The organism is Candidatus Clostridium helianthi, assembly GCF_045310795.1.
Taxonomy (GTDB): Bacteria; Bacillota; Clostridia; order Clostridiales; family Clostridiaceae; genus Clostridium; species Clostridium helianthi.
Genome location: NZ_JBJIAB010000005.1, coordinates 1 through 57,671 on the forward strand (window position 1 = coordinate 1; position 57,671 = coordinate 57,671).

Consider the following 57,671-nt stretch of genomic DNA (forward strand, 5'->3'; position numbering starts at 1 on the left):
TTGAGCTTTTAAGTCAATATCCAACGCCACAATCAATTTTAGAGGCACCTAAGGAAAATATAATTAAGATTTTCCTTAATAGCTCTAAAAAGGGCATTATCTGGTCGGAAAATACATATTCCAAATTATTTAAGGTTGCTAATGAAGCTAAAATAATTGGCTTACCGTTAGACGGTTTAGCCGTCAAAATAGCCAGCTCTATAACATTAATAAAAACTATTCAATCAGAGATTGATACATTGCTACAGAAAATTAACAATTTTATACAGTCTGAAACTTTTCCTGAATCTATTAGAGCTAATATTGAACTAATTGATTCAATTCCTGGCATAGGGCAATTAACTGCTATTACTATAATAGCTGAAATAGGTGATATTGATGGTTTTCTTAAGCCCAAACATCTTGTAGCTTTCTTTGGTATTGATAGCTCAGTTAATCAATCAGGTAATTTTAAAGGCGATGATAATAAAATTTCAAAAAGAGGAACTCGAATCGGTCGAAGAGCATTATATTCTGTTGCACTAGCTTCAATCCGTAACAATCGTAATGGAGTTCCTATAAATAAAGTCCTATTAGATTATTATCAAATAAACCTTAAAGGCAAAAAGCCTAAAATCGCCTTAGTCGCTATAATGCATAAAATTATAAACTACATTTTTGCTGTTCTCCGAAATCAAACTCCGTTTGAGCAAAGAGATCCCAAAATACATAAGCAAATGTTCCTAGAAAATAACTCTTTAAACAAAGTCGCTTAATTTTATTCCAATTTCTGTAACCGTTCGTGTTTTGAAACGGTTTGTTTGCCATACTCTTTTTCCAAAAACTTTTTTTTTGAAAATTAACTTGACTATTATTAGCTGGTCTTAAATATATAACTTAATTCATGAAAGGCAGGCAATCTAATGAAAAAATTTATTTCTATATTCTCTATTTTTTTACTTCTATCATTTAGTATTAATATATCAGCTGTTATAGCTCAGCAAAAAGTATATGCTCAAGGAATATATACAGCAAAAGATTTAAATTTATCACCAAATATATCCCCCAAAATTCAAAATGTCTCTCAAAATGCTACTGTAACACTGGTTATATTTGATTCTAATCAACTTATGCAGCAAGCTATACGTTTAAAACCTCAATCTCAACAGTATGCCCTTTTGCCTATCGAATATGACTATACTTTTGTAATAGTTGGTAATGGTACTTTGGTTTTTTCTTGACGATCAATCTAATCATCATATTTATTGCTTAAATATATATTTTTTTGAATTTCATATAATGCTTAATGGTGGTAATTATTTAATACACAACATCAGGAAATTTCTATTGTTATTTTTTATAAGTGCTTATATTTATAGGCGCTTATTTTGTATTACGATTTGGTATTTAACTATACTTAATTATTTACATTCTGAATAATTATTCCTTAAGTTCGTATACTAATAATATATTTATATGATAAAATTTGATATTAAAGGTGGTTATACTAATGAAAAAATTTATTTACATTTTTTCTATTCTATTCTTTCTATCCTTTTCAATGAATTCAATAAGTGTATTTGCTCAACATCCGCCAAGAACATTAACTCAAGGTATTCACAATGTAAGAGATGCAAATTTATTAGTAGGTACTGCTCTTACAGCAAGAATTACTCCCTCTAATAGTAGAGCCATAATTTTAGTTGTTGCTTCTGATCAAACTATAGAAGCATTAGTAAGATTAAATCCTGAAGTTCCTCAACAAATCTTACCACCACTTAAATTTGATTACTCAATTATAATTTATGGAGATGGTACTGTATTATTATCATAAAAGAGACTTTTAGATTGTCTCTTTTATTAATTCATGCCATTTCTATAAACTGCTTAGTATTTACATATCATACTCTTCTTCTTCACATACCATTTTAAATCCTTTATTTTTTAATATCTAAATATTAAAAAGCTATTATCTTGAATTTTTTTCTTTGTCTCTGAGCATATAGATCTACAAAATGTTTTGTCATTTCAAAGTTATCACATTTAAATCTAACTATATTTTTATTTAATGTTTCATCATCCATTCCATAAAAATAGCATTCATCACAATTCCAACATGGTTCGTCTAGTGCTAAGCATTCTTCTTTACTCATATGCGATACATGAGTTTCACAATTCTTATTACATTTACCGCATAAACATATACCACATATTGTTGCATCATATTGTATCTGTGACTTATCTACTAACTTTCCCTCATGTTTAAAAAAGCTTAATTGTTCTAAATCTGATTTCTTATTCATCTAATCAACCTTTATTTTAGAAGAGAGCATTATCGCCCTCTCCATTTACTAATAACTTGCAGTAACCTTAACTAACTTAGCAATTGTGTAATCCCTGCCTATTAGCACTCCTAGTCCTGCAAGGTTCAATAATCTCCATTGACTTTTATACCTATAATTCTTATTCTTTTAAAATTTAATGCTATCCATTTTCCTAGCAATGCATATGCCTTGAATGTTTCTGTAGCTCTTTTAGATCCACTAACATATTCTAAAGTTATTTCTAATTTAGTTTTATTTTCTTGTTTCTTTTCAATAAGTTTTTTAAATCCCATCATTACTTCACCTTCCTATTTGATTTACTATTGCTTTGATTTTAGCCACTGTATACATATCTCATATCTATTCTTATACTTACATGTGATTGCTAGATCACAAAGTCCTGAACATCCATTTCCACCGCCTATGCCTGTACATCTTTCACATAAGAACTCTGCCATTTCATCTATTGTCATTTCTTTTATTCTGTCAATGACCTTTTTCTCTAAATATTGCGGTACCTTTTGTTCTACTATTTCGCCAGTTTCTTTATCAATCACATCATTGTTTACTATTACTAAATCTGAATTATTATCTTCACTTTCCTTGGTGTCCGAAACGGACACCGTTTCTTTTCTAGTCTCTTGAACAATTGTTGTTATATCTTTAGATTTTATTTCTTCTCCATTAGATACTTTTTCAGCTATTTCCTTTTGTTCTTCTTCAGACAATCTACTAATTTCATGTGCTAATGTGATCCCAATTTTCCCTTCTTTAAATTGTTCCTTAGCTTCTTCAGTTAGATTATTATTAATAGCCTCCATCCTTGCGACTTGTGTGCTGCTTGTATTCATTAATTCAGCTATAATGTTTCTTAACTTCCCTTTTATATCTAATCCATCTTCATCTCGTGCTCTTACTAATGCTTTTTTTAATCTTAGAGCTTGTTCAGTTTCTTCATATGGAGTAAGCTTCCTAGTAAAGGCGTTACCTACTATAAGAGATAATTCAAACATGGCTTCTGTCATATCTTTATATAAGTATTCAACCTCTTCAAATTCCTTATGTCCTCTTTCGATATTAAGAATATTAGCTAAGTTTCTTCTATGTCCACTTATTATTTTAAATTCTCCATTTACACGCCCTAATACACTTGGTTGCTGCTGTCCTACTAATAAAAATGTATCTGCTAATTCCTCAATATTATCTTGACTATAAAAGTTACTTTGCGAAGGAATTACATCATACGGATTTAACTTTATTCTTTTATAATCTTTTGTATTAATTTCCTTAATTCCATTACTTTTGCTGTTTATAAGATTCATCATATTAAATTTTTTACTCATATCCTGCTACCTCATATAACTCCGGATTCTGATAAATAGTTCCTATGATTGTATCAATAGCAGTCTCGGAAAATAAAGGTACTGCTCTTCTTTGTTTTTTATTTTCTATCCACCATTGGCATTCATCAAATATCGCAACTCCTATTATTTCTTCATCCCCAGGAGCTCCAATTTCTCTCTTTACAATAAATCCGTAATATATTTCTTTTTTATTAATATCATCTTTATTGGCATATTGAATTGGTTTTAAATGAGCATTTGCTGCCGTTCCTTCCAATTCACCTTTTCTATTAAATGACTGAACAGTTCCATCTGCTATAGCTATACTACAATTCATATAATCAACTATTTCTTTTGTTTTACTATTAACAAGTTTGAATTTTAATTTAGGCCCCATATTATCTCCCCCTTCTATAACTTTAAGCATTCCTCTACAAGAGCTACATAATCTCTTGATGCATTACAACGTTTTGAGAACTCTAATAATGGTAAATTTTCAAATGTACTTTCCTCAACTTTAACTGTCCTTCTTATAACTGTATTTAATATTGGATAGTTTGAACTTTTTCTTAACTCTTCTAACTTACTTAAATTCATTTTGTTTTTAGAAAATTGAGTTATAAAGCACCCTTTTAATCTTGCTGTCTCTACATTGTTTATCTGTTCTATAAGATCCTTCATTCCATCAAGTGCAAATTGATCTATACGTATTGGAATCAATACATCATTTGATGCTACTAAAGCATTAATAACACTTAGATTTATGTCTGGAGGATTATCTATAATACAATAATCATATTCATTCTTTACCTGGTCTAATGCATTTTTTAATATAGATGCTTTTCCTTCTATTTCATCATCTGTTATCACTGCAAGATTAGCTTCTAACAAATCCATATTAGCTGGAATTATATCTAAATCGTTGTATATAGTTGGTTTTATAACTGTTTTTACATTTATGCAGCTTTCCACCATGATATCTGCTATACTTTTAGTCGCATCCTTAACACCAAACAATCTTGATGTATTACCTTGCTTGTCATTATCCACAATTAAAACTTTTTTATTGTGGATTGTGGATAAAATGTGAGCAATATTTACACTGCTGATAGTCTTACCGACTCCACCTTTTAAATTAATAATTGAAATAACTTTCATGCTCATAATTAAAACCTCTTTTCTTATTTTTTTATTTAATACCTTCCGTAGGAAAGCTTTCTTGCAATCTTCTCCATATTTTGAAAGCAATGATCTTTAGCTTGTCTCTCTCCTGTTTTCCTTAACTGCCTTCTTTTTTCAATATCACTAACGGTTTTCTTCGTAAGTTCATGTGGCGTAAATTTTTGCTTATATTTCAACTTCTTCACTTCCTTATCAAATCTAAATAACCTACTCTTTACTTAAATATTCTCTTACTGCATCTATCCAATCTCTAAGATCATCTTTATTTTCATCTGTTGTTAAATCCCAATCTATTATTGATTTATCTATTTTTTCAAGCACTTCACTTGCATGTCTACATTTAGCTTTTAATCTTGCTATTTCTCCCTCTCTTTTTACCTCTTGCATAAACATTGCCGCTTTTTCATGACTCACTCCTTTTTCACCTCTATACCAGAAATTTTTATCATTGTATACCTCAAATATCCATATCCTGTGAATTCACTTATCCCCTTTTGTATGGAATTTTTATCTATATAATATCCCTTCTTAGGTTGTGGAACGTTCCTGAACCATTCTCTATCACTTATTATTTCTATATCTGGCTCTGGAGTTATTAAATTTTTACTACAGCTCCATTTCTTACTTTGTAATTCTTTCGTTTTACTTGTTTGTTTTATCAAATAAGCTGCTAGTTCTCCATATTGTCCTGTTTCATCTAATGGGAAAACTTTTATTCTACCCTTTGGCCAACATTTCTGAAGTATTTTTGTATCAATGCAATTTATTATCCAATGATGGTGCATCGCTCCTTTACTCCCAATTTCCATTACATGGATATACTTTAACTCTTTACCTTGTTTTTTGTATTCTTTTCTTAACTTCCTAAGAAATTCATCTGCATCTTCTCTCATTTCTTTTCTGTCTAATGGTCTTTCATTTTTTCTGTAATCAGAAATCATATGAAAATCCCCTTCTTCATAATTAGCATTTATTTTTATTCTCAACTTTTTCTCTGCATGTTTTAAATTTATTTTTTCTTGTTCTTCACTAGTTGATTTTCTTACTTCTCCTCTTTTTACTCCCTTAGCTTTAAATTTATATGTGTAATACTTTTCCACTTCTACTGTCTTACCTGCAACAGTTTCTTTCCTAACATATGGCATATCTATAACCTCTCTTTTACTCTTCTGTTAAATCTTTAATTTCTTATTTATGTCCTAAAGTTAATAGATTTATCAAGTCTCAAAGCATTGATTTCCCTTGATTTTTTGCCATACATTTGGTATACTATTTTTACAGAATTTTTAGTAAATGTATGGCTTAACTACTATGATTGTTCCAGCAATCACAGTAGTTTTTTATATACTTTTTGCAAATACTTAACATACGCCTCTACATCTCATCATCCTTAATTGCTCTTCAACTATAAGTTTGTCCAATTCTTGGCTTGTCTGAATTGTAACAAGTGATTCTCTTCCATTTTCCTCAATACTTTTAATGAGTTTTTGTCTTAATTCTTCCATAAACTCTCTACCTCTTAATTTCATTTAAGCAGTTCTTACAAATATTCTTACCTTTATAATTAATTATGTCTCTTCCCTCACCGCAGAATATGCAAGCAGGTTCATATTTCTTTAAGATTACTTGTCCACCATCTACATAAATTTCTAATGAATCCTTTTCTGCAATATCTAAAGTTCTCCTTAATTCTATAGGAATTACAATCCTTCCTAGTTCGTCTACTCTTCTTACTACTCCTGTTGATTTCATTTCTGATTTCTCCCTTCAATTTTTATTAATTTAAATTAATTATGTTAGCACTGTTCTATATTAAAAATTTATTTAATAACATAAACTGGAAATACTTTTTTTAAAATTAAAAAGCGTAAAATTTTAAGGCTTTTCAGCCTGTCTTTAGTTGTTAGATTCCTGCTCTATAGATTTAGGGAATGGCATAGTAAACATCCCTATCTCAAGAGCATTTTCTTTTAACGCTCTTGATAAATCTTCTTTCTTTATTCCTCTAGCTTTTAATATCTCTTCTGCCTTTTCTATAGTCATATCCAATTGCATCACCTTCTTTCCTTTTTATTTCTTATTTCAACAAATTATAGTAAAATTATGTTGAAAGGGGGTGTATTTTATGAGTGCATATATGATTACTTATGACCTTAATAAATCTGGTCAAGATTATGATAATGTAATAAAAGCTATAAAGGATTCTTCTATTTCTTGGTGCTCTTATTGGAAATCTTCATACTTAATAAAATCTAATCTCACATCTAACCAAATATTTGATAACATAAAATCTTATTTAGATTCAAACGATCGTCTTATAATAGTTGAAGCTAAAAAAACGAATTATCAAGGCTGGTTATCTGAAGAACAATGGAAATTTATTAAGGATAATATCTTTAATTACTTTGACATTTAATACCTGGATCGTTTTTTGAATGTATTATTCCAGAACTATCTAGTGGTACAAACTCAGGCTGCTCTTGAACTGGTACTTTAAGAGCGGTTTCTTTCAAAAAGTCATTCATAGCCATTTCTACTTCTTTCTTATAACACTCTTCTACTTTATCTAAGACATAATCCAAAAACTTTTCTAGCTCTTTGTTCTTCAAATACATCTACATCACTTCCTTTCCTTCTTATTTCTTTATTTGATAAATTGTGGTAAAATTATGTCGGAAGGGGGATACTAATGAATATACATTTACAAAATCTAATTAATACACTAACCGAGCTTAAAACTGCAAGTATTATTTCTAAACCAGATAACATTGAACGGATTATGAAAAAATATGATATGCTGTTTCTAGGTTCTAAATTTAATGCTGTATACTCAATTGAACTTTATCATTGTATAAATGCTATATTTAATTTTAAAATTACATTGGAAGAGCTAAATGCATTAATTCCTACTGCTTGTAATATACTAAATATGAGTTTTGCTGAGATGGTTTCTATTGATTATATTGGTAAACCTAATTCAGTCATGAACTATAAAATAACTTTGTGGAAATAGTATTCTAAATTCGAAAAAGATCTTAACAAGCTAATTCTTGGGCTCAAATACATCACCTCCATTCCTTTTTGTTTATCATTAAAACAAATTTGTTAGAAGGTAGTGTTTACTTATGATTAATAACCGATTATATACTAACGATATTCTTATATTAGTTAAGGCTATAGATTTATTTGTTGCGGCCAAAAATACTGAATATCTTACTGACGAAAAACATCAGATTGACTTATTAGCTAAAAGCGCTAGAAAAAAGTTTCTTAACCACGAAGCAAAAATTTATGTTAATGAAATTTTTGCCACCTGCATTTGTCTAAACTTTTGGAAATACATTATTTTAAAAGCAAACTCTAATATTAAAATAGGTTTGGATGTAAAGGCTAAAAGCGAAAAATATCTTTCTGAAATTGAATATTTAATGTCTCAATTCGATTTACAACTACAAGCTTTTGGTATTGATATTTTTAGTTAATAACTCCAATTAATTTTTTCTTTTTTCCTTACATTGCTATTTTTTTTGACATCCCCATATAATATATTTGGGGTTATACCACACCACTACGTGCGAAGGGAGTTATTTAATGGCTTACTCTATTACTGTAAAAGTTTCAGAATTATATGATCATATAAAGGAAATGAAAGATGATGGCATGGATTATGCCGAAATATATATTGTTGAAGATCAAAACTCTGACTACATTTCTACGTTCTTATGTTTTAACGCTTCAAGTAAAAAAGAACCACTTGAATATATAGATTACGAAGAAATCGAAGCAGTAAAAATACTATAACTCTTACCGGCTTAGAGATAAACATACTCTAAGTCCTCTTTCCTTTCTAATAGTTTGTAATTTTCCGCAGTTTAAATCTTCAGACTTAATTTCATAATTTACTTTTTCACTGGTTATTTTATTATTTTTCTTATTAGTGGCGTTATACTTCTTTCTATTTCTTTACTCTGATTCGAATATCTGTAACTAAATATCATGTTTATATCCATCTTCTTTTATCGCCTCTCTCCCCAAAAAATCATAACTAATTTTTTACTGGTTCTTTTTGCTTTGCTAATAGTGCCCAAATAGTTCCCATTACAAAACCTTTATCTTTTTCAGATAATTGTGCAAATAATGATATATCTTTTTCTAACTTTCTTTCTTCTTCAAGTGTTATCTTCCTAGAAATCATAATTTTGTCCTCCTTATAATTAATTTTTAAAGTTTCTTCTACCAACGGTTTGCTATATAGCTGAAAAACTACTGAATGTAGTTGCTATTAAGTTTTAGGTATGTAATATTGCTTTGTGATATTATAATCTCACAAAACAATATTACAGTCAATAGTTTTTTTAAAAAAATATTGCTTTGTGAGATTTTTTGTGTTACTTTTATCTTGGGAGGTGAAAAAATGACTATAGGCGAACGAATAAAACACTTAAGAAAAGAAGTATTAAATCTAACTCAAGCTAATTTCGGTGAAAAGATAGGCTTAAAATCAACTGCTATAGGTCAAATGGAATCTGGAGACAGAAATGTTACTGATAGAACAGTTATTTTAATTTGTAATTCATTTGATGTAAATGAGAATTGGCTTCGTGCTGGTGAATTACCTATATTTGATAAAAAATCTGATGAACTTTTAGATCAATTGGCAGCTAAATATAATTTAAAGGATGCTGAAAAGAGAGCCTTTGAAGCTTATTTAAAATTAAGTCAATCTGATAGGGATAATATAGGAGCAATTATAAGAAATATGTTTTCTGGATTTTCCAATACCGATGATAGTGCAGCTACTAAAGAAGAAACTTTTGAAGATCATAAAAAGAAAGAACTTGAAGCTTATGCTCTTGAACTTGACGCTGAATCAAAAGGGGAAATATTATCAGTTTCAGAAAAGCAAGAAGGCGCTTAAGATGCTTGAAAGGATGTGATATTAATGTCTATAAATCCAATAAATAATCAAATCTACACTTATGATGATTACTTGAAATTTTCAGATGATGAACCAGTCGAAATTATAGACGGTAGAATTTCAGCAATGTCACCAGCTCCAAGCAGAATACATCAAGAACTAATAATGGAAATATCATTTGAAATAAGAAATTATATTAAGTCAAATAATGGTCTATGCAAAGTTTATCCAGCTCCATTTGATGTAGTATTAAAAGATGATGATGAAGAGCCAGGTTATAGTAGAAATATAGTTCAACCAGATATATCAGTTATATGTGATAAAAACAAACTAACTGATAAAGGCTGTGTCGGCTCGCCCGATATGATAGTTGAAATTGTATCTCCTTTCAATCCTAGAAATGATTATATAAAAAAATTAAATTTATACGAACAATTCAAAGTTAGAGAATATTGGATAGTTAATCCTATGAAAAAAAGTATCTTTGTTTATACATTAACTGATAATGGCTATGATGCTCCTACATCATACACATTTAATGATAAAGTAAAAGTTAATATTTATAATGATTTAGAGATAGATTTTAAATCATTAAATCTTTTATAAAACGTTTAAAGAGTTATGAATATCATAGCTCTTTAAAACTAAGGAGGAATTTATGAACAAATCAGCTATTTATGTAAGAGTGTCGACTACACATCAAATTGATAAAGATTCTCTTCCGCTACAAAAGAATGATATGATAAATTATTCGAAATTTGTTCTTGGAATTGAAGAATACGAAATTTTTGAGGATGCTGGATATAGTGGAAAAAATACAGATAGACCAGCGTTTCAGGAAATGTTTAATAGAATAAAACAAGGCGAATTTTCTCATCTGCTTGTATGGAAAATTGATAGAATATCTAGAAATCTTTTAGACTTTTGTTCCATGTATGATGAGTTAAAAAGGTATGATTGTACTTTTGTAAGTAAAAATGAGCAATTCGATACAAGTACCGCCATGGGCGAAGCAATGCTCAAAATAATCCTGGTATTTGCAGAGCTTGAAAGAAAACTTACTGGTGAAAGAGTTACTTCAGTAATGCTTGATAGAGCTAGTAAGGGATTATGGAATGGTGCACCTATTCCTCTAGGGTATAAATGGGATAAAAATATCAAATTTCCCGTTATTGATGATGAAGAAAGGAATACAGTTGAAATAATTTACGATACTTATTTAAAAAGCGAATCCTCTTCTGCTGTTACTAAACTTTTAAATACTTCTGGAATAAAAACAAAAAAAGACGGCCGCTGGACCACTAAAACTATATGTGATGTAATAAGAAATCCATTTTATAAAGGCACTTATAGATATAATTATAGAGTACCTGGTCATGGAAAAATTAAAGATGAAAATGAGTGGATTGTAATTCCTAATAATCACGATGCAATAATAAACGAAAAACTTTGGGATGAATGCAATAAAATAATGGATCTTAATGCAAATAAAAATAGTGCTCGATTTAGGCGTACATCTAAAGTTCATATATTTGCTGGACTTCTTGAATGTGGAGAATGTAATAATAGTTTTTATGCTAAATCTGATAAAACTAGTCTTGATGGTTATACCCCTAGTTTATATACATGTTCAGGTAGATATAATCATTTAGGATGCAGTCAAAAAACAATTAGTGATACTATAATAGGCAACTTCACATTAAATTTTATATCTAATATGATTAAAATTTCTAAATCCAAAAAGAAAATGAACTCTGAAGAACTTGAATCTAAACTTTTAAAAGGTACCTGCTTCAAAGATATTGTCGGAATTGAAGAAATTAAAGATATATATAATTCAATATTTCATTCACAAAGCAATACTTTTAAGCCCGCTAAAAAATCAGATTTTAATTCTCCAATTACAAATATTGATTCAAACAACTTAGAATCAGAATTGAAAAAGCAGCAGAGAGCTTTAGATAGATTAGAAGATCTATATCTATTTGAAGATAATGATATGTCGAAAAAGGATTATTTCTTAAAAAAGAATAAAATTACAGATAAAATAAAAGAACTTAATAAAAAAATCAATGAAATTCAATCCATTGATGCATCAGTTTATAATTTTAAATTTTTCTTAGACGTTACAACCCTTGAACTTTCAACTAAACTTATTGAAGGTAATATAAAAGTAAAAGAACTGATACAGAATGTTGGAAGAGAATTAATAAAAGACTTTATTAACAACTTAATTGATAAAATTATAGTAAAAGATAGGCAGGTTTTAAGCCTACAATTTAAAAATGGATTAAATGTAACATTTATATATAACTCTTAACCATCTATTTATCACGCCTTGCAATTCTTCTTTACTTCTACCAACGGACAACCATAAGTTTGTATAAAGAATAATTTTTTTTCATCACTAGCCATTTGGCTATCTAGTTTTTCTATATCAAAGTTCATTATTGTTCCTCCGTATAAATTACAATTTCTATAGTATTATAACAAATAATAATTCTAAATAAAAGACTATAATTATGCATAATTAAAGGAGTTATACTCATAGACAACTCCTAACGCTAATTAATTAATTTTTTTATACCAACTAATAAAAGATTGATATTCCCTAAATCCAATTTTAGTGTACAAAGATAAGGCTTTTAAATTATTCTTTTCCACTCTTATATAAACAGTTTTTATAGAATTCCTATAACATAAATCTATAAGATATCTAACCAATAACTCTCCATACCCATGTTTTCTGTATTCTTCTAATATTCCTAAATTAACAATAGTATAAAATCCTCTATTGAAAATAATTTGACCATATCCGACAACTTGTCCATTATTGTTGCATATAAAAACACCAAAATCTTTTATATAATAATCTTCATCCTCTTCCCTATATATATCATCAACTGTTAAAGGAACTCTATTTTTTTCATTAAAAACCGAATTTTGAATTCTACATCTTAATTCTTCATCTTGTCCTTCTTTAAAGTGTTTAAAAAATACTCTATTTTCATAAAAATTATTTTTAATATTGCTTGTCCTTATCTTCATTAAAATATTATTAGAATTAACATCAAAATTTAATTTTTTCATTATAAAAGAAGCCTTTGAGTTTGCTAACATATCAAATCTGAAAGCACTAGCATTAAAAAATGATAAGATTTTAGAATTAATTAAATGTATATATTCATCCTTCAAATATATAGAATATATATTACTAAAACCATTATACGAAGGATATTCGTACCATATATATCCCACATATTTACTATTAACTCTAAAAAGTCTAATTTGTTTACGAATTATATATTTTACTATAAAAGATTCATCATCATAAATTTCAAAAAAGCTTTTATCGCACGAATATGCATCTTCACTCCTATTATATAATCTCCTGAAATGATTCATATTGAATAAAGATAATTTTTCTAAAAAAACCATAAAAATTCCTCATTTCCCCTTTAATAAATAAATTATAAATCTTACAAAAATTATAGTCAACTTTTGATAGACTTAAACAATGTGTTAATATATAGAATAATATATAAATAAATATATATTAGGATATTTTCAATTTAAAAGTTTAAATAGTTAAAAATATAATATCGTAGTTTATTGTTAATAGTATGATTGATAAAAATCATTTCCTTCATATAGGCAATAGCTAATCTATATGAAGGAAACTTTAAGTATTTTATATTAATATATATACTTAATTTATATTTTTATTCATTAACACCATTTACTATCTGATAATTGTTTATCTTTTATTTTACCTTCAAATCCTTTTACAGTATAGTGCTCTGTTAAAACTTCAGGGTCATAAGAAATATATCCACCTTGATAATCATAATAACCATCACTCATTTTGTCAGACTCACGTCTTTTCTTTTCTTCACTCATAATATCCACTCCCTCTTTATTTAAAGTAGTATTTATTACAGTAAGTTCTTACTTAGATGTAGATGTCCATTGATTATTAGTGGCAGTTTTTTCATGTTTATGTGTAGACTCTTCTTTGTCATAAGTACGTGGTACAGAATCCCATTGATTACACCCTGCACTTTTTTGTTCTCTAAGTTCTTCTTTGCTAGATAAATCTGAATCACTAGTGCCACTTGTACTAGAAAAGCTTTGAAGATTGTTTGATTTTGATTTTGATTCATTATTCATTATAAACACTTCCTTTCTACAAGAATATATTGTGCACTAATGTAGACTTTTATCCTTATTTTAATTATCCTCATTTTTCATTTTTATCATATTCTAGATTATTTAATACTTCTAAAAACATATTATACATTTCTACCTTGCTATCTTCATTCGAAAGAATTTTAAGTCCAAATACTAAAATTAATACAATATATATACCTAAGAAAGTTGGACTAAGTTTTTTTATATAATTATCTATATAAGAAAAAATACCACTTGCTGTTAATCCCGCCAAAATTGATGCGCCTATTCCACATCCTCCAAACGTATATGAATCTAACTTCGACTTGATATAAATTCTTTCAATGCTAATATCTAGATTATTTTCTTGAGAATAGTAATTATAAATTTTTCTATATAATAGGAACTTTGCCTTGACTTTATCCTCATTAATTTTTAATAATCTTCTTTGGTAATCTTTATACTTTTCTATCATTTCAGGAGTATATATCTTGAAATTATTTGAATTTACTTTTTTTGAAGATTTATTATATTTAAGTTTAATTAAATTATTTTTTTCCATCTATATTCTTCCTTCAAAAATAATAACATTATCATTTTTTATTACTATATAGATATTCAATAAATATATATTAATTGCAAAATAATAGGTTCATAAAAAAAGTATTTTCGCGTATCTATTATTATTAAATTATTTTTTAAGAATTCAAAAAAGGAGCTTTCATTTAAAACGAAATACTCCTCTTCTTATAATTACATATTTTCTATAAGCCTAATAACATAACTTAATGTATAAAAATCTCTATCAATCTCGTATCTAATATAATGTAGACCTTCTAAAAGCGTTGGTTCATCAAATTTTTCTTTTAGAATTAATAAAGATAACGTATTTATTTTTCCATCTTTAGTATCAAAAACCCTTGATTTTTTTATAAATTCATTTTCCATCACATTTGAAATCAACTTTTCTAATTCATCGCTTATTTCAACTTCTGGCATTGTATCAAAAATTCTGATATTCTTATTATTTTCACTTATATTCTTAGCCTTAGTTATATCGCAGTTTACAAATATGGTATTTTTGAATTTAGCATCTTCAAAATTCACTCCATCTAAATTTGCTCCTTCAAATACCGTGTCTTCAAATTTAGCCTCCCTAAACTTACACCCCTTTAAATTTGATCCTATAAACTCTGCTCCTTTAAAACTACATCTAAAAAAGTTACATTTCTTAAAATGAGCGCCTCTTAAGCTGGCAAAATAGAAATTTGAATTTGAAAAGTTGCAATTATAACATTTACTTCTCTTAAGATTTTTATAAATAAAATTTTTATTGGTCTTCTCCGCATTATCATAATAAAAATTTTCTGGTGCACTTCTGTTTATCGACATTTTATCTATCCTTCCATATTACAAATAAATATTTTTAGTAGTTTACAATAACATTGTATTTATATATTAAAAATAATGATATCTTTCTTTTATAACTTGTCCTCCTTAATTCTTTCTAGATTTATCTAATTTTATCATATAAAACTAGATAAATCTTTATAATAAGAAAATTTCTATCTCAAAACGTAAGCAAGTAACTTTAATATGACATAACTCTAATAAATTAATCTTAACTTTACTTAATATTTTGAGATATATTGAATTTTAATATTTTTGATTAATTGTGATATCTCTACCTCTAGATACCACTTTATTTGTTGGCTCCTCTCTCTCTACAAAAGATTTAACTTTAGATTGCGACATATCACCAGTTTTTTGTATTGTTTTTTCCTTTTTATTATATGTCATTTATATCATCTCCTCTCTTATTTATATTATTAGTTTTGCAATAATACTTATGTAATATAACAACAAATATTATTTGATAAATTATGTTATATGATGTAATATATTAATATATAGTTAAAAATTTCAGAATATAAAGTTAAACTTTTATGCTATAGGGTATAGTTTTTCTGGATTTTTTTTAATTGTGTTAATTATAATGTTTTTATTTATGGGAGGTATTAGTATGTTAAGTGAAAAACTGATTACAAAACTAAATGAACAAGTTAATTTTGAAATTTATTCGGCCTATACTTATTTATCAATGGCTTCTTACTGTGAATCTATTGATCTAAGTGGGTTTGCAAATTTTTTTAAAGTTCAATCTCAGGAGGAATTATTTCATGCAATGAAATTCTATGACTACATATTTCAAAAAAATGGAACTGTAACTTTAGAGCAAATTGAAAAACCACATTCTGATTTTGACAATATTCTAAATGTCTTTGAGGCAGGTTATGAACATGAGCAAATGGTAACTAGCAGGCTATATAAAATTGCAGATATAGCTACTGAGGAAAAAGAACATGCAACAATTAGTTTACTTAATTGGTTTATTAATGAGCAAGTTGAAGAAGAAAATACATTTAACACTATAATTAAAAAGATTAGGAGATGCGAAAATAACTCTGCAGCATTGTATATGTTAGACGACGAACTTGCTACAAGAGTATATACGCCTCCTACAACAACTAATGCTTAAATTATTATAAAAACAGAGCTAGTAAAGAATTCTTTACTAGCTCTTATCACTTTATTAGCTAAAAAGTTATAGAATATTCAAAAACATATTACAAACTTTTAATATAAACTTACTGATTTAATGTGCCCTCTAGCCAATTTATAAATTGAATTGCTGTTCGTGGAGAACGAGCATTATACCATCTTACCCATTTCAATGCTTCTGCATGCAAATATCCCTTCTCAACTTTAATCCCTCTTGCTTCTGCTATTCCATCTATTATCTTTAAGAATTCTTTCTGATCAGGCGAATAGAACGATACAGTCATACCAAATCTATCTGCTAGAGAAAGTTTTTCTTCAATTGTATCATTAGCGTGCACATCATCACCAGATCTTTCGCTAAATGTTTCTTTTACTAGGTGTTTTCGATTGGTTGTTGCATAAATTAGAATATTGTTTGATCTATTCTCTACTCCACCTTCTAATATTGTCTTTAAAGCCGAATAACTAGATTCCCCTTCTTCAAATACTAAATCATCAACAAAAATTATAAATTTTAAATTCTTACTTTTAAGTATCCTAATTATCTTCGTAAAATCGCATAATTTATTTTTATCAACTTCAATAAGCCTTAAACCATCATCATAATACTCATTTATAATAGCTTTTACAGTTGAAGATTTACCAGTTCCTCTTGATCCATATAGTAGCATATTATTCGCTTGATATCCATTTAAAAACTGTTTTGTATTATCTATTATAATCTCTTTTTGATATTCATACCCTACTAAGTTTTCTAGCCTAACTGGATCTGGTGATTCAATACCTCTAAGATAAGGTGCTCCATCTTCGTGTTCCCATACAAACGCTCTATACTCCCCAAATATGCCAGTCCCATATTGCTTGTAAAATTCTACAATGATCTCTAATGCATCTCCCCAATTATCACAATCTAATATATTTACCTTTAACTTATCAATAGCTTTGCTTGAAATATTACATTCCAAGTCAGAATCAAAATCCATAAGCGACTTAACTATACCTATTTCAAACTCTTTAACATTTCCTTTAATAATTATAGCATCTTTAATCGCAGAAGATTCTATACTAGATATGTACTGCAAAGCATTTAACTCATAATGCACTTGATTAAAAAGTTTATCACATGAATTTTGTTCGTCAATCATTTTAGTAAATGGATTATTATCGAGAAAAATCATATCAATTATATACCTTTTTAATGATTTTCCATCAGCTTTGTTTAATAGTTCATAAATAAAATCAGTATATAATTCAATGCCCTCTTCCACTGATATATCCTTGCTATTAAGGTACTTTAGTAATGTCTTATATTTTAATAAAACACTGTCATCTTTTAGATTCTTAAAAATACATAATGAATTTATCATTATGTTTGCTTTGTTTATTTGTTCAAATTCTGTATACATACTTGTATGCCCCCTTTATAAAATACGTATAGTAATATATTACTACTCTTAGTGTTGTTTTACTATTCTTTTCTTATTTAAATCACAATGTGTATACGTAAGGATCAATTATAAATATACTCTTCAAAATTTGTGATTAACCATTATTTTCTTATTCTCATGCAATACTATGTAGTATAAATGAATTGTATAAGATTTCAAGCTATATATAAAAGTTGACATAAATGATAATGATGTTATAATTAATATGCGCATTTTAGCGTGGGAGGGCGAGGGAGTTATGAAAGATAGGTTGAAAGGATGGAAAGATTTTTTAAATTAAAAGAAAACAATGTTACAATTAAAAGCGAAACTATAGCAGCGCTGACTTCTTTTGTTGCTGCAGTTTACATCATTATCGTCAATGCCAGTATATTAAGTGATGGTGGCATTTCTATGGAGCCTCTAATCATTGCTACAGCCATATCATCAGCTGTAGGTTGCTTGTTAATTGCTTTAATAAGTAATACTCCACTTATAATTATGCCTGGTATGGGAATTAATGCATTATTCACATATACAATAGTTCATACTCTAGGCTTAAATTATTGCCAAGCATTAGCTTCAGTTTTTGTCTCAGGATTAATATTTGTACTTATAGCAACAACCCCATTATCCAAGTTTATTATTGAAGCTATTCCTCAAAATTTAAAAGAAGCTATTACAGTAGGAATTGGTTTATTTATAACTTTTGTTGGATTTCAAAAATCTAAAATTATAGTATCTGATTCTTCTACTATGTTAAAACTTGGAGACATTACAAGTATTCAAGTACTAGCTTTTATATTTATAATGATTCTAACATTAATTTTATTCCTTAAAAATGTACCTGGAAGCTTTTTAATTTCAATTATAGTCGGAACTATATTTTGCGTAAAGCTTGGTATCGTTGATACACAAGGCATAAGTTATACTATGCCAAATTTTAATGAATATAGTAATATACTTTTCAAATTAGATTTTAGTGGAATAAATACACTGAAATTTTGGGTTGGAACATTTTCATTAACTTTAGTACTGGTTTTTGAGAATATCGGGATACTCCATAGCCAGGTTTCAGGAATACTAAAAAAATCAGACAAAACCTCTAACGCTATGGTAGCAGTATCATTATCTACAATTGGATGCGCGCTTTTCGGTTCAAGCCCTTCTGTATCAACAGTTGAAGGAACTGCAGGAATAACAGCTGGAGGACGAACAGGTTTAGTTTCATTAATTTCTGGTATACTATTTCTTCTATCGATTTTTTTTATACCGTTTATTTCTATCATACCAGATGTAGCCTTAGCTCCTATTTTAATTATAATAGGCTGTTTAATGAGTCAGAACTTGAAAAATTTAAACTTTAATGATTTAAGCGAACTATTTCCTAGTTTTATGATAATAATATTAATACCATTAACATATAGCATCGTTGACGGTATAGCTTTAGGATTTATATTATATCCTATTTGCAAGCTGTGTTATAAAAAAGGTAAAGAAGTATCCATTCTGATGTATTTTACATCATTTGTTTTCTTAGTATATTTCGGTTTAAATTCAGTAATTAAATAATATGAAAATATATGACTCTATATATTCAAATTAATTTTCTACACTCTAAACTTAATTAAAGACTCTGTTTGTTAGAGTTTTAATCGTAAATTTATTATCTATGAATTCATATAATAAAAAACTGGTAAACACTTTTTTGTGTATACCAGTTTTTTATTATTGAAATACTCTTTCTCCTAGCAATGCAAAACTTTGAAGAAGCAAAAAACATTTAATGTCAAATTTCTCCTTACTCTGTATAAGCTCTTTAGCTTCATCTTGAGATATTAGAAGCGCCTCAATACATTCATCGTCTTCGAGGTGTTCATCACTTATTTCGCCTTCACAAGTACAATAAACCATAGCTAACGATTCATCTGTCATTCCTGCAGAAACATACACCTTATCAAGACTCTTATCATTGATAACTTCAACTAGCCCAAGACCTGTCTCTTCCATTAATTCTCTTTTTATTGTACTAATAGAATCTTCTCCTGGATCGATGAGACCTGCTGGTAATTCATAAACATAATCATTAAGTGGTATTCTAAATTGTCTTATTATAACAATCTTATTCTCATCTTTATGGTATGCTGCAATTATTACGCCATCTGCTGTATCTTGTTTATTCTCAAAAAATTGTTTTTGTATAGTTTCATTATTTTTTCTGGATGCTATTGTCCATGTTCTTATATTTCCAACTTTATTTTCATACTCTGCTTCATATAAACTCAAAAACTTAGTCTCTACTAAAGATTTTACTTTAGTAACTTTATTTTGTTTCATAAGTATATAGCCTCCTAACAATTAAAATTTAAACATTACGAACTTTAGATATGCAATAATCATTACGCATAGTAATATTATACTTCAATTCTTCACCTTATGCATATAATTAAAATCTACGTATATCTTACCTATTTCTAGAATCAAAGTAATTTCATAAAGATTAGTATCACCATCATAAAAACAAAAAAGTAGAAGAAAAATATTCCTTCTACTTTTTTGTTTTATACATCTTTTATGCTTAAGCTTATTCTTTTATTTTCTTCATCAACACTTAATATCTTAGCTTTAATTTCTTCACCAATTTTTAAAACTTCAGAAGGGTGCTCTATTCTATTATGAGATATCTTTGATATATGAACTAGCCCATCTACTCCTGGCTCCAATTCTACAAAAGCACCAAAATCATTTAATCTAACTACTTTGCCAAGTACAATAGACCCTTCCGGATATTTTTCTTTAGCATTATCCCAAGGCTTAGCTACAAGTTCTTTAATGCTTAAAGATAGCTTTTTAGCTTCCTTATCAAGGCCAATGATCTTAACATCAATAATTTGACCTTCTTTTAATACATCACTTACTTTTTTGATATGATTCCAAGAAATTTGTGATAAATGTAATAATCCATCTATACCATTGACTTCTACAAAAGCTCCAAAGTCTGTAAATCTTTTTACTTCACCTTTTATAACATCCCCAAGATTAAAACTTTCCCAAGCTTTTGCGTCTTCAGAATTTTTGCTTTCTTCTAATAAAACTCTTCTTGAAGCAACTAATTTTACAGGATTCTTTAGAGAAAAATCTATCAATTTAACTTCTAATTTTTTCCCAACATATTCACTTTTATCTTTAGTAAACTTTATGTCAATTTGTGATGCTGGAATAAATATTCTAGCTCCCTTATAATCTGCTACTATCCCTTTTTCTCTAGCTTCTTTAACATTAACTTCAAATGTTGTTCCTTCTGAATATATTTTTTCAAGTTCTTTAAAAGCTTCTTCTCTTTCATATTCTAATCTTGATAACACTACATATCCATCATTATTTTGTAGCTTTATAACTTTTGCATTAATAGTATCACCCATATTAAGTTTATCTGCAAATGTTAGTGGATCTTCTTTTGCAGATAACTCTGTAAATGGAATCACTCCGTCTGACTTGTATCCAACAAGTGAAACTATAACTGAATCTCTAGTCTTTGAAAGTATTTCTCCTTGTACCTCATCGCCAATAACAAATCTTTTGTCTAATTCGTTCATTAATGATAATTGATCTTCAAAATTATTATTTTCTGTGTTCATAATATCTAGTACCTCCCTAATAATCCAATCTGGTGTTGATGCACCAGCTGTAACTCCTATTTTGTTTATATTATTATTTTTTATAAAACTTATTGGTAGATCTTTTGCATTTTCAATATGGATTGTATTTTCACAATTTTCTTTAGCAATTTGATATAACTTTGTAGTATTCGAACTATTTTTTCCACCAATAACTATCATAGCATCTGTTTTTTGGGATATTTTATTCGTACTTCTTTGTCTAACATCAGTAGCTGCACAAATTGTGTTAAAAGCCAATATTTCTCTTGCATAACTTAAGTTTTTTAGTGTTTCTTCCCAATTCTTCATCTTTTCAGTTGTTTGAGATACAACACATACCTTATGAGGCATATTTTCTTCATCAAAAGTACCATCTTTAGTGATAATTGCTTTATCATCACACCATCCATTAATTCCAATGACTTCTGGATGATTTCTATCTCCTAATATTACTATATGATATCCTTCTTTTGAATATTTCTTAACTTTTTTTTGAATATTAGCAACAAAAGGACAAGTCGCATTTACGACTTTTAGTTCCTTTTGTTCAAGTGCATCTAAAACGGCTTCAGATACACCATGAGATCTTATAACAATAATATCCCCTTTATTTAATTTATCTATTTCTTCAAATTCTATAGAAAATATATTATTTTCTTCTAAATATTTTACTACATCATTATTATGTATTAAAGGTCCTAAAGTATAGATTTTTGAATTATGTTCTTTTTGAATTCGTATAGCTTCATTTACAGCTCTTTGAACCCCAAAGCAAAAACCTGAATTTTTTGCTAGAATAACTTTACTCATTACTATCTCCTTGTTATTTTCCTTTTCCTATGTACTCTGCAATTACATTAACAACACCATCAATATCTAAATTAGTAGAATCAATCTCAATTGCATCATCTGCTTTTTTCAGTGGATCTGTAGCCCTATGAGTATCCTTATAATCTCTATCTATTATATCTTTTAGTATTTGATCATAAGAACACTCTATATTTCTTTCTTGCAATTCTTTAAATCGCCTAGTTGCTCTTTGTTCTGGACTAGCGGTTAAGAAAAACTTAAAATTTGCATCTTTTAGAACAACGGTCCCAATATCTCTTCCATCCATTATTACACTAAATTTGCTTGACATTTCTCTTTGAAGTTTTACAAGAATAGCTCTAACTTCCGAAATACTAGCATATCCAGATACAATACTACTTATGTTTGGAGTAGTTATTTTATCCTGTATATTTTCACCATTTAAAATCAAATCATCATTTTCAAAATGCATTTCCATAGTTTTTATTATATTACAAATTTCTTGAACATTTTCTGGTTGCAAGTTTTGTTCTTGTGCTTTTAGCGCCACAGCTCTATACATTGCTCCTGTATTTATATACATAAGATCAAACCTCTTAGAAACCAATTTTGCTATAGTGCTTTTCCCTGCTCCAGCCGGTCCATCTATTGCTACTGAAATTTTCAAAACTTTCTCCTCATTTCCAAATCCTATAAATTTATGCCTTCATTAAGATTATATAATTTTTTACCTTTCCAAACAAGGAAATATTTTTTTATCAAATATTACTTCCTGCTATAAATCCTGTAGAAAAAGCTATTTGTACATTATAACCACCTGTAAAAGCATCTACATCCATAACTTCTCCCGCGAACGAAAGATTTTCTATTATTTTAGACTTCATGGTAGACGGATCAATTTCTTTTATATCTACCCCTCCTGAAGTTACAATCGCTTCATCTATAGGTCTTAATCCTTTAATATCAAAACTTAAATCCTTGATAGTCTTTACTAAAGTCTTTCTTTCCTCTCTTGTTATTTCATTTACTTTTTTATTTTCGAATATTCCTGAATTATTTATAATTACAGGAATTAATTTTTGTGGTAATAACTCATCTAAAGAATTTTTAAAATCTTTATTTAAATATTTATTAAAATCCTTTTGGATACGTTTATCTAATTCTCCTAAATTTAATGCAGGTTTTAAATCTATATGCAAAGTATATCTTTTTCCTTTTTCTATAAATCTACTTCCACTTAATATAAGAGGTCCTGAAACTCCAAAATGAGTAAATAACATTTCACCAAAATTCTTATAAACTACTTTCTTGCCATTTTCTTTAATCATAACTTCTACATTTTTTAATGACAAGCCCATCAATTCTTTTGTTTTGGAATCAACAACTTCTATTGGAACAAGAGCTGGCATTAGTTGAGTAACATTATGACCAAGCATACTTGCAAATTTTTGTCCTTCCCCTCTTGAACCAGTAAGTGGATACGATGCACCACCTGTTGCAAAAATAAAATGATCTCCAGACAATCGTTCTTCATTATTAATTTCTACTGCTGTTATTCTATTACTTTTAAATTCTATATTAGTAACCTTTGATTTCAATCTTATTTTTACATTAGTTCTACTTAAAGCATTTGATAATCCTCTTATTATATCTGATGACTTATCGGATTCTGGGAAAACCCTGTCTCCTCTTTCAACTTTTAATTTAATTCCTTCGTTCTCAAAAAAATTCATTGTATCATCATTGGTAAAACTATATAATGAACTATAAAGAAAATGAGGATTACCTGGAATATACTCAAAAAACTCAGATATATCTTTTGCATTTGTAACATTACATCTGCCTTTTCCAGTAATAAAAAGCTTTTTACCAATTCTTTCATTACCATCTAATAATATTACATCATGTTTCTTCGCCGCTTGTATAGCAGCCATCATTCCTGCAGGCCCTGCACCTATAACAATTACTTTACTCAATTTAAATATCAGCTCCTTAATAAAAATGTATTGCAGTCATTACTTTGCTAATTAGTACAAATCATTTATGCAATACATTAGGTTATTATCTATTATCTACTTTCTCAGGATACATATCATGATTCATCATTCTATAATTAGCCATTTCCTCAAACTTAGTTCCTTTCATTCCATAATTGCAATAAGGGTCTATACTTATACCTCCTCTTGGTGTAAATTTTCCCCATACTTCAATATATTTTGGATCCATAAGTTTTATTAAGTCTTTCATTATGATATTCATACAATCTTCATGAAAATCACCATGATTTCTAAAACTAAAAAGATATAATTTCAGCGATTTACTTTCAACCATTTTTATGTTTGGTATATAGCTTATATAGATTGTTGCAAAATCTGGCTGACCTGTAATTGGACATAAACTTGTAAATTCAGGACAATTAAATTTTACAAAATAATCATTATCTGGGTGTTTATTTTCAAAGACCTCTAATACTTCAGGGGTATATCCGTAATCATATTTTGTTCCTTGATTTCCGAGCAATGTTATACCCTCAAGTTCTTTTGATTTTCTTCCACTTTCACTCATTATTTTTTCTCCTTAAATTCGTTTTATATTTTATACTTTATATTTTATTTTTTACTTTTCTTACTTTCTAAATACTTATCTAAACCATTTTTTCTAAGCTTACAAGCAGGACATTCTCTACAACCGTCGCCAACAATTCCTTTATAGCAAGTAAGAGTCTTTTCTCTTATATACTCTAACTTCCCAAAATCATCCGCCATCTTCCATGTTTCGGCTTTATCTATCCACATTAATGGGGTATGAACTACAAAATTATAATCCATTGCTAAATTTAAAGTTACATTAAGAGATTTTATGAATATATCCCTACAATCAGGGTATCCACTAAAATCAGTCTCACACACTCCTGTTACTATATGTTTTGCGCCTTTTACTTTGGCCAATACTCCTGCAAAAGTTAAGAATAGCATATTACGCCCTTCAACAAATGTTGAAGGAAGGGAACCATTTTCTCCAGCTTTTATTTCTATATCATTTCTTGTAAGCGCATTAGGAGCTAATTGATTAAGAAGCCCCATATCTAATATATGATGCTCTATTCCTAATTCCTTTGCTATACTAGTTGCACATTCTATTTCTTTTCTATGTTTTTGATTATAATCAAAAGTTACTGCTATAACCTCATCAAATTCCTTTAATGCCCAAAATAGACATGTAGTAGAATCTTGTCCTCCGCTAAATACAACAACTGCTTTATTACTCATATTCAAAACCTCCTAAAATAAATTAATTAAATAGAAATATACCAAAGCACTACTGCTTCTTCGTTCGTTACTTATCTCATAATTAGTAAAGCTTCTTGTCTTAGTAAATCATTAGTTTGAAATTTTCCTGTAAAAGTAGTTGTTGTAGTCAATGTTCCAGGTTTTTTTATTCCTCTTGAAGTCATGCATCCATGCTCTCCAGTTATAAGTACACCAACATCACTACTTTTTGTAACCATAGAAACTATTTCTGCTATATCTGTTCCAATACGTTCTTGAAGTTGAAGTCTTCGCCCAACCATATCTGCAATTCTTGAAATTTTACTAAGACCAATTATCTTATCTTTTGGCATATACACTACTGTAACTTTCATATTATACATAAGCGCTAAGTGATGTTCACAATAACTATGAATTGGTATATCTTTAACCACAACCATATTATTATGAGTTTCTGAATCATAATCTTCATTTTCAAATGTGGTTCCAAACGCTTCTGCTATTTCTCTATTTGAAAGTGTCATTCCTTGAAAAACCTCTTCATACATTTTTGATACCCTTTTAGGTGTATCAAGTAATCCTTCCCTATCAGGATCATCTCCTAAAGCAACAATAATTTCTCTTATACATTCCTCTATTTTTTTTGTATCTATCTTCTTTGGCATAACTTAAGCCTCCTTGTATTTCTAAACCTTTTGTAAAAACAAAATTCACTATAAGCTAGTCTATATTATATATAATAACCACTCAATTATTAAACTCCGCGTGCATTCTTATCCCAAATAATTTTATGTAATTGCACTTGCAACCTTACTCTATTCAAATTTTTATCTTTCATAAATTCAACAATTTCTTGCATTTCTATATTTCCCGAAACTGGACTTAAATAAACAAAGCATTTTGATGTTAAATTGTACTTACATATTATTTCATATGCCATTTCTAAATCTTCCTTACTTCCTATCACGAATTTATAAACATCATTGGATTCTACAATGCTTAAATTATTAAAATCCATTCTATCCATCATATTACTGATAGGAAGTTTAAAATCTACAATATAACTGATATTATTCTTTATAAATTTATTTTTAAAAGGTCCTATGTTAACAGCACCATTTGTTTCTATATGAACTTTTAGGTTCTCATCTGAGTTCAAAAGTTCTAGTAATTCATGTATATTTCTTTGAATAAGTGGTTCTCCACCTGTTAAAGTAACATTAGTAACTTTATTTTCTTTTATATACTTATAAATTTCTTCGGCAGTTAGAACTTCTGAAGTACTTTCTTTATCCCATGAATAAGTTGTATCGCACCAAGAACATCTTAAGTTGCAACCTTGAAACCTTATAAATGTTGCAAGTTCACCAGAAGTAGGACCTTCCCCATCTACTGATAAAAATTTTTCAATTATATTAAACATAATTCCCCTCCATTAGTCCTCTGTATAAATGCAGCTATTATTAGGAGTTTCAAATAATTCTACTTCACATACTGACAATCCTTTAGCTTTTAATCTATTAAAAATATCTCTAGACATTTCTTCTGCTGTAGGTCTATAGTCAACTAAATAAATGTCGAAATTATTTTGTAGTTCTTCGAATTTCTTAACCAAAGCTTTCCCATCTTCATTATTTTCAATAATTAATTTATGATCAAAAGTTTCTGCAATCTCTTTTAATATATTTTTAAAATTTCCGAAATCATCTACCATGCCTCTAAGCTGACCATCTTGATGCAACTTTTCAGATCTTAGTTTTGCAATTAATTTGTATCTATGACCATGAATGTTAGAACATTTTCCTTCATACCCACTTAAATAGTGCGCCATATCAAATTGTACTTCACTTTTTATTTTAAACATATTTTTCTCCTCACATAATTTCTATAAAATTTTCGAAATCAGTTTTATAAGGCTTATCCATAAATTAACTTTCCATTTAAATATAAAAAAGATTAATTTTGTAACATCTAAAACTAGCGCAACAAAATTAATCTTAAATTAAAATAATTCAAAATCAAAATGCCTAGTTTTTTTTAATGACAGGATGGTCTTAATGAACTGTCCGTATTTAATTTTTCATAAAATTTTTTGATATTGGTAATGATAACATATTTCATTTAATTATGCAAACTTTCTATTGTATTTTTATCCAATGTGTTATAATTATCAAGAATCAGTTAAATTTATATATCTTTTCTTTTAGGAGGTCTTTTTTTGAAAAAAATGATGGGATTTAAAGATAAATTCGCTTATAGTTTCTTTAATTTTGAAGCATACAGCGAATTCTTAGCACAAGGGCTTAGAAAGTCAATATTATATATTTTTCTTGTTACATTACTATTTTCAATAATAACTAATGTTAAGGAAATAAATATGATTGCTAGCGAAATATCGGTAGTACAAAATGATCTTTCAAATAATGCACCAAATTTTGAATTTAATAATGGCGTATTATCTGTTGATTCAGATGAAACTATTTACAATAAACATGAAGGCGATTTTCTATTTTATTTAATATCAAGCTTTATTGGAAACATAAATACAGTAAATTCACTTGACTCTGATGCCATAAGTATTCAGGACAACCTTGAAAATGATTCCTCAACTTTTAGTATTGATGACTCAATGCTAAGTGTAAGTACTGATCAATCAAATTATTATACTTTTATTATTGATACTAAAGGTAAAACTGACAAAAATATTCTAAATTCTTACAAAGATGCTGTGTTTCTTGATTCTAATAACATATATCTTAGAAAAGATTATAGAACAGTTGGCACTATCAACTTTTCTGATTTTTCTAGTATAAATATTAATAACGAAAATTCAGGATACTATCTTTCCATAATTAAAATACTCACACCAATAGTTTTTTTTGTTGTTAATCCTATTAATTCCTTTATTACTAATTTGATTTTAGGATTCTTAATATTTGGTCCATTTGCTGTTTCTATAGGTTCATTTATGGGAGTAAAACTAAAATACTCTAGAGCTTGTACTTTAAGTTTTTATGCGATGAGTTTACCACTTTTACTTGAAGCCTTAATACATGTTGCTGGAATAATAATGCCAGAATTTTTTCTTATATTCTCCATTATTACATTAATCTATTGTAGCTTGGCTATAAGAGAAATTAAAAATAGTGATAAATCTGAATTAAATTTTATGAAGTAAAATTATATTATATGCTATTAAGTGCTTAAAATATGCTATTTATTGTTTCCAACATAATGTACCTTATAAAAATATCCTAAAGATTTGCTAATCAATCTTTAGGATATTTTTATTCTTTAGGAAATTATAATGCAATTAAATCTGTGGATAACTTTATAGTAGTATATTTTACTAAGGTTAATTACTATAACAAGAATAAAAAATAAATCATATTCGCCTGCCAAATTTTTCTCACATGCGTTCGAAAAGGCAGATGCGTGAAAAAAATCTTCAGCTCCACAGTCGCCTGCGATTTTTTTATATTTTATCTATGTGTGAATGTAAATATTGAAGTTATGTGAAGCATATCAAGTAACATTACTATATTAATACATATAAGCATTCCGCATAATATATCCTCGATTTTACTATTAGTCTTTATCATACAAATAGAAAACCTCTTTTTACTAAATGGGTAAAACCACGGCAATCCTCCTATCGTTAGGCTATCTAGAAATAAATGAGAAAATATCCCCAAGAATATTCCCTTTATTCCAATTAACATAAGCTTATCTGTAAACATACCAATGACAGTCGAATATAAAAACAAATATACAAGTGGCGCATGAAATAACTTTCTATGGCCAGCCAATTTATTTATTGCTTTTGATACACCTTTAGTTTTTTTCCCAATATAACTATTTCCATGATCTATGTCTGGAAATATACTCCCAACAAAAGCTCCTCCAAGTAATACTGCTGTAGACACAAGTGGCATATTTGCAAATTGGCAATTCGCATATAATCCTACTAGTATTCCACCATTCATATGTGTTTTGTAATTCATTTTTTAATTCCTACTTTCGGTTTCTCATTTTATCTTAGGTTTAAATTTCTTCATTTTGTTATTATACTATAAATCATTTTATAGTATAAAGAAAAATCCACTAAAACGCTATGCTTTTAGTGGATAAATTTATATATTTAATATTTTTTATTATTGATTATTAGGCTTATTTGTTTGAGCAATTTTTATACCTGTATTACTTTTGTCTGAACAGATTTTCTCAGATTTACAGCCTTTACATCCACAGTTGCATTTTCCTTTTGAAGAATTCTTAAAAGATTTAAAGATTATAAATCCAGCAAAAGAAATTATTATAATCGTGATTAATATTTCTATCATTTAAGCTTCACCTACCTGCTATTATAAAAGTATGATTTAAGTCTTGATATTGATACTTAATCATATTCTTAACAATTATTAAAAAAACAAACTATTCGCTTTTAAAAATAAATGCACAAGGTTATAAAGAAAACCACCCAAATTAAATACTAAGAAAGAAGCAATCCATGCGACAATTAACTGAAAGAAAATTGAAAACAAAGTTAATTTACTTCCATATTCTTTTTGCATCGTACCAATTGTTGATATACATGGAGTATATAGTAGTATAAAAACCAAAAATGCATATGCAGAAATATTAGTGAAATGAATTGGTAAAATTACCGATAAATCCCCTGCAAAAATTACTTGCATAGAAGCTAAAACTGATTCTTTAGCTAGTAGTCCTGAAAGTAATGATACTGCAGATTGCCAATTACCAAAACCTAAAGGTTTAAAAACTGGTGCGAGAACATTACCTATTGATGCTAATATACTATCATCAACTTGATTCACCATACCATGAAGATTAAAGTTCGATAAAAACCATACTACTACGCTCATTGCAAAGATAATAGTTGCAGCTTTTTGTAAAAAACCGCTAGCTTTATCTAATGTTTGTTTATATATAGATGATATTTTAGGCATCTTATACTCAGGAATTTCAATTATAAAAGGTTCTTCATCTTTTTTGAAATATGTATTTTTGAATAAAATACCAAGCAAAAATGCTACTAAGACTCCAAGCAAATATAGGGAAGATACCACTAATCCTCTATGAGATTCAAAGAATACAGCCGCAAATACAGTATAAACTGGAAGTCTGGCGTTACATGACATAAATGGAACTAGCAATGCTGTAAGTTTTCTATCTTTTTCACTTTCTAAAGTTCTAGCAGTCATAATTGCTGGAACTGTACATCCAAAACCTATTATCATAGGAATAAAAGCTTTGCCCGAAAGCCCCATCTTTCTCATCAATTTATCCATCATAAATGCGACTCTAGCCATATAGCCACTATCTTCCAAAATAGTTATACATATAAATAATACTAATATTATTGGAAGTAATACTATAATTCCTCCAACACCTGAAATAATACCATCCACAATTAAAGAGCTAAACCAATCAGAAGAATTCGATAATAGTTGGTGCGCAGTCGGTATAATATTATTATTTAAAAGATCATCTAAAAAATCTGAAATTGGTTGTCCAACCCAAGAAAATGTCAACTGAAACATTAGAGCCATAAGTAAAAGAAAAATAGGATATGCTAGAACTGGATGTAAAACAAACTTATCCAATTTCTCAGTAATGCTTTCTTGTAGGTTGTCTCTTATTGTCATACACGATTTTAATACATTTTCTATAAATTTATACGCTTCTTTTTCAGATGAAAAATCAAATTTTCTATGATTCAATGGTTTAGTAAAGTTTCCTTCTCTAAGTCTTTCCTTAACTTTATCTACTCCTACATTTTTTCCTGCAATAATTGGAATTACTTCAACATCCAGTTCTTTAGACAACTTATCATAATCAATAACAATTCCTTTATTTTCACAAACATCAATCATATTCAAGGCTAATATTATAGGTTTATTAAATTGTTTAAGTTGAGTTGTAAGATATAAATTTCTATTAAGATTAGATGCATCCACAATATTTAATATTAAATCAACATCACCTTCTTCTAGAAATTGCTTGGACACTTTTTCTTCATTTGAGAAAGTATCCATAGCATATATTCCAGGTAAGTCAACAATCTTAATATTTTCAAGAAGAAAACCTTCTTTTTTATCTACAGTCACACCTGGCCAATTACCAACATACTGATTGGAGCCAGTGAGTAAATTATATAATGTAGTTTTTCCTACATTAGGATTACCAAGTAAAGCTACGTTTATCATTTATTTAAGTCTCCCCTATTTTGCTAATAATTAAAATATCCAATCCACAATTATTATAATTTTTTTAATAGTATATTCTTAGCATCTTTTTTTCTAATTGCTAAATCAAAGCCTCTAAAGTTTATAATAATTGGATCACCTAGTGGTGCTGTTCTTCTAAGTTCAACCTCAGTTCCTTCAATGCATCCTAACGCAAACAACCTCTTAACTAATTTTGAATCTCCTTTAATAGATGAAATTATTCCTTTCTCTCCCGGATTTAAACTGCAAATACTCATAATAATGACACCTCCTAAATGAAATTATTTATCATATAATTAAGAATATCATTATTGGCTATAATAAGCAATATAAAATTGGTATATTTGCTCATATTTTTGATATATTTAAGATACTTTTTTCTTATGCAACAATGCAAAATCAATTCATATACAATTTAGCATTAAATAATACCGAAGTTAAATAATGAATTGTATATATTTAACAATTCATACTACTATTCTATTACTTACGATGCTATAAATCAAATGTGTAATTGCATTTATATAAAATTGCCTAAATTTTATAACTATTTAATTTTCTTTTCTATAGATAGATCTACTTTAAAATGGCCGATTAAATTAATAACTATTTCAATGATAATTTTATTTGATAATTAATATCTTATTTAACTATTAAAAAAGGCACCTTAACATTAAAATAGGCACCTTTCTTGAAATTTATTTTTTACTATTCTTTGATCTCGCTAATTATATGCTTTGATTCATTATAAGAATTTGCTAATTGTTTAAGTGGCGAATCATAAGGATTTACCCATCCTCTATTAACAGTTAATTCTGTAAGAGCTGTATGTCCTTCAACAATTTGTCCTAATGAGGCTGAATATATAGCTCTTAATTCAGGAGTACTGCTTGTAAGTGTTGCATTTAGATACATATCTGCGCCTTCCTTCGCTGTAGAAAGCATACTTGATGCTATTATTTCATCATCTATATCCATAGTGCTTTTAATCATATTTCCAATTATACTTCCCATTTTACAATACCTCCTTTGAAACTGGAACTCCATTTTCATTCATAAATTGTTGAATTCCTTTTATCCTGCCTTCAGTTGCTAATACACTTGCTTCTGATTGTCTTTTTAAATCTCCATCTGTAATTAATGAATTAACAGCTCTTTGCATTGCTAATCCATCACTCTCCATCTTTAAAACTGATGTTAAAGATAAAATTTCTGCTTCCGAAAGTGTTCTCATATCATTACCTCCACATAATATATTTTACTTATATATTATGTGTTTTTTAATTATTAATAGTCGTGTAAATTTTGCCTCTTTTCCTCATAGAATAAATATTAATCCAATATGCTAATCATATTACATAATTTATGAAACCACTTTTAAAATATACTTCCAAATCGTTTTAAACTTCTATCTAGATGTTCGTTATAGTCATTTGAATTTTTATTTAAACTATTTATTTTTACTACATCATTACTTGTTGATGAATGTATATATTTACTATCACCTAAGTACATAGCAACATGTCCCGGAAAAAATATTAGATCTCCTTTTTTTATTTGCTTAAATGTTATTTCTTTAATAGGAAAACCTTCTTTAATTTTTGCATCTCTATAAATTAGAATTCCATTCAACATATATGCCATAGAGCAGAGACCCGAGCAATCAATTCCAAGAGGAGTTTTTCCTCCCCATCTATATTGTGTTCCAATATAAGATACGGCCGATGATACTAAATTATCCCTAAGACCTTCTTCATTATTTATATCATAACTTTTCTTCAAATTGGATATGAAACAACTTCTTATCCAGCCTATACTATGATTAGGCAATATAACTTTTGTAAACTTATTGTCTTTACTACATTCATAGGTAGAAATTAAATTAGCTCCTCTTGTCAGAGTTGCAATTGGAAACCCAGATGCTTGAGGATTATTAAGAATATCTGCAAAAGAATTAATTACTATTGAATTTTTTTCTGTTTCCCACTTTTCTGATATTTTATCATTTATTATTAAATCAATACCATTAATATATCCTTCGTAATTGTAGCGAGTTCTTACATAAAACCAATTATTAACGTCCTCTTTGAGTATTTCAACATTCATTCCGAATAGCACTTCATCTACACTTTCCGAATTATTTTTTGGCTCACGTTTTAACATTCCTATAGTATTATTAACTATTGCATTTTTCATCAAATCACTCCAATGTATAATGTTTAATAATCAACTAAAGAATAACTATTTCGCTTCTTTCTCCGTTTATCTTTACTTTTGCTCCTAATGGAATACTTATAGTAGGAGCGCAATGTCCGCAAGCTAAATTATAAATTGTCGGAGTATTTTCTGGCTTTATCAATTCTTCAAATATCTCCATTAATGTTAAACTACTATTCCCTTCTATTGGATCACACCCAGTCCATGATCCTAAAATAATTCCTGCAGCATCTTTAAATTTTCCACACTGCTTTAATTGAAGTAACATTCTATCTATTTTATATGGATATTCATCTACATCTTCTAAGAATAGTATTTTTCCTTTTGTATCGAGTTCATATGGAGTTCCCATAGATGATGCAACTAAAGAAAGATTTCCTCCAACCAATTTCCCTATTGCTTTTCCGTTTACTAAAGTTTTTATTTCTTGTTTATCTGGATTTTTTAGTATTCCTAATGGTTTATCACTAAATATATTTTTTATAAAATAATCCATTGTATAATCATCTACACCTTTATAAAATTCGGTTGATATCATTGGAGTATGAAAAGTTATAAATTTACATTTTTCATTAAATACAGTATGGAGCGCTGTCACATCACTATACCCTGCAAAAACCTTCGGATTTCTTTTTATTATATTGTAATCCAGCATGTCCAAAAGTCTTCCTGCTCCATATCCCCCCCTTATTGCAAAAATACCTTTTATGGTCTTATCATCAAACATTTTATTAATATCATTTGCTCTGATTTCATCACTTCCAGATAAATATCCATGGTTGCACCTGCAACTCTTTCCTAAAACAACTTCAAATCCTAGCTCTTCCATGGCTTTAATTGACGGTTCTATTCTATCTGGTTTTGTTGGACTTGAGGCTGCAATTAATCCTATTCTATCACCTTTCTTTAAAGGCCTTGGTCTTATCATATCTATACCTCTCCTGTATATTTGTTATACTCAAATTTAATACAAAGACCATTGTATTTAATATAGTTTACTAAAAATTACATGAACTATATTTTGCAATACAATGATATTTTATAATCATTTGCCAAATCTATTTAATTATATGAATAACCAATATACTTTATAATATATGCTAAAAATATTTGCAGATTCTAAGATTTTAAGATGTAATATACCGTAAAAATATCCCTATTGGAATGAACTTTTTAATGAAAGCTAACACCTTGAAATCTGTTAAGTGTTTATTCAGAAATAATGAGTATAATAAAATTATAAATAAGTATTTTAGTAATCTATGTTTGTATTAACACTACTACATATTAATACAGCTTTACAATAATTATATCAACTTTATTGATAAATTTGCTTAACAATATTATAGTTGAAGTAATATGGATTACCGAATAAGATACTTCAGTCGGCGTAACACATTTCTTAAAAGGGTAACAACTTTAATTTCTATATACTGATTGATTATCTTTAAGCTCATGCAATGCATAATCATTATAATTATAAACTTATTAATAAATGCTATTTATAATTATTAATAGAAGTTTATAGATGCTAGTTTATTTTTAAGGGGATTGTTCCATTAGACTAATGTTAAATATAAGTTGGTGGTTTCATCAATATGGTTTATAGTAAAATTGAACTCTTATTCTCTTGAATAATACTAAAATATATTCAAAAAATACATAATGAAATTAAATAAAAACTATGATTTCTCATCTTTAATAAATTAACAAGCATAGATGAGAAAATTTACAGGAGGAAACTTATGGATAATATAGTTCAAAAATTTAAAAATACTTTCTATACAAAAGAATTCGTTACTTTTTTAATAATAGGACTTATCAATACATTTAATGGAACTGTTTTTTCTTATATATACTCAAGCTTTTTAAATGAGAATATAGCATTTATAGTTGGCTATATTTCTGGTTTGATTATATCCTATTTATTGAACAGTCTTATAACTTTTAAGGAAAAACTGCAATTGAATAAATTTATAAAATTTGCAATATCATATATTCCAAATTTTATTATTCAGAATATAGTTGTAGTAATAGTTTTTAATTTTATGGGTTTAAATAAGCTTATTGCTTATTTATTAGCCGCAATAATAGGTGTTCCAATCACATTTATATTAATGAAATTTTTTGCATTTAGTAAAAAATCTGTTTGAGTATTTCTCCAAAAATTACATTGGTAAAATCAATGAAAGAAATTAGACTTCTAATTTTAAATCTGTATAATCAATATTAGGCATACAAAATAAGTGATAGATATGTATGCCTTAAGTCATCTTTTAAGAAATTGGAGGTACTTAATGAATAAGATAAAAAAATACTATATTATTATTCCTATAATAACAGCTATCCTGTCTCTTATAGTAATGATAGTAACATCAATAAATTCAAAAGTAGTTAATAAAGGTTATTCTTATTTTACTGAAGATCTTAATTCTAATAAAATATCAACTGTAATAGTTGATACTTCTCCTAAAATGACTGTAATACTCAATAGTGGTGATAAATACTCTACAGATAATCCACATACTGATACTTTAAAAGAAAAGCTATTATTAAATGGAATCGAAGTTAAGGACGAAACCACTCCCCCTATTTCAAAAACTATTCCTTCTGGAATTTTGGGGTTATCACTTTTTGCAATAGTTGCGATGCTTGTATATAAATCAAAGGGTGGTGTTTCTTCTGTAACATCGATGGAAATGCAAGATTTTAGCAAAGATAAGAAAGCAGCCTTAAACTTTGATGCTGTAGCCGGAAATGAAGAAGCTAAAGAAAGTTTAATGGATGTTGTAGATTTTCTTAAGAACCCAGAAAAGTATCAAAAGTATGGTGCTAGAATGCCAAAGGGTGTTATTCTCTATGGTGATCCAGGTACAGGTAAGACATTGCTTGCAAAAGCAGTTGCAGGTGAAGCTGGAGTTCCGTTTTATGCACTTAGTGGTTCTGATTTTGTCCAAGTATATGTTGGAGTTGGTGCTGCAAGAGTAAGAAACTTATTCAAGAAAGCAAAAGCTCAAGGAAAAGCTGTAATATTCATTGACGAAATCGATGCTATAGGTAAAGCAAGAGGTAATGGAAAAAATGGATCTAGTAACGATGAAAAAGATCAAACATTAAATGCGCTTTTAACTGAAATGTCTGGATTTGGACAAGAAGAAGGAATTGTAGTAATCGCAGCTACAAATAGACTTGATATGTTGGACAAAGCTCTTCTTAGACCAGGAAGGTTTGATAGACATATAGAAGTTTCATTGCCAGATGTTAATGCAAGAGAAAAAATCTTATCTCTTCATTTAAAGAACAAACCACATGAAAATATTGATATTAAAGATATAGCTAAAAAAACAGTATATTTTTCTGGTGCAAAGCTAGAAAGTTTAGTTAATGAAAGTGCTATATTAGCAGCTAAAGATAACAGTAATTATATAACTTCTGACCATATAGAAAACGCCTATTCTATAACTTTAGCTGGCCATGAGAAAAAAGAAAGAAGTTATCTTAAAGAAGAAGATAAACTTCTTACTGCGTATCATGAAGCAGGACATGGATTAGTTAATATGCTATTACTTCCACAAGATAAAGTTTCTAAAATAACAATTATACCGACAACAAAAGGTGCTGGAGGTTATACATTATCTATTCCTGAGGATACCAGCTACCACAGAGTAGATTATTTAAGAAATAAAATAAAAGTTTCACTAGGTGGTAGAGCTGCAGAAGAAATAATTTTTGGTAAAGATAAAATTTCTACTGGAGCGCATGGAGATATATCTCAAACTACTGATATTGCATTAAAAATGGTTACTGAGTATGGTATGGGGGAAACCTTAGGGCTCATAAATCTATCAAGTGTAGGTCCCTTATATAGTAGTTATGGAAATCCTGTTATTGAAGAATGTAAAAATATTGTTAGTGATCTATACAATGAAACACTGAAACTTTTAATTAAAAATAGAGCTTCTCTTGATAAGATTGCTATAGAATTATTAGAAAAAGAGACTTTACACGAAGATGAATTGAATAAATTAGTTTGACATGGTATTAAAACTAAATTATAATATTTTTTATTAATTATAGTAATCGTGTGATGAATTTGGGAGATGCTACAAACAATGTAGAGCCGAAGGTGAAATCGCAACAAACTCTCAGGCAAAAGGACCGAATTCTGACGAAACTCTGGAAAGTCTTATGACACCCAAGAAGCAATCTTTTTAGTTAACTATTAAAAGAGAATCTTTCAGGTAAAATAACAGAGGCGAATTGTTTATGCAATTCGTCTATTTTTATGCATAAAATTTAATTGAAAGAGGTGTTTGATTTATGAATGATATTAATATATTGGAGTATCTAGGCATATTTGCATTTGCAGCATCTGGGGCTCATGTTGCAATCGAGGAAAAATTCGACTTATTCGGTATATATATTCTCGCTACCGTCACAGCTATGGGAGGTGGAGTTCTTCGTGATATTGTAACGAATGTTGGAATTCCATTATTTTTTGAAAACTATACAACTATTCCTTTTATTATTTTAGGTGCAACAATTCCTGTTATACTTCGTGGAAAACTAAAATATAATAATATGTTTGTGATAATAGATGCAATAGGGCTTTCAGCTTTTTCTGTCTCTTCTGGAATTAAAGCTCTTGAAAGTGGCTATAATTTAATGCTCTTTCTATTTGCTACAAGCATTACTGGGGTTGGTGGAGGCGTACTTAGAGATATAATTACCAATAGAAAACCTGAAATTTTTAAAACTGATGTTTACTGCATTGCATGTATTCTTGGTTCACTTTTACTGTGGTTTATATATCCACTTTTAGGAACTCACTTATCTCAGCATATATCATTAATCGTTATTTTTTCAATCAGAATGATTTGTTATATAAAAAAAATAAATCTTCCTATAATTGATAAGAATTAATTGTAGAAAGGCATCATCCTAGAGCAAATTAACATAAAAATACTTTACTCTAGGACAAGCTCATTCTTAAACGTACATATTTTTATATAAAAAAGGAAAAGATATCATTAGATTTATAATCCCTATAAATATTTAGAAGTATATACATTAGAAAGGGGTTGATTTTAATGATTAACAAAAGCAGTAAAATTAGCGTAATATTAGCAATATTATTTGAAATATTACTTATTATTACAGCTATTAAGACCGCCTCATCAAATCCGTGGAGTTATCTACTTTTTTTGCTCTGGGATGCTATAAGCATATTTATTCCTTTTATCGTTCTTAAAGTTGCTAATTCTAATAAAATAACCCTTCCATCTAGTTTTTTATCAGCATCAATAATATTTATATTTGCTACTTTATATCTAGGAGAAACTTTAAAGTTCTATAGTATGTTCTGGTGGTGGGATTTATTTCTTCATGGTACATTTGGTGTATATGGCGTTATAATTGGAATGCATCTTTTGCAGGGAATTATAGAAAAAAACAAAAATACAACTCAGAAAAAATTTTCTAAATTCAGCTTAGTATTTGCCTTTTGTTTTACAATTTCAATAGGTACTATATGGGAAATATACGAATTCTTAGCAGATTATTTTTTTAAAACTGACATGACAAACGGAAGTCTTGAAGATACTGCAACCGATCTCATAGTAAAGATTACATGTGCCTTCATTACATGCTTAATATATTATTTTTCTAAATTAAAAAAGGGAAATAATGTTTAGCAATCAAAGAAATTCATTAAACATTATTTCCCTACTATAAAAAGTATTATTTATTATTAAATCAAAGATTTGTAAATATAGGGTGACTAAAAATCACCCTATATTTTCTTTTGGTTCTGAAAAATAATATCCCTGATAATAATCTACATTCAAATCTTTTATTTTATTATATATTTCTTCTTCAGATACAAATTCTGCAATAGTTTCTATCCCCAACTCTTTTGCAAATAATACTATAGTCTTTGTAACAATTTCTGCTGACTTATCTTTATGCACATTTTTAATAATTGATCCATCAATCTTTATATAATCTACATTTAGTTTCATAAGATAGTTAAAATTTGAATAACCAGTTCCAAAATCATCAATTGCAATTTTCGACCCATATTTTTTTATTTCTTTTATAAATTCAGTAACTTCATTAAAATTTTCAATACCTTCCGATTCAACTATTTCAAATACAATCTTTTCAGGGTTTCGTACCTTCTTTAATTTCTTTATAATTAGTGCTCTAATTTCACTGTTCATTATATCCTGAAGAAGAAGATTTATAGATATTTCATAATTAGTTTTATTTAAAACTTCAAAAGTTTTTTCTAACATTATTATAGTTAATTCTTTATATAGTCCAGCTCTTTTGGCTATATCCAAGAAAAAATATGGAGATATAACTTTTCCATTTTCATCAATCATACGAATTAAAGCTTCACATTTCTCAATTGTTTTTAAATTATTATTAACTATTGGTTGAAAAAATGGAACTATTCTATTTTCAGCTATAGCATCTTTAATTTTTTTAGTCCATATTATATTCTCCTTGATTCCCTCATATATATTAAGATCTTTCCTATATATTTGAAATAATTCTTTATTTTTTTTTGCATAATTTAAAGCCATTTCTGCTTTCTCAAATAGTGATTCTTCTTCTAATGCAACTCCCATTACAATTGTCAAGAAAATTTTACCTTCTTCGTAAACGAAACATTGATTGTTTATTTCATTTTGTAAAAATTGTATTTTTGCAATGAAATCTTCTTTTGCTATACCACTACTTGCTATAGCAAATATATCTGAATTTACTCTGTATGAATTTAATTTATTCTCCTTACAATACCAGCTAATTAACTTAGAAATATCTTTCAATACCTTATCGCCTATTGTATTTCCATAAAAATCATTAATATCATTAAAAGACCTTATATCAACAATTGTGAGCTTATTGTATTTTTCTATACACAAATCATTAATTAGTTTATTTCTATTTTCTAAACCTGTCAACTTGTCTGTATAATATTGTTTTTCTAACTCATCTGTTTTTTCTTTTATTTTTTCCTCTAATTTTATATTTAATTGATTTAATTCTTCCCCAGTATTCTTTATAAGATTATATAATGCTGAATCCTCCTCATTAAAATAAGAATATTCATCGTCAATTTCTGATATAATTTTAATTCTTGCATCGATATCTTCTGAAAGTGCTAATACAGTCATTGTTTCAGTGTAAAACATATTTTTATTATTGACATTGTTAAATTCACCAAAAGTATAAAAGCCACCTACGGATAAATCTTTAAATGGTATTATTTCCTTAGCATTTACTTTCTTAAATATATTTTTTCTTGAATCACATGAATATATCAATAAGCTTTCACATGGGCACTTTGTAATCTCACCATACATTTCCTTTGCACTTTGCAAAATTTCTCTTAAGTCACCAAAACCAATCCTTATTTTTTCACCAATATCTAGCTTTGTAGATATAAGTGCTTCTTCTGCATTTATGAATTTTAATACGTGAACAGTAAAATATCTATTATTTCTTTTTACCATTAATGGGAACTTATTTCCCATACGTATAATTTGCTCATTACTTTTAGTACCCAAATACTTGTTATAAAATTCTTTTACTGATATAGTTCCTATCTTTTTTACTATGTTATCTTCTACCAATGTTATTTCGTGTTCTTTCCCTATAGGTATACAATTAAAACTACTTCCGTTATTTACATTTAAAAATTCACCTTTTAAAGCAACTGCAGCTACTGCGTTTTTTGCTACTCCTTCTTCTGTAAAAACGTATGTTTCATACGCTGGATCGCTCTTTCCAGCAATTCCACCCGCTACTAGAACTTGATCATTTACAGAATTTATTCCTTTTAAAAGATCATCACCCGTAATGCTTGAATCACCAAAAGATATTATTGCCTTTGTATCAGTCCCAATTAGCTGACTAGCTATTTTCACACCTTTACTAAAATCAGGTATATTATCCTTAACTAAGATAGATTTAATTATTGTTTTATCAAAAACACTTATGGAGATTATGCACTCCCGTTCAAATATATCTCCATTTAGGATTTCACCTGACGACGTAGCCCCAACTATTTTACATTGAGGAATTAATAATTTTAAATTTCTTATTATTTCATTTATAAATTCTTTATTGCATATTCCGGAAAACACCTGTACTAATATATTATTATATTTCACTATGTCATTGCTATTTACGTATAATTGTAAAGTTTTAAAGTCCCTATATTTAACATTATAGGTTTTCATAATTCACCTCAATAATCTGATATTAGATTTTTATACACATATATTCAATTATACCATTTAAATAGATCTTATTCATTATTTTTCTACATAATTTAGCAGAATTTTCGTTTTAAATTATTAAAATAAATACAACAATATTGCATTTATTTATAATATTAAATAATTTAAGAAATTTAGTGTTATTTTGATATTATTATTAGTATACTATTGCTATTCAATATTACATATACTTCTATTAAGTTTTCATTAACATATCTTTATGATATATAAAATTTAATATAAAGCAAAAAAATATAGGCGAATGCTCCACCTATATCTTAATTACATTAATACATATTAAATTCACTCTAAGTCTGCAATAATTGAAGTTAATATCACCTATAGGCGGCATATTGCCTTTAATTAAATGATTTAAAATAAAAATATATTCATCTAGTTCATTAACCATATGATAGAATTTTTGAAAAAATTATTATTTACTTTATAACTTAACAAATAAAAAAATAGAAAGTAATGTATCCTAATTTCCATACAAATCCATTACCATCTATTTAATTTATTATTAAGTTATATTGAATTGTGTTAACGCCTACTTATTAGATGCCTTCTTTAGCTCATTTCCAGATACATTAGCTTTTTTATCCACTGAATCTACATTAAACTTTATACTCTCACCATTAGAAGTTGCTATTATAGTTCCTTGAATATCTGTTCTGAATACCTTAATATTTTTTTATTAAGTTTATCTATAGTTTCTTTATGGGGATGTCCGTAGTCATTGCCTTTTTCACAACTTATTACTGTATATTTAGGATTAACTTTATCAATAAAAGCCTGAGTTGTAGATGAATGACTTCCGTGGTGTCCAACTTTTAAAACATCAGCTTGAATATCAAGTTGTTTTGCTAATATCTCATTTTCAGAAATATCTTCAGCGTCTCCCATAAATATAAAACTTGTTCCACCGAACTCTAGCTTAATAACAATAGAATAATTATTTAAATCATCATACTTACTACTATTTGGTGCTAGAAATGTTAATACTGAATTCCCTATATTAATCTTTTCTCCTGTTTTAGGAACATTAATTTTTAGACCTTTATATTTTAGAGCATCAATCATATTTTCATATGTCTTAGTTGTTGTAGTAACTTTTGGGGCATAAAAACTTCCAATATCATAATTAATAATAACATCATCCATACTGCCTATATGATCTTCATGAGGGTGCGTTGCTATTACATAGTCTAATCTGGTAATACCAAGTGATTTAAGATAATCTAAAGATTTTTTATCGCTTGTACCTGCATCAATTAAAATACTTTTCCCATTAACCTGTATTAATTCAGAATCACCCTGTCCAACATCAATGTAATGCACCTTTAACTTTTCATCTGCACCTGAATTTCTATTTGAATTGTCATTTTTTTCACATGAGATTAAAAACAAAGATAAAAATACAACCAATAATAAACATAACAATTTTTTAGTTCTTTTCATTTTAACTTTCACCCACCCATTATACTATTGTATATTTTTATCTCGTAATGTCAATTTTTTAGATTATTTTTTGATATGAGTTAGTAATGAAGTTATATGACCTTCAAAAAATGACTTTATATTTTTTGAAGCAAATTTCTAATCAACATTGGTCATTCCGGTCATTTAATTCATTAATGTTCAATTCATTTTTTAAAGCAAGAAAAAGGCACTAAATTTATCTTTGATAAACTTACTGTCATAATTATGAAATCATTATTATATTTTTTTATAAAAGTTCCTAAGGGTTTCATCCAATTGAATATTAACAATATTACATATAATTTTATAAATATTTAAATTGAAAGATGTAACTTCCCTTAGGATATTTGTGTAAATAAAATCAACGATAATAAAGCAATTCTAAATTTATGATTATTCTAATAGATATATAGTAGTAGTTTTTCTACCAAATTGTTTGGCTTCTTCATATGACGGGACCCAAACATCTATTACATAAGTGCCATCTTTCTTTACTTTAATTGCTCCACCTCTATCTTCAACATCAAACATGCCATCAGATTTATAACTTTGCAACTCTGGAATATACATCTTGCTTCCAAGCGGTATATTAGATGGGGCCGCAATAACACCTATTCTTGTTCTTGTCTGCATTGCTGTCTGTGACTCCCATTTCCCTGAACATCTAGGATCATCGCTATATGCAGTTAATTCTGCTTTAATAGGTTTACCTACCTGCTTTTGATTTTTTACCGATGATGTATTTACTGAATCAGATGAAACTTCATCTGATTTCTTTACTGATTCTGCATATTTATCAGTATCGGTACTTTCTTTTTGGAAATCAAGATCTTCTTTATAGCTACCTGTAACAATTCTATTTATTTGAATATTTTTAGTTTGCGGATCTAAAAAGTTTGTTTCAAATCCTAACAAACATACTCCTAGAAATATACAAGTTTTTATAACATTTATTTTTAATTTAATCAAATTACCACTCCTTGTGTTTTATTTGTGACCTAAGAATATTCTAGGTTACTTTCCCCACCGATATGGTATTGCCCTATTATAGGATAAGAATGTATCAAACACAAAAGTAATTTTTGTTACATATAGATATAATTTTCATAATTGCATATGAAAAGGTTATATATGTTGTATTCTCGCATATTTCTTGGTAATATAGGCAGCAAATAATATTTGAAAAATTTTAATTTTAGTATTCTTTAGATGTATTAAATAGATCATATGATTTTTTAGATTAGTATAAATAATAATAAAATCTACTAAAATAGACCTGCATTTTAATAAATAAAATGCAGGTCTATTTTAGTAGATAAATCGCTCTATTCCTAAAGCTACTCCATCATTTTGTACTGTATCAGTTACTTCCTTAGCGTGTTCTTTAACGTAATCCTCCGCATTCCCCATAGCAATTCCACATCCTACTGTAGATAACATTTCTATATCATTCTTACCATCTCCAAAAGCATAGCTATTTTCTATTGGAATATCTAAAAAGTCCAATACTTTTAATATTCCAGTTGCCTTTGTATTTGATTTTGAATATAGTTCAAAAGATTTTTCCTCTATATTATGAATATAATCATAATCCTCATTCGCTAAATTCAAGCAATAATCCATTCCAGTTTTATCATCATATAGCATCTCAATTTTGTATGTCTCTACTTTTTCTAGATCATATTCGGATTGGAAATACTTTTTAGATATACTAAAAGAATCATAGAAAGAATGTAATTTTTTATATTCATCTTTAATATATGAATATGTTTCTCCTTGCAAGATATATTGAATATTACGCTGCTCAAAATTATACACTAATTCTTTTATAGAGTCCCTTTTAAGAGATTCTTTATATATACATTTTTCCTTAACCTTTACATATGCTCCATTGGTAAGAACAAAGCCATCAAATCCAAAGTTATACAAAGATTCATTCAAAAAGGCATATGGTCTGCCTGTTGCAATAAATACATAATCTCCATTTGCTTGGAGTGAGCGAATTGTTTTTTTTACTCTAGGTCTAATATCTGTTATTCCATTTAAACAGTCCATTAAAGTCCCATCTATGTCAAAAAAAACTGCTTTTTTCATAATTACATCTCCCCCATAGTAATTCATTCTCATTCAATGTACTTTATTATCATTTAATATCATTTTATTTTATTTATTCATCATTGTCAATTCATTTAACTATGTTTCAATAACATAATTCTTAAAATAGTACTAAACGAGAGTTAACTATAGCAATATCTATATATCTAATTTGTTCTTTATATGATTAAAACCTAATCTATTTATTGTCGTTCCTAATCTTTCACCTTTGTTAGCATTATTTTTATAATACTCAATAACCATTTCTGTAATAGCTTCCAATTCATCAATCTGGTAAAGTTTTTTAAGACGATTTCCTATTCTTAAATTTCTTCCTAACTTACCACCTAAATATACCGCAACTCCTTCCTTTTCTAACTTCATGGCTTTAAATGGACATGCTTTGATACATTGACCGCAAGAAATGCATTTATTATAATCTATTACTGCTTTTTTATGTACCATTGATATTGCATCAACTTTACAAGTACGTTCGCAAATCTTACACCCTTTGCACATATCTGTCTCAACCTTGGGTTCATTTTGAGCCAAAAAACCTAAATCACTGATTGGAGCTTTTACACAATTATTAGGGCATGCTGATACTCCAATTTTAAATTTACCTGGAAGATCTATTCCTAAAAACTTTCTATCAAGATTTTTAGCTATTTCTTGTGAATCTAATAATCCAAACCTACAAAGTGCTCCTTTGCAAGCAGCTACAGCTACAACCCTTGTACCAGTGCCTCCCGTCTTAATTCCTGCGTTTAATATCCTCTTCTTAACCTCTGGAATTAAATCTTCTCTAATCCAAGGTATTTCAACACATTGCCGTGTTGTAAATCCCATGTATCCATTTCCATATAATTCAGATATTTCTGCTAGACAAATCATTTCATTAGAACTTAAATTTCCTGCATCTGTCAATATTCTAAGTGAAAAATATTCTTTATCTTGTTGCTGCATAAAACCTTCTAATTTTAATGATTCAAGCTCACTTTTAGTCATTGTATTTTATCTTTCCTTTCTGTACAAGCGGTCTATGTGCTAATCTTAGCTAAAAGTAATAATTTATATTATGAAACTTTTGAGCGCAATAAAAAACCTACAGTTATACCTGTAAGTAACTGCATATAGCTTATATTTAGATCTATCGCTAAAGCCGCTTAAAATTTTATATTACTAAATTACAGTATCACGATTTATTATATAAAACCGTGATTGTTATCACGTTTATGCAATTACACATATAATCTCTTTATAAAATCACACTTTTATTTTATAAGTCTTTCTTAAATATACTTGATTAATTTTTCATATTACTTGTTAAAGTCAATCATTATGGCGAATAGGACAACTCTATATATTGTATAAATACTTTTTTACAAATACAACATATTGTATTTTATCATAAAATGATTTAAAATAATGTTATTATAAAACTTGAAGATATTATAATTCAAAAGAATATAAGGATTAGAAAGAAATTATTAGCTTATTAAGTAAAACTGGAGGAATATATATGAGTGAACTATTATCAGAATCATTTTTAAGCAAATACAGAGAAATTAAGCATACGCCTTTAAGCAATATTGGCGAATTTGTTTATTTACGAACTTATTCTAGATATTTAAACAATAAAAAAAGAAGAGAAACTTGGTTTGAAACAGTTCTTAGAACAACAGAATATAACATTGAACTTGGTATAGAATTTAAAAAGAAACAGGGATTAAGTATAAATCTACAAGATGAAGTAAAAGAAGCTGAGCTGTTATTTGATAATTTATTCAATTTAAGGACCTTTACATCAGGTAGAACTCTTTATATGGGTGGAACTGATATAGTAAAAGAATATCCACTTTCAAATTATAACTGTGCATTTACAATGATTGAGAAATTCCATGATTTTGTAGACATATTCTATCTTCTCATGATTGGGTCAGGTGTCGGTGTTAGAATAGATAAATCTCTAATATCAAAAATGCCTAATATAAGGAGAATATTTCTTGACAGCGAATATAATGAAGATATTCATAAGTTCATGCCAAAAGAATATATGGAAAACACCAAACTTATTTTAGACAAGGTAAATCCATCAGTCGCTAAGATTAAAATTGGTGATAGCAAAGAAGGCTGGTGTAATGCTCTAGAAACTTACTTTAATTTGATTACAAGTCCTGAATATATTAATATTAAGAAAATTACATTTGACTACAGCTATGTAAGGCCTGAGGGTGAAAGATTAAAAAGATTTGGTGGCAGAGCATCTGGTCATAAATCGTTAAAAAGAATGTTTGAAAAAATAAATAAGGTTTGCAGTAATCTTGTTAATGGAAGCTTAAGGTCCATAGATGTGCTTGATATAGCTACCATAATAAGTGAAAATGTAGTTTCTGGTGGAGTTAGGCGTAGTGCAATGATGATAATTTGCGATGAAAATGATGAGGATGTTATAAATGCAAAAAGTAAATTATATACAATAGTCAATGGAAATTGGATTGAAAATTCAGAAGTATCTCATAGGAAAATGAGTAATAATTCTGTTTTATATAAAGAAAAACCATCGCTTAATAAAATAAAGAAAATCCTAGAATCCATAAAAATAAATGGTGAACCTGGTTTTATTAATGGAAGTGAAGCTATGAGAAGAAAAAGTACATTTAAAGGTTGTAACCCATGTGGAGAAATTTTGCTTAATTCACATCAATGCTGCAACCTATCAACTAACAATTTAGCCTCATTCGTAAATGAAGATAATAACCTAGATATTGATAAATTAGAAAAAATAATAAAGCTATCTACTAGAGTGGCTATTAGAATGACCCTAGTAAACGTAGAACTTCCAGATTGGAATAAAATCATGCAAAATGATAGAATCGTTGGAATATCATTAACTGGAATGATGGATATGGTAAATAGAACAAACATGACTTATAAAAATTTAGGTTTATTGCTAAAGCGTTTAAGAGATGTAGTTAGAGGCGAAGGTATTAAATACTGCTCAGAACTTGGAATTTCCATTCCTGAGCTTATGACAACAATTAAGCCTGAAGGATCTCTATCCACACTTCCATGTGTAAGTTCAGGAATACATTATTCACATTCTAATTATTATATTAGAAGAGTTAGGATCTCTACATCTGATCCTCTATATAAAATGATAGAAAAGCTAAAATGCTATCCAATTTATAATGAAAATGGTCAAAGTGATGAAAATTGCACAACAAAAGTTATAGAATTTCCAATCAAAGCTCCTTACGGAAAAACAAAATATGATGTTGGAGCTATAGAACAACTTGAACTTTATAAATTATCAATGATAAATTGGACTGATCACAATACTTCAATTACCGTACATGTAAGAGAAAATGAGTGGGATGATGTTGCCAATTGGCTCTATGAGAATTTTGACTATGTGGTTGGTATAACTTTCCTTCCTCTAACAGACGAAACTTACCCTCTTTTACCTTATGAATCTACAACAAAAGAAGATTATGAGGAACGTATAAAAAATATTAAACCTATAGATTATGAATTATTAGCTGAACTTGATGATGATGACGAACATGAAATAATTGATAAAGAGTGCGCAAATGGAGTTTGTCCAATAAGGTAATATAATATTTTATATTCTTATATTAAAAGAAACTATTAAGTAATTGAACGAAGCCAGTGTTTTTATAGCGCTGGCTTCGTTCAAATATAAACATAAATTTATAATATATAGATAACTGCCTTTTTCGGTATCTATATATTATAAGTTTCTACAATGAGAGCCGGACTTATATGCATATCAGCGGAAATTGAATACATATTTGCTCCATATATATGCTGCAATTAAGTGCTTGGATTTCCAGAGTTTTAAATATAGATAATATATGTAATTAATTAATTTATATATTTGATATAATAGTATAATAAATTAATTAATGGAGTAAATACAGTTATGAAAGCAAAAATACTTTTTTTAGCACCCTACTTTGGGTTAAAAGAAATCGCAATGTCAGTTTCATCTGAATATAAGGATTTCCAAATTGATGTATATCAAGGGAATTATGAACAAGGACCAAAAATTCTGAAACAAGTAAATATAAACAAAAAATATGATGTGATCATAACAAGAGGTGGTACTGCAGAAATTTGCAGGAAAATCACTCAAACTCCTATTGTTGAAATTCATATTAATGCCTTTGATATACTTAGAATTTTAAAATTATCTGAAGGATATAAAGGAAAAAAAATATTTTTATCTTATCCCAATATATTTAAATCATTTAAACAGTTAAGTGAACTTTTAGGTTATTCAATCGAATCAAAGTGTTATTTTGAACATAAAGATATTCCAGACTTAATTAAAGAACTAAAACAAGAAAACTACAAACTCATTATCGGCGATAATATGGTATATGAAACAGCGCAGGAGTTTGGAATTAATAGCATACTTATTACAAGTGGAATTGAAGCTGTAAAAAGTGCTATTGATGAAGCAGTACGCTTATGCAACTCTCTTTCTAATAATAAAGAATTAAAATCCGAAGCAGTTGAATATACATATTATGAAAAAAGAGAAAAAAGCAATATTGATGATTTTATAAAAATATTAAATCCAGATGAAATATCACCAAGCTTTGTACATACAGTATTTCCTCAAACAATTCTTTCTCAAATATCATATCTAAGTAACACACCACTTCCAACAATTATTACTGGCGAAGACGGAATGTGCAAGAATGATATCGGATATTTATGCACTTACTATGGTCCTCAAAAAAGAAAAAGCTTAATATGTATAAGCTGTCACTCTATTCCTAAATATTACAACTACGACTTTCTATATAAAATCATAATTGATAATTTTAAAAACGAAGGCGGCACATTATTTCTAGAGGATATTGATACGTTATATACAGAAGGGCAAAAAAAGATAGCTAATATTTTAAAAAAATTATCTAGAAACAATACTATTAAAATAATTGCGTCTTGCGAATTACCTGTTGAACTCTGTGTTAGTAGCGGAAAATTACTTAGGCAGCTCCGTTCAATAATTGATGAAGTTAGAATCGAATTAAATCCTTTAAAAGATTATAGTGATGAAATCAGTAATATGGTAAGTATGTATCTTTCAAAGCTAGATTTAAGATGTGCAAGTCAAGTGGTAGGTATAAAAGAAGGTGGTATAAAATTACTATCTGACTACGCTTGGCCTGAAAATATACGGCAATTTATGAGAGTCGTAAATCAATTAGCACTTAAATGTAATGGCTCTTATATTAATGTTGATGAAGTAAAAACAGCCTTAAAAGTTGAATTTGAAAATCATAAAAATGCTTCTCTAGTCCCTATTGATTTAAATGGAAGCTTAAAAGAAATAGAAACTCGTATTATAAAGTATGTAATGGAGCAAGAAGGAATGAATCAGGTCAAAGTTGAGAAAAGATTGAAAATTAGTCATAGTACATTATGGAGAAAGCTAAAATGATTTCAAAATGAAACATTTTCTCTAATTAGTTTGTTGAAGACGTAGTCTCCCCTTTAGTATAATAACCTAATAAAGAAATATTAAGGAAGTGAAAATTATGACTAAAGATATGACTAAAGGGAATATACCTAAGCATCTTATAAGCTTTTCTATTCCATTAATACTCGGAAATCTGCTCCAACTTACTTATAACGCCGTAGATTCGATAATAGTAGGAAGATTTTCTGGTACAGATGCTTTGGCAGCTGTTGGAACTGCTAATCCTGTAATGAATATTGTAATTTTAGGAATAACAGGTATATGTATCGGAGCATCAGTTCTTATGAGTGAATTTTTTGGAGCCGGGAAATATGAAGAATTAAAGAAAGAGATTTCGACAACTTTAATATTTGGATGTTTTTTTTCTCTAATAATTGTAATATTAGGCTTAATCCTCTCTAAGAATATATTAATCCTCCTTGGAGTTCCAAATGAAATTCTCGAATCTGCAACACTCTATCTAAGAATAATATTTGCCGCAATGCCTTTTACATATTTATATAATGCAGTATCTGCAGCAATGAGAAGTGTTGGGGATTCAAAAACACCAATAAGATTTTTAGCTATAGCATCTATTTTAAATGGATGTCTTGACTTTATTTTTATAGGAGGCTTTAATATGGGCGTACTTGGAGCTGGACTAGCTACAACTATTGCTGAAGCTTGCTCCGCTCTATTTTGTATAATTTACATATATAAAAAAGTACCATTGTTGAGACTATCTAGAAAAGATATAAAATTAGATAGAACGCTTTTAAAACAAACTCTCCAGCATGGATCAATAACAGCTTTGCAGCAATCTTGTCAGCCAATCGGCAAATTGTTAATTCAAGGTGCTATCAATCCATTAGGGGTAGCTACAATAGCAGCCTTTAATGCTGTAAACAGAGTTGATGATTTTGCTTTCACTCCACAACAAAGTATATCTCATGGAATGATGACTTTTGTTGCTCAAAATCGTGGTGCAAATGATAAAGATCGTATTAAGGCAGGATTTAGAGTTGGTTTATTCATAGAATTTTGTTATTGGATAATAATCTGCTTGGTTGTATTAATTTTTAAGACACCTATAATGAAATTATTTGTCTCTTATAATGATAATAACATGGTTGACTTAGGTGTGAGTTACTTAGGACTTATGGCATTTTTTTATTTATTTCCTGCATTTACAAATGGTATTCAAGGTTTTTTCAGAGGCATGGGAAACATGAAGATTACATTAATCTCTACACTTATCCAAATATCCTTTAGAGTAATATTCGTTTTTATATTAGTTTCTCATGTAGGAATGATAAGTATGGCCTATGCCAGCCTCATAGGATGGATATTCATGTTAGCTTATGAAGTTCCATATTACTTCATATTTAAAAGAAAGAATCATTTATTAAAAGATTACGATAAAGCTGAGAAGAAATTTCAAGTTTAAAGCTAAAATTTTACCTTAAAAAATTAATTAAAAGAAGGCATTAAAATAGTCTTAGAGATCATTTTAGTGCCTTCTTTTAATTAACTTATATATGAAGTCAAAAGTTATAATTTATACAATCCTATTTGACTTCAAAATTTTTATTTGCTTTTACTATATATCCATTGTCATCTATTTCTGAATATGTTAATACATTTACACATGCAATTGAAACAATACCCTGAGTTTTATCTTTTTCATTTATTAAAGTATAATAGTTATACCCGGTGTTCTTAATCTTATCATTATAAAAATTTATTAAAGCTTCATCTGTTATTTTATCAGGATTATATGTAACTTCTCCTCTTTTTCCTATTTCTTCTCCTGAATTATTTAGAACTGATCTCTCTTTTATTTCTTTTATATGTATTCCTGCATACTTATTACTATTAATATATTCATTTTTTACCTTCTCTGGAATGCCGCTATATCCAATTATTGAAAATAATACGAAACCAAATATTAATCTACTGACTATTTTTTTCATTTATAATTCCCCCTATATCCTAATAAGATAATTGTATATTGTTTGATGTTTTTGTCAATTATTACTTAGTAGAAATATTGATTACTTATGTTATATAAATAAATATCTATAAAAAAACAAACTATATTATCTATCCATATATACTTTTAAGATTGTTAAATTATTATTTTTTATTATGATAATTTATACATATTCTTCAAATTGAATTTATAATTAGCTAGTTTTTTAACAATGAAAAATAAAATTCAGAAAATTCACAACAACTACTTGAATAATTAGTAACATATTGTTATAATACTTAATAAGATAGTAATATAAATATCTATATTTTTTTAAATCTTATTGTTAAATAATTAACGTTAATTATTTAACTTCTTCTGCTTCTATATTAGTAGAAATCATAGTAAAAAATTAAAATCTATAAATATGAGGGGGATAAATACTATGATAGTAAAAAAACCAATTCAATATGCAATTATAATTGATAGACAAGGAGATTGTGGAGTTTTTGACACAATGGAAGATGCTATTAAATTAGCTCATGTTGCTTGTGAAGAATATAAGAAATACAGTGAGCAAAAAAAGAATGAAATAGTAGATTCAGTAATTAAAGAATTAGAATTGCACTTAGAGGAACTTAGTTTAATGACTTGTAAAGAGAATGGTGCTAGCTCCTACAGTAATATTCTTTACAATAATACTAATGCATTAGATAAATGTTTAAATGATAAATATCTTGAATCTAGGTTATCTATAATTAACAGCGATAATTCCTATACTGTAAATGGAGTTGTTGTTGAAGCATCTAATCCTATCGAAACAATAATAAGAAATAGCATTCTAATGCTTAAAGCTGGACATGCAATTGTATTTTCATCAAATGAAGATATAAAAGAAGTATTTTCTTATACTATTAAACTTATAAATAGAGCTATAGAGGCAGTAGGTGGCCCAAGAAATCTTGTAGTAACAGTAAAAAACCCTAGCGTTGAAAATACTAATATCTTGATTTCAAACGAAAAAATAACTCTTATTTCTGCAATAGATAATCAAGATGCTAGAAAAATAGCACTTTAGTTAGACGGTATTTAAATTGTTGAAAGGCATACACTTAATAAATACGATTCGATCTATAGCTTTGAGTGAACTATATGATGGTATATTCCAAAGCACATTGATTTAGATATTTATCAGCTCCATTGTATTTTCACTCATTTTCTTTAATTAAAGCACCCCCAATTGGGGCTTTTTTATTTTCTTTAATTTATCATCTCATATATCAAAAATGACCAAATATTCAGATATAATTAATGAATCTTTAATATTTTACTTAATTTAAGTACTATGTTTTTAGACTATTTTCAAGTGAAGATACAGCAATTAAATTATAAACATATAAAAAAATAACCACTAACTTATAATAAATTAATGGTTATTTTAATAATATAGACTAACATTTTTTACTGATTAACTGTTTTTCATTACTTACCCAGAAAAGTTTTTATTCCAACCAAAATAATAAATATTCCAAAAGCTTTTTTCATTATACTTGCTGGAAGAATATTAGCAAGCTGGCCTCCAAATTTTGCACTAATTAGCATAGTAACACAAATAATTATACCCGCAGTTATATTTGTATTGCCTTTCTTATAATATTCCATGAATGCAAGTAAGCCAACTGGTGGAAGCATTGCAACGAGAGACGTTCCCTGAGCTGTAAGCTGTGAAAATCCTTTTAAATACATCAATGCAGGAATTATAATTATTCCACCACCAATTCCAAACAAACCACTTAAAATACCTGCTGCGGCCCCTATTACTATGTAAATTATAATGTCTAACATAAAATCCTCCTTAAATAATATCAAATAAATTCTTACTTTAATTCAAAAAATAATATTTATTTACTGCATTTCATATAATATATTTACTTTGAATAAATTAATTTATAGCTATTTATAATAGTATATTGCAATTGATTTTCTATATGCTAATATTATATTAGTTTAATACCTAGCTTACCATGTCTTTAAATGCAAATTTATTATTGCAATACATATTCTATTTATCATAATAAAATAAGACTCCCACTTAACTTTTCAAAATTATTTAAATTTATAATGTTAGGTTGTTTATAAACACGCGAATTTATTCCTTATTAATAAAAAATTAAAGAATACATTTTCCATTAATAACTGCATTCTTTAATCTCAACTAATTTACTAAATATATATTTTTCAGTATAAATAACAATCTTTAAATTTCTATATTAAAATTCTATTTATATTGTTCTAGTGTCTTTATTAAAGTTTGAGTATCAAATGGCTTTTTTATATAACTCTTAGCTCCTAGGGCTAAACATTCATCCTTAACATCATCATACCCTACTGCCGATATAATAATCACTACTGCTTCAGGATCAATACTCATTATTTGACTCAAAACATCAATGCCATCCTTTCTAACTTCAGACATATTTAAATCTAAAATTATAATATCAGGACTTTCAATTTTATATACTTCTATTGCATCATCTTTACCTGATGCTTCTAGGATCATATAAGTTCCCCTTTTTTGAATAATTTTTCGTATAAACATTCGCATATACGATGAGTCATCTACTATCAAAATCTTCTTCATATTAAAAACTCCTTCATCTGTAATTTTCAGAATTTGACTGCTATTATTAAATTATATTTTATAAAACAAATCTTTTATTTGCCCAAAAATCTTATTACATTCATCTAAATTTTCTTCTAAAGCTTTTTTGTCAAGCATTGTAGCTAATTCGTGAACAGAATTTATCCCTAGTGTTCCAGATGAACCTTTTAATTCATGAGAAAACTTTGCTAGCTTCTTTAAGTCGTTAGTATTAATGGCATCATTAATTCCATCTAACAAATCAGGTAAACACCTTATGTAGTCTTCAAATATTTCTAATGCATCTTCTATATCAAGACCTGTATCTCTAGAAAACTGATTAACATAGTTATCTATTATTCTAGAATAGTCTATACTATTATGCTTTTTATTTATAATGCTTTCCTCAATTATTTTAAATACAATATCAAAATTAATAGGTTTAGTAATATAACTATCCATTCCAGATTTAATGCATTTTTCCGAATCACCTTCCATTGCATTAGCAGTTACTGCAACAATTTTTGTATGTTTTCTATTTTCTTCAATTCTTCTTATTTCAGCAGTAGCTTTATATCCATCCATTATTGGCATTTGACAATCCATGAATACAATATCATAATCTTCTTCCGATACTTTTCTTAATGCTTCTTTACCATCTAATGCTACATCACAAGTAATACCACGAGATTTAAGCATGCTTATAAAAATTTTTCTGTTAACTTCATTATCTTCCGCCAATAAAATTCTAATTTCTGATAAGTTATAAATGTTTTTAACTACATTTTTATTTGAGTCTTCATGATGTTCTTCATCTTCTTTTTTCAAGCCTAAATTTACAGCAATACAGCTAAGTAAATCATCTCTTTTTAGTGGCTTGGTCAAATAAGACGAAAATCCATATTCCATTGCTGCCTTAAAGTCTCCTTTATACCTCGACATTAACAGTATTAACTTTATATTTTTCGCTATGGGTATATTTTTTAACGTTCGTGCAAGTTCATAACAATTCATTCCTGGTATCTCGCAATCAATAATTACAATGCTTATTTTATTTTTTGTATCATTATTAGAAATAATTGTTGAAATTGCTTCACCAGCACCATCAACCTCAATTATATGTAATCCAGTTCCTCTGAGGTAAGAACTTGTAATCTTTCTACTATTTTCATCATTGTCAACAATCAAAATATTTACGTCATTAACATTTTCGAAAATAGAGATATGTTCAGAAGCCCTTTTAGATATTTTTAATCTTACACAAAATCTAAAAGTAGATCCTTTATCCAATACACTATCAACAGTTATTTCACCATCCATCATATTAACCAATTCTCGGCATATAGAAAGTCCAAGTCCAGTTCCTCCATATTTTCTTGTGGTAGATGCATCTGCTTGGTTAAAAGATTTAAAAAGTTTTTGTATATCCTTTCCACTAATTCCAATTCCAGTATCCCTCACTTCAAATGTAAGAAGTGCGATATCATTTTCTTCCTCAAAATAATCAACCTTAATTGCAATTTCACCAGCATCGGTAAATTTAACACCATTACTCAAAAGATTATTTAATATTTGCTTAAGTC

66 protein-coding genes, 1 pseudogene and 1 riboswitch (1 of these 68 running past the window's edge) are annotated in these 57,671 nt (G+C 28.0%); of the genes and pseudogenes, 21 read left to right on the forward strand and 46 right to left on the reverse strand.

The features are described from left to right. The 3 genes from ACJDTP_RS05495 to ACJDTP_RS05505 all read left to right on the forward strand — a co-directional run. Positions 1-755, forward strand: a 755-nt coding sequence (locus ACJDTP_RS05495) for a transposase (RefSeq protein WP_406760697.1), incomplete at its 5' end; no start/stop codon positions are given. 147 nt (positions 756-902) lie between these two features. Then, a complete protein-coding gene (locus ACJDTP_RS05500; RefSeq protein WP_406760698.1) occupies positions 903-1,220 on the forward strand; it encodes a hypothetical protein in 318 nt (105 codons plus the stop codon). Between the two features lie 269 nt (positions 1,221-1,489). Further along, positions 1,490-1,813 carry a hypothetical protein gene (locus ACJDTP_RS05505; protein ID WP_406760699.1) on the forward strand — a complete coding sequence of 108 codons (324 nt, stop codon included), beginning with the start codon at positions 1,490-1,492 and terminating at the stop codon, positions 1,811-1,813. 124 nt (positions 1,814-1,937) lie between these two features. Here ACJDTP_RS05505 and ACJDTP_RS05510 read toward each other — a convergent pair whose 3' ends face one another. From ACJDTP_RS05510 to ACJDTP_RS05560, 11 genes are all read right to left on the reverse strand, one after another. Further along, positions 1,938-2,282 (reverse strand): hypothetical protein, encoded by a 345-nt coding sequence (locus ACJDTP_RS05510; RefSeq protein WP_406760700.1) that lies wholly within the window; start codon positions 2,280-2,282, stop codon positions 1,938-1,940. A 125-nt stretch (positions 2,283-2,407) separates the two neighbouring features. Further along, positions 2,408-2,599 carry a hypothetical protein gene (locus tag ACJDTP_RS05515; RefSeq protein WP_406760701.1) on the reverse strand — a complete coding sequence of 64 codons (192 nt, stop codon included), beginning with the start codon at positions 2,597-2,599 and terminating at the stop codon, positions 2,408-2,410. A gap of 24 nt (positions 2,600-2,623) precedes the next feature. After that, a complete protein-coding gene (locus ACJDTP_RS05520) occupies positions 2,624-3,646 on the reverse strand; it encodes a ParB/RepB/Spo0J family partition protein (protein WP_406760702.1) in 1,023 nt (340 codons plus the stop codon). Next, on the reverse strand, positions 3,639-4,043 hold the full coding sequence (locus tag ACJDTP_RS05525; RefSeq protein ID WP_406760703.1) for a YopX family protein: 405 nt from the start codon (positions 4,041-4,043) through the stop codon (positions 3,639-3,641). Before ACJDTP_RS05525 ends, ACJDTP_RS05520 begins: the two co-directional genes overlap by 8 nt. 14 nt (positions 4,044-4,057) lie before the next feature. Beyond that, entirely contained in the window at positions 4,058-4,810 is a 753-nt protein-coding gene (locus ACJDTP_RS05530; RefSeq protein ID WP_406760704.1) for a ParA family protein, read from the reverse strand. A 29-nt stretch (positions 4,811-4,839) separates the two neighbouring features. After that, entirely contained in the window at positions 4,840-5,004 is a 165-nt protein-coding gene (locus ACJDTP_RS05535; RefSeq protein ID WP_406760705.1) for a transcriptional regulator, read from the reverse strand. Between the two features lie 31 nt (positions 5,005-5,035). Then, entirely contained in the window at positions 5,036-5,242 is a 207-nt protein-coding gene (locus tag ACJDTP_RS05540; RefSeq protein WP_406760706.1) for a hypothetical protein, read from the reverse strand. Further along, positions 5,239-5,973 carry a rolling circle replication-associated protein gene (locus tag ACJDTP_RS05545; protein ID WP_406760707.1) on the reverse strand — a complete coding sequence of 245 codons (735 nt, stop codon included), beginning with the start codon at positions 5,971-5,973 and terminating at the stop codon, positions 5,239-5,241. Before ACJDTP_RS05545 ends, ACJDTP_RS05540 begins: the two co-directional genes overlap by 4 nt. 216 nt (positions 5,974-6,189) lie before the next feature. Beyond that, positions 6,190-6,333 (reverse strand): aspartyl-phosphate phosphatase Spo0E family protein, encoded by a 144-nt coding sequence (locus ACJDTP_RS05550; protein ID WP_406760708.1) that lies wholly within the window; start codon positions 6,331-6,333, stop codon positions 6,190-6,192. A gap of 7 nt (positions 6,334-6,340) precedes the next feature. Beyond that, on the reverse strand, positions 6,341-6,580 hold the full coding sequence (locus ACJDTP_RS05555; RefSeq protein WP_406760709.1) for an AbrB/MazE/SpoVT family DNA-binding domain-containing protein: 240 nt from the start codon (positions 6,578-6,580) through the stop codon (positions 6,341-6,343). A 144-nt stretch (positions 6,581-6,724) separates the two neighbouring features. Beyond that, complete coding sequence (locus ACJDTP_RS05560; RefSeq protein WP_406760710.1) at positions 6,725-6,877, reverse strand: hypothetical protein; 153 nt, start codon at positions 6,875-6,877, stop codon at positions 6,725-6,727. 76 nt (positions 6,878-6,953) lie between these two features. Between ACJDTP_RS05560 and ACJDTP_RS05565 the strand changes: the two genes are divergently transcribed. Continuing rightward, positions 6,954-7,244, forward strand: coding sequence for a hypothetical protein (locus tag ACJDTP_RS05565; protein ID WP_406760711.1), 291 nt, complete (start codon positions 6,954-6,956; stop codon positions 7,242-7,244). Here ACJDTP_RS05565 and ACJDTP_RS05570 read toward each other — a convergent pair. Then, the gene (locus ACJDTP_RS05570) at positions 7,225-7,443 is read right to left on the reverse strand and encodes a hypothetical protein (RefSeq protein WP_406760712.1); all 219 of its coding nucleotides are present in this window, start codon (positions 7,441-7,443) and stop codon (positions 7,225-7,227) included. The genes ACJDTP_RS05565 and ACJDTP_RS05570 overlap by 20 nt on opposite strands. A gap of 74 nt (positions 7,444-7,517) precedes the next feature. Here ACJDTP_RS05570 and ACJDTP_RS05575 point away from each other — a divergent pair, with 74 nt between their 5' ends. The 3 genes from ACJDTP_RS05575 to ACJDTP_RS05585 all read left to right on the forward strand — a co-directional run bounded on the left by ACJDTP_RS05575 (position 7,518) and on the right by ACJDTP_RS05585 (position 8,629). After that, a complete protein-coding gene (locus tag ACJDTP_RS05575) occupies positions 7,518-7,841 on the forward strand; it encodes a hypothetical protein (RefSeq protein WP_406760713.1) in 324 nt (107 codons plus the stop codon). Between the two features lie 112 nt (positions 7,842-7,953). After that, positions 7,954-8,310 carry a hypothetical protein gene (locus ACJDTP_RS05580; RefSeq protein WP_406760714.1) on the forward strand — a complete coding sequence of 119 codons (357 nt, stop codon included), beginning with the start codon at positions 7,954-7,956 and terminating at the stop codon, positions 8,308-8,310. 109 nt (positions 8,311-8,419) lie between these two features. Beyond that, entirely contained in the window at positions 8,420-8,629 is a 210-nt protein-coding gene (locus tag ACJDTP_RS05585) for a hypothetical protein (protein ID WP_406760715.1), read from the forward strand. 244 nt (positions 8,630-8,873) lie between these two features. Here ACJDTP_RS05585 and ACJDTP_RS05590 read toward each other — a convergent pair whose 3' ends face one another. Continuing rightward, positions 8,874-9,023: a hypothetical protein gene (locus tag ACJDTP_RS05590; protein ID WP_406760716.1), complete on the reverse strand. Its 150-nt coding sequence runs from the start codon at positions 9,021-9,023 to the stop codon at positions 8,874-8,876. Between the two features lie 219 nt (positions 9,024-9,242). Between ACJDTP_RS05590 and ACJDTP_RS05595 the strand changes: the two genes are divergently transcribed. The 3 genes from ACJDTP_RS05595 to ACJDTP_RS05605 are packed head-to-tail and all read left to right on the forward strand — an operon-like array spanning position 9,243 to position 12,066. Next, positions 9,243-9,746 carry a helix-turn-helix domain-containing protein gene (locus ACJDTP_RS05595; RefSeq protein WP_406760717.1) on the forward strand — a complete coding sequence of 168 codons (504 nt, stop codon included), beginning with the start codon at positions 9,243-9,245 and terminating at the stop codon, positions 9,744-9,746. Positions 9,747-9,770: 24 nt separating this feature from the next. Then, positions 9,771-10,352, forward strand: a complete 582-nt coding sequence (locus ACJDTP_RS05600; protein ID WP_406760718.1) for a Uma2 family endonuclease — start codon at positions 9,771-9,773, stop codon at positions 10,350-10,352. Positions 10,353-10,404: 52 nt separating this feature from the next. Then, complete coding sequence (locus tag ACJDTP_RS05605; RefSeq protein ID WP_406760719.1) at positions 10,405-12,066, forward strand: recombinase family protein; 1,662 nt, start codon at positions 10,405-10,407, stop codon at positions 12,064-12,066. 248 nt (positions 12,067-12,314) lie between these two features. Here the strand turns inward: ACJDTP_RS05605 and ACJDTP_RS05610 are convergent, their stop codons facing one another. From ACJDTP_RS05610 to ACJDTP_RS05635, 6 genes are all read right to left on the reverse strand, one after another. After that, entirely contained in the window at positions 12,315-13,184 is an 870-nt protein-coding gene (locus ACJDTP_RS05610; protein WP_406760720.1) for a GNAT family N-acetyltransferase, read from the reverse strand. Between the two features lie 291 nt (positions 13,185-13,475). Further along, positions 13,476-13,646: a hypothetical protein gene (locus ACJDTP_RS05615; RefSeq protein WP_406760721.1), complete on the reverse strand. Its 171-nt coding sequence runs from the start codon at positions 13,644-13,646 to the stop codon at positions 13,476-13,478. A 48-nt stretch (positions 13,647-13,694) separates the two neighbouring features. After that, positions 13,695-13,916 (reverse strand): hypothetical protein, encoded by a 222-nt coding sequence (locus ACJDTP_RS05620; protein ID WP_406760722.1) that lies wholly within the window; start codon positions 13,914-13,916, stop codon positions 13,695-13,697. Positions 13,917-13,986: 70 nt separating this feature from the next. After that, entirely contained in the window at positions 13,987-14,478 is a 492-nt protein-coding gene (locus ACJDTP_RS05625; RefSeq protein ID WP_077842990.1) for a hypothetical protein, read from the reverse strand. Between the two features lie 191 nt (positions 14,479-14,669). Beyond that, positions 14,670-15,308, reverse strand: coding sequence for a pentapeptide repeat-containing protein (locus tag ACJDTP_RS05630; protein WP_406760723.1), 639 nt, complete (start codon positions 15,306-15,308; stop codon positions 14,670-14,672). Between the two features lie 264 nt (positions 15,309-15,572). Then, the gene (locus ACJDTP_RS05635) at positions 15,573-15,716 is read right to left on the reverse strand and encodes a hypothetical protein (RefSeq protein ID WP_171771456.1); all 144 of its coding nucleotides are present in this window, start codon (positions 15,714-15,716) and stop codon (positions 15,573-15,575) included. A 223-nt stretch (positions 15,717-15,939) separates the two neighbouring features. Here ACJDTP_RS05635 and ACJDTP_RS05640 point away from each other — a divergent pair, with 223 nt between their 5' ends. Then, complete coding sequence (locus ACJDTP_RS05640) at positions 15,940-16,455, forward strand: ferritin (RefSeq protein WP_406760724.1); 516 nt, start codon at positions 15,940-15,942, stop codon at positions 16,453-16,455. Between the two features lie 109 nt (positions 16,456-16,564). Here the strand turns inward: ACJDTP_RS05640 and ACJDTP_RS05645 are convergent, their stop codons facing one another. Next, the gene (locus tag ACJDTP_RS05645) at positions 16,565-17,884 is read right to left on the reverse strand and encodes an ATP-binding protein (RefSeq protein WP_406760725.1); all 1,320 of its coding nucleotides are present in this window, start codon (positions 17,882-17,884) and stop codon (positions 16,565-16,567) included. A gap of 300 nt (positions 17,885-18,184) precedes the next feature. Between ACJDTP_RS05645 and ACJDTP_RS05650 the strand changes: the two genes are divergently transcribed. After that, positions 18,185-19,477: an NCS2 family permease gene (locus tag ACJDTP_RS05650; RefSeq protein ID WP_077837591.1), complete on the forward strand. Its 1,293-nt coding sequence runs from the start codon at positions 18,185-18,187 to the stop codon at positions 19,475-19,477. A 156-nt stretch (positions 19,478-19,633) separates the two neighbouring features. Here the strand turns inward: ACJDTP_RS05650 and ACJDTP_RS05655 are convergent, their stop codons facing one another. The 9 genes from ACJDTP_RS05655 to ACJDTP_RS05695 form a co-directional block, all read right to left on the reverse strand. Further along, positions 19,634-20,242 carry an NUDIX hydrolase gene (locus ACJDTP_RS05655; protein WP_406760726.1) on the reverse strand — a complete coding sequence of 203 codons (609 nt, stop codon included), beginning with the start codon at positions 20,240-20,242 and terminating at the stop codon, positions 19,634-19,636. Between the two features lie 224 nt (positions 20,243-20,466). Continuing rightward, positions 20,467-22,374, reverse strand: a complete 1,908-nt coding sequence (locus ACJDTP_RS05660; protein ID WP_406760727.1) for a bifunctional 4-hydroxy-3-methylbut-2-enyl diphosphate reductase/30S ribosomal protein S1 — start codon at positions 22,372-22,374, stop codon at positions 20,467-20,469. A 13-nt stretch (positions 22,375-22,387) separates the two neighbouring features. Then, positions 22,388-23,041, reverse strand: a complete 654-nt coding sequence (gene cmk / locus ACJDTP_RS05665; protein WP_406760728.1) for a (d)CMP kinase — start codon at positions 23,039-23,041, stop codon at positions 22,388-22,390. Positions 23,042-23,132: 91 nt separating this feature from the next. Next, positions 23,133-24,350, reverse strand: a complete 1,218-nt coding sequence (locus ACJDTP_RS05670) for a BaiN/RdsA family NAD(P)/FAD-dependent oxidoreductase (RefSeq protein ID WP_078115535.1) — start codon at positions 24,348-24,350, stop codon at positions 23,133-23,135. Positions 24,351-24,435: 85 nt separating this feature from the next. Next, positions 24,436-24,939, reverse strand: coding sequence for a preQ(1) synthase (gene queF / locus ACJDTP_RS05675; protein WP_041897047.1), 504 nt, complete (start codon positions 24,937-24,939; stop codon positions 24,436-24,438). Between the two features lie 44 nt (positions 24,940-24,983). After that, the gene (gene queC, locus ACJDTP_RS05680) at positions 24,984-25,643 is read right to left on the reverse strand and encodes a 7-cyano-7-deazaguanine synthase QueC (protein ID WP_406760729.1); all 660 of its coding nucleotides are present in this window, start codon (positions 25,641-25,643) and stop codon (positions 24,984-24,986) included. Between the two features lie 71 nt (positions 25,644-25,714). Continuing rightward, the gene (folE, locus tag ACJDTP_RS05685; protein WP_077837584.1) at positions 25,715-26,308 is read right to left on the reverse strand and encodes a GTP cyclohydrolase I FolE; all 594 of its coding nucleotides are present in this window, start codon (positions 26,306-26,308) and stop codon (positions 25,715-25,717) included. 89 nt (positions 26,309-26,397) lie between these two features. Then, positions 26,398-27,066: a putative 7-carboxy-7-deazaguanine synthase QueE gene (gene queE / locus ACJDTP_RS05690; RefSeq protein ID WP_406760730.1), complete on the reverse strand. Its 669-nt coding sequence runs from the start codon at positions 27,064-27,066 to the stop codon at positions 26,398-26,400. Positions 27,067-27,078: 12 nt separating this feature from the next. Beyond that, complete coding sequence (locus tag ACJDTP_RS05695; RefSeq protein ID WP_271810642.1) at positions 27,079-27,507, reverse strand: 6-pyruvoyl trahydropterin synthase family protein; 429 nt, start codon at positions 27,505-27,507, stop codon at positions 27,079-27,081. A 363-nt stretch (positions 27,508-27,870) separates the two neighbouring features. Here ACJDTP_RS05695 and ACJDTP_RS05700 point away from each other — a divergent pair, with 363 nt between their 5' ends. Further along, entirely contained in the window at positions 27,871-28,821 is a 951-nt protein-coding gene (locus ACJDTP_RS05700) for a DUF1189 domain-containing protein (protein ID WP_406760800.1), read from the forward strand. A gap of 304 nt (positions 28,822-29,125) precedes the next feature. Here the strand turns inward: ACJDTP_RS05700 and ACJDTP_RS05705 are convergent, their stop codons facing one another. The 8 genes from ACJDTP_RS05705 to ACJDTP_RS05740 form a co-directional block, all read right to left on the reverse strand. Beyond that, the gene (locus ACJDTP_RS05705; RefSeq protein WP_171771450.1) at positions 29,126-29,647 is read right to left on the reverse strand and encodes a metal-dependent hydrolase; all 522 of its coding nucleotides are present in this window, start codon (positions 29,645-29,647) and stop codon (positions 29,126-29,128) included. A gap of 150 nt (positions 29,648-29,797) precedes the next feature. Then, positions 29,798-29,986, reverse strand: a complete 189-nt coding sequence (locus ACJDTP_RS05710) for a FeoB-associated Cys-rich membrane protein (protein WP_077837579.1) — start codon at positions 29,984-29,986, stop codon at positions 29,798-29,800. Positions 29,987-30,064: 78 nt separating this feature from the next. Beyond that, a complete protein-coding gene (gene feoB / locus ACJDTP_RS05715; protein WP_078115541.1) occupies positions 30,065-31,873 on the reverse strand; it encodes a ferrous iron transport protein B in 1,809 nt (602 codons plus the stop codon). Between the two features lie 53 nt (positions 31,874-31,926). After that, the gene (locus ACJDTP_RS05720; RefSeq protein ID WP_017211634.1) at positions 31,927-32,151 is read right to left on the reverse strand and encodes a FeoA family protein; all 225 of its coding nucleotides are present in this window, start codon (positions 32,149-32,151) and stop codon (positions 31,927-31,929) included. A gap of 451 nt (positions 32,152-32,602) precedes the next feature. Next, positions 32,603-32,908 carry a spore coat protein gene (locus ACJDTP_RS05725; RefSeq protein WP_078115542.1) on the reverse strand — a complete coding sequence of 102 codons (306 nt, stop codon included), beginning with the start codon at positions 32,906-32,908 and terminating at the stop codon, positions 32,603-32,605. A gap of 1 nt (position 32,909) precedes the next feature. Further along, a complete protein-coding gene (locus ACJDTP_RS05730) occupies positions 32,910-33,128 on the reverse strand; it encodes a hypothetical protein (protein WP_017211636.1) in 219 nt (72 codons plus the stop codon). A gap of 143 nt (positions 33,129-33,271) precedes the next feature. Then, positions 33,272-34,090, reverse strand: a complete 819-nt coding sequence (locus ACJDTP_RS05735; protein WP_103699172.1) for a C40 family peptidase — start codon at positions 34,088-34,090, stop codon at positions 33,272-33,274. A gap of 34 nt (positions 34,091-34,124) precedes the next feature. After that, entirely contained in the window at positions 34,125-35,039 is a 915-nt protein-coding gene (locus ACJDTP_RS05740) for a S66 peptidase family protein (protein WP_406760731.1), read from the reverse strand. Between the two features lie 817 nt (positions 35,040-35,856). On the opposite strand from ACJDTP_RS05740, the gene ACJDTP_RS05745 reads away from it, so the two are divergent. The 4 genes from ACJDTP_RS05745 (at position 35,857) to ACJDTP_RS05760 (ending at position 39,804) form a co-directional block, all read left to right on the forward strand. Beyond that, a complete protein-coding gene (locus ACJDTP_RS05745; protein ID WP_077842972.1) occupies positions 35,857-36,264 on the forward strand; it encodes a GtrA family protein in 408 nt (135 codons plus the stop codon). Between the two features lie 144 nt (positions 36,265-36,408). After that, positions 36,409-38,145 (forward strand): ATP-dependent metallopeptidase FtsH/Yme1/Tma family protein, encoded by a 1,737-nt coding sequence (locus ACJDTP_RS05750; RefSeq protein ID WP_077842971.1) that lies wholly within the window; start codon positions 36,409-36,411, stop codon positions 38,143-38,145. Positions 38,146-38,195: 50 nt separating this feature from the next. After that, positions 38,196-38,282: riboswitch (glycine riboswitch) on the forward strand. A 149-nt stretch (positions 38,283-38,431) separates the two neighbouring features. Then, on the forward strand, positions 38,432-39,034 hold the full coding sequence (locus tag ACJDTP_RS05755) for a trimeric intracellular cation channel family protein (RefSeq protein WP_406760732.1): 603 nt from the start codon (positions 38,432-38,434) through the stop codon (positions 39,032-39,034). Between the two features lie 167 nt (positions 39,035-39,201). Continuing rightward, the gene (locus tag ACJDTP_RS05760; RefSeq protein WP_406760733.1) at positions 39,202-39,804 is read left to right on the forward strand and encodes a DUF2238 domain-containing protein; all 603 of its coding nucleotides are present in this window, start codon (positions 39,202-39,204) and stop codon (positions 39,802-39,804) included. A gap of 93 nt (positions 39,805-39,897) precedes the next feature. Here ACJDTP_RS05760 and ACJDTP_RS05765 read toward each other — a convergent pair whose 3' ends face one another. From ACJDTP_RS05765 to ACJDTP_RS05785, 5 genes and pseudogenes are all read right to left on the reverse strand, one after another. Then, the gene (locus tag ACJDTP_RS05765; protein WP_406760734.1) at positions 39,898-42,363 is read right to left on the reverse strand and encodes a bifunctional diguanylate cyclase/phosphodiesterase; all 2,466 of its coding nucleotides are present in this window, start codon (positions 42,361-42,363) and stop codon (positions 39,898-39,900) included. A gap of 589 nt (positions 42,364-42,952) precedes the next feature. Next, positions 42,953-43,863: pseudogene (locus ACJDTP_RS05770) on the reverse strand (ComEC/Rec2 family competence protein). A 414-nt stretch (positions 43,864-44,277) separates the two neighbouring features. Next, complete coding sequence (locus ACJDTP_RS05775; RefSeq protein ID WP_077842966.1) at positions 44,278-44,853, reverse strand: 3D domain-containing protein; 576 nt, start codon at positions 44,851-44,853, stop codon at positions 44,278-44,280. A 339-nt stretch (positions 44,854-45,192) separates the two neighbouring features. Continuing rightward, positions 45,193-45,978, reverse strand: a complete 786-nt coding sequence (locus ACJDTP_RS05780; RefSeq protein ID WP_077842965.1) for a Cof-type HAD-IIB family hydrolase — start codon at positions 45,976-45,978, stop codon at positions 45,193-45,195. Between the two features lie 159 nt (positions 45,979-46,137). Further along, positions 46,138-46,986: a 4Fe-4S binding protein gene (locus ACJDTP_RS05785; protein ID WP_077842964.1), complete on the reverse strand. Its 849-nt coding sequence runs from the start codon at positions 46,984-46,986 to the stop codon at positions 46,138-46,140. Between the two features lie 514 nt (positions 46,987-47,500). Between ACJDTP_RS05785 and nrdJ the strand changes: the two genes are divergently transcribed. The 3 genes from nrdJ to ACJDTP_RS05800 all read left to right on the forward strand — a co-directional run bounded on the left by nrdJ (position 47,501) and on the right by ACJDTP_RS05800 (position 52,922). Continuing rightward, a complete protein-coding gene (nrdJ, locus tag ACJDTP_RS05790) occupies positions 47,501-49,594 on the forward strand; it encodes a ribonucleoside-triphosphate reductase, adenosylcobalamin-dependent (RefSeq protein WP_077842963.1) in 2,094 nt (697 codons plus the stop codon). Between the two features lie 330 nt (positions 49,595-49,924). Beyond that, positions 49,925-51,457 carry a sigma-54-dependent transcriptional regulator gene (locus ACJDTP_RS05795; protein ID WP_077842962.1) on the forward strand — a complete coding sequence of 511 codons (1,533 nt, stop codon included), beginning with the start codon at positions 49,925-49,927 and terminating at the stop codon, positions 51,455-51,457. Positions 51,458-51,554: 97 nt separating this feature from the next. Further along, positions 51,555-52,922 (forward strand): MATE family efflux transporter, encoded by a 1,368-nt coding sequence (locus ACJDTP_RS05800; protein WP_171771443.1) that lies wholly within the window; start codon positions 51,555-51,557, stop codon positions 52,920-52,922. A 121-nt stretch (positions 52,923-53,043) separates the two neighbouring features. Here ACJDTP_RS05800 and ACJDTP_RS05805 read toward each other — a convergent pair whose 3' ends face one another. After that, the gene (locus ACJDTP_RS05805) at positions 53,044-53,448 is read right to left on the reverse strand and encodes a hypothetical protein (RefSeq protein WP_017211650.1); all 405 of its coding nucleotides are present in this window, start codon (positions 53,446-53,448) and stop codon (positions 53,044-53,046) included. 444 nt (positions 53,449-53,892) lie between these two features. Between ACJDTP_RS05805 and ACJDTP_RS05810 the strand changes: the two genes are divergently transcribed. Beyond that, entirely contained in the window at positions 53,893-54,525 is a 633-nt protein-coding gene (locus ACJDTP_RS05810; protein WP_171771442.1) for an aldehyde dehydrogenase family protein, read from the forward strand. Positions 54,526-54,929: 404 nt separating this feature from the next. Here ACJDTP_RS05810 and ACJDTP_RS05815 read toward each other — a convergent pair whose 3' ends face one another. The 3 genes from ACJDTP_RS05815 to ACJDTP_RS05825 all read right to left on the reverse strand — a co-directional run. After that, positions 54,930-55,292, reverse strand: a complete 363-nt coding sequence (locus ACJDTP_RS05815; RefSeq protein WP_017211652.1) for a sulfite exporter TauE/SafE family protein — start codon at positions 55,290-55,292, stop codon at positions 54,930-54,932. Positions 55,293-55,725: 433 nt separating this feature from the next. After that, complete coding sequence (locus ACJDTP_RS05820) at positions 55,726-56,088, reverse strand: response regulator (protein WP_173707788.1); 363 nt, start codon at positions 56,086-56,088, stop codon at positions 55,726-55,728. A gap of 51 nt (positions 56,089-56,139) precedes the next feature. Further along, positions 56,140-57,671 carry the 3' portion of a response regulator gene (locus tag ACJDTP_RS05825; protein ID WP_406760735.1) on the reverse strand. The gene runs 1,324 nt beyond the window's last position, so 1,532 of the gene's 2,856 nt are visible here — the last part of the coding sequence; its start codon lies beyond the right edge, outside the window — the gene reads right to left on this strand; the stop codon is at positions 56,140-56,142.

What these genes read in the sequence shown, in the direction of transcription:
- ACJDTP_RS05500 (WP_406760698.1), top strand. Translation starts at nt 903, where the DNA reads ATGAAAAAATTTATTTCTATATTCTCTATTTTTTTACTTCTATCATTT.
- ACJDTP_RS05505 (WP_406760699.1), top strand. Translation starts at nt 1,490, where the DNA reads ATGAAAAAATTTATTTACATTTTTTCTATTCTATTCTTTCTATCCTTT.
- ACJDTP_RS05510 (WP_406760700.1), bottom strand. Translation starts at nt 2,282, where the DNA reads ATGAATAAGAAATCAGATTTAGAACAATTAAGCTTTTTTAAACATGAG.
- ACJDTP_RS05515 (WP_406760701.1), bottom strand. Translation starts at nt 2,599, where the DNA reads ATGATGGGATTTAAAAAACTTATTGAAAAGAAACAAGAAAATAAAACT.
- ACJDTP_RS05520 (WP_406760702.1), bottom strand. Translation starts at nt 3,646, where the DNA reads ATGAGTAAAAAATTTAATATGATGAATCTTATAAACAGCAAAAGTAAT.
- ACJDTP_RS05525 (WP_406760703.1), bottom strand. Translation starts at nt 4,043, where the DNA reads ATGGGGCCTAAATTAAAATTCAAACTTGTTAATAGTAAAACAAAAGAA.
- ACJDTP_RS05530 (WP_406760704.1), bottom strand. Translation starts at nt 4,810, where the DNA reads ATGAGCATGAAAGTTATTTCAATTATTAATTTAAAAGGTGGAGTCGGT.
- ACJDTP_RS05545 (WP_406760707.1), bottom strand. Translation starts at nt 5,973, where the DNA reads ATGCCATATGTTAGGAAAGAAACTGTTGCAGGTAAGACAGTAGAAGTG.
- ACJDTP_RS05550 (WP_406760708.1), bottom strand. Translation starts at nt 6,333, where the DNA reads ATGGAAGAATTAAGACAAAAACTCATTAAAAGTATTGAGGAAAATGGA.
- ACJDTP_RS05555 (WP_406760709.1), bottom strand. Translation starts at nt 6,580, where the DNA reads ATGAAATCAACAGGAGTAGTAAGAAGAGTAGACGAACTAGGAAGGATT.
- ACJDTP_RS05565 (WP_406760711.1), top strand. Translation starts at nt 6,954, where the DNA reads ATGAGTGCATATATGATTACTTATGACCTTAATAAATCTGGTCAAGAT.
- ACJDTP_RS05570 (WP_406760712.1), bottom strand. Translation starts at nt 7,443, where the DNA reads ATGTATTTGAAGAACAAAGAGCTAGAAAAGTTTTTGGATTATGTCTTA.
- ACJDTP_RS05575 (WP_406760713.1), top strand. Translation starts at nt 7,518, where the DNA reads ATGAATATACATTTACAAAATCTAATTAATACACTAACCGAGCTTAAA.
- ACJDTP_RS05580 (WP_406760714.1), top strand. Translation starts at nt 7,954, where the DNA reads ATGATTAATAACCGATTATATACTAACGATATTCTTATATTAGTTAAG.
- ACJDTP_RS05585 (WP_406760715.1), top strand. Translation starts at nt 8,420, where the DNA reads ATGGCTTACTCTATTACTGTAAAAGTTTCAGAATTATATGATCATATA.
- ACJDTP_RS05590 (WP_406760716.1), bottom strand. Translation starts at nt 9,023, where the DNA reads ATGATTTCTAGGAAGATAACACTTGAAGAAGAAAGAAAGTTAGAAAAA.
- ACJDTP_RS05595 (WP_406760717.1), top strand. Translation starts at nt 9,243, where the DNA reads ATGACTATAGGCGAACGAATAAAACACTTAAGAAAAGAAGTATTAAAT.
- ACJDTP_RS05600 (WP_406760718.1), top strand. Translation starts at nt 9,771, where the DNA reads ATGTCTATAAATCCAATAAATAATCAAATCTACACTTATGATGATTAC.
- ACJDTP_RS05605 (WP_406760719.1), top strand. Translation starts at nt 10,405, where the DNA reads ATGAACAAATCAGCTATTTATGTAAGAGTGTCGACTACACATCAAATT.
- ACJDTP_RS05610 (WP_406760720.1), bottom strand. Translation starts at nt 13,184, where the DNA reads ATGGTTTTTTTAGAAAAATTATCTTTATTCAATATGAATCATTTCAGG.
- ACJDTP_RS05615 (WP_406760721.1), bottom strand. Translation starts at nt 13,646, where the DNA reads ATGAGTGAAGAAAAGAAAAGACGTGAGTCTGACAAAATGAGTGATGGT.
- ACJDTP_RS05620 (WP_406760722.1), bottom strand. Translation starts at nt 13,916, where the DNA reads ATGAATAATGAATCAAAATCAAAATCAAACAATCTTCAAAGCTTTTCT.
- ACJDTP_RS05625 (WP_077842990.1), bottom strand. Translation starts at nt 14,478, where the DNA reads ATGGAAAAAAATAATTTAATTAAACTTAAATATAATAAATCTTCAAAA.
- ACJDTP_RS05630 (WP_406760723.1), bottom strand. Translation starts at nt 15,308, where the DNA reads ATGTCGATAAACAGAAGTGCACCAGAAAATTTTTATTATGATAATGCG.
- ACJDTP_RS05635 (WP_171771456.1), bottom strand. Translation starts at nt 15,716, where the DNA reads ATGACATATAATAAAAAGGAAAAAACAATACAAAAAACTGGTGATATG.
- ACJDTP_RS05640 (WP_406760724.1), top strand. Translation starts at nt 15,940, where the DNA reads ATGTTAAGTGAAAAACTGATTACAAAACTAAATGAACAAGTTAATTTT.
- ACJDTP_RS05645 (WP_406760725.1), bottom strand. Translation starts at nt 17,884, where the DNA reads ATGTATACAGAATTTGAACAAATAAACAAAGCAAACATAATGATAAAT.
- ACJDTP_RS05650 (WP_077837591.1), top strand. Translation starts at nt 18,185, where the DNA reads ATGGAAAGATTTTTTAAATTAAAAGAAAACAATGTTACAATTAAAAGC.
- ACJDTP_RS05655 (WP_406760726.1), bottom strand. Translation starts at nt 20,242, where the DNA reads ATGAAACAAAATAAAGTTACTAAAGTAAAATCTTTAGTAGAGACTAAG.
- ACJDTP_RS05660 (WP_406760727.1), bottom strand. Translation starts at nt 22,374, where the DNA reads ATGAGTAAAGTTATTCTAGCAAAAAATTCAGGTTTTTGCTTTGGGGTT.
- queF (WP_041897047.1), bottom strand. Translation starts at nt 24,939, where the DNA reads ATGAGTGAAAGTGGAAGAAAATCAAAAGAACTTGAGGGTATAACATTG.
- queC (WP_406760729.1), bottom strand. Translation starts at nt 25,643, where the DNA reads ATGAGTAATAAAGCAGTTGTTGTATTTAGCGGAGGACAAGATTCTACT.
- folE (WP_077837584.1), bottom strand. Translation starts at nt 26,308, where the DNA reads ATGCCAAAGAAGATAGATACAAAAAAAATAGAGGAATGTATAAGAGAA.
- queE (WP_406760730.1), bottom strand. Translation starts at nt 27,066, where the DNA reads ATGTTTAATATAATTGAAAAATTTTTATCAGTAGATGGGGAAGGTCCT.
- ACJDTP_RS05695 (WP_271810642.1), bottom strand. Translation starts at nt 27,507, where the DNA reads ATGTTTAAAATAAAAAGTGAAGTACAATTTGATATGGCGCACTATTTA.
- ACJDTP_RS05700 (WP_406760800.1), top strand. Translation starts at nt 27,871, where the DNA reads ATGATGGGATTTAAAGATAAATTCGCTTATAGTTTCTTTAATTTTGAA.
- ACJDTP_RS05705 (WP_171771450.1), bottom strand. Translation starts at nt 29,647, where the DNA reads ATGAATTACAAAACACATATGAATGGTGGAATACTAGTAGGATTATAT.
- ACJDTP_RS05710 (WP_077837579.1), bottom strand. Translation starts at nt 29,986, where the DNA reads ATGATAGAAATATTAATCACGATTATAATAATTTCTTTTGCTGGATTT.
- feoB (WP_078115541.1), bottom strand. Translation starts at nt 31,873, where the DNA reads ATGATAAACGTAGCTTTACTTGGTAATCCTAATGTAGGAAAAACTACA.
- ACJDTP_RS05720 (WP_017211634.1), bottom strand. Translation starts at nt 32,151, where the DNA reads ATGAGTATTTGCAGTTTAAATCCGGGAGAGAAAGGAATAATTTCATCT.
- ACJDTP_RS05725 (WP_078115542.1), bottom strand. Translation starts at nt 32,908, where the DNA reads ATGGGAAGTATAATTGGAAATATGATTAAAAGCACTATGGATATAGAT.
- ACJDTP_RS05730 (WP_017211636.1), bottom strand. Translation starts at nt 33,128, where the DNA reads ATGAGAACACTTTCGGAAGCAGAAATTTTATCTTTAACATCAGTTTTA.
- ACJDTP_RS05735 (WP_103699172.1), bottom strand. Translation starts at nt 34,090, where the DNA reads ATGAAAAATGCAATAGTTAATAATACTATAGGAATGTTAAAACGTGAG.
- ACJDTP_RS05740 (WP_406760731.1), bottom strand. Translation starts at nt 35,039, where the DNA reads ATGATAAGACCAAGGCCTTTAAAGAAAGGTGATAGAATAGGATTAATT.
- ACJDTP_RS05745 (WP_077842972.1), top strand. Translation starts at nt 35,857, where the DNA reads ATGGATAATATAGTTCAAAAATTTAAAAATACTTTCTATACAAAAGAA.
- ACJDTP_RS05750 (WP_077842971.1), top strand. Translation starts at nt 36,409, where the DNA reads ATGAATAAGATAAAAAAATACTATATTATTATTCCTATAATAACAGCT.
- ACJDTP_RS05755 (WP_406760732.1), top strand. Translation starts at nt 38,432, where the DNA reads ATGAATGATATTAATATATTGGAGTATCTAGGCATATTTGCATTTGCA.
- ACJDTP_RS05760 (WP_406760733.1), top strand. Translation starts at nt 39,202, where the DNA reads ATGATTAACAAAAGCAGTAAAATTAGCGTAATATTAGCAATATTATTT.
- ACJDTP_RS05765 (WP_406760734.1), bottom strand. Translation starts at nt 42,363, where the DNA reads ATGAAAACCTATAATGTTAAATATAGGGACTTTAAAACTTTACAATTA.
- ACJDTP_RS05780 (WP_077842965.1), bottom strand. Translation starts at nt 45,978, where the DNA reads ATGAAAAAAGCAGTTTTTTTTGACATAGATGGGACTTTAATGGACTGT.
- ACJDTP_RS05785 (WP_077842964.1), bottom strand. Translation starts at nt 46,986, where the DNA reads ATGACTAAAAGTGAGCTTGAATCATTAAAATTAGAAGGTTTTATGCAG.
- nrdJ (WP_077842963.1), top strand. Translation starts at nt 47,501, where the DNA reads ATGAGTGAACTATTATCAGAATCATTTTTAAGCAAATACAGAGAAATT.
- ACJDTP_RS05795 (WP_077842962.1), top strand. Translation starts at nt 49,925, where the DNA reads ATGAAAGCAAAAATACTTTTTTTAGCACCCTACTTTGGGTTAAAAGAA.
- ACJDTP_RS05800 (WP_171771443.1), top strand. Translation starts at nt 51,555, where the DNA reads ATGACTAAAGATATGACTAAAGGGAATATACCTAAGCATCTTATAAGC.
- ACJDTP_RS05805 (WP_017211650.1), bottom strand. Translation starts at nt 53,448, where the DNA reads ATGAAAAAAATAGTCAGTAGATTAATATTTGGTTTCGTATTATTTTCA.
- ACJDTP_RS05810 (WP_171771442.1), top strand. Translation starts at nt 53,893, where the DNA reads ATGATAGTAAAAAAACCAATTCAATATGCAATTATAATTGATAGACAA.
- ACJDTP_RS05815 (WP_017211652.1), bottom strand. Translation starts at nt 55,292, where the DNA reads ATGTTAGACATTATAATTTACATAGTAATAGGGGCCGCAGCAGGTATT.
- ACJDTP_RS05820 (WP_173707788.1), bottom strand. Translation starts at nt 56,088, where the DNA reads ATGAAGAAGATTTTGATAGTAGATGACTCATCGTATATGCGAATGTTT.